At 72.7% G+C, this 54,674-nt stretch carries 59 protein-coding genes and 1 pseudogene (1 of these 60 running past the window's edge); 19 read left to right on the top strand and 41 right to left on the bottom strand.

The window, feature by feature from the left end; all coding sequences use genetic code 11:
• From BSZ36_RS17130 to BSZ36_RS17095, 8 genes are all read left to right on the top strand, one after another.
• Positions 1-14: the 3' portion of a TolC family protein gene (locus tag BSZ36_RS17130; protein WP_094551539.1), read on the top strand. Its footprint begins 1,189 nt before the window's first position; only the last 14 of its 1,203 coding nucleotides appear in the window; its start codon lies beyond the left edge, outside the window; its stop codon occupies positions 12-14.
• Positions 15-25: 11 nt separating this feature from the next.
• Positions 26-520, top strand: a complete 495-nt coding sequence (locus BSZ36_RS17125; protein WP_094551537.1) for a DUF2231 domain-containing protein — start codon at positions 26-28, stop codon at positions 518-520.
• The gene (locus BSZ36_RS17120) at positions 513-1,346 is read left to right on the top strand and encodes an MBL fold metallo-hydrolase (protein ID WP_094551535.1); all 834 of its coding nucleotides are present in this window, start codon (positions 513-515) and stop codon (positions 1,344-1,346) included. Before BSZ36_RS17125 ends, BSZ36_RS17120 begins: the two co-directional genes overlap by 8 nt.
• 74 nt (positions 1,347-1,420) lie before the next feature.
• On the top strand, positions 1,421-1,897 hold the full coding sequence (locus BSZ36_RS19590; protein WP_218827739.1) for a ferritin-like domain-containing protein: 477 nt from the start codon (positions 1,421-1,423) through the stop codon (positions 1,895-1,897).
• Positions 1,885-2,508, top strand: a complete 624-nt coding sequence (locus tag BSZ36_RS17110) for a hypothetical protein (RefSeq protein WP_094551532.1) — start codon at positions 1,885-1,887, stop codon at positions 2,506-2,508. The genes BSZ36_RS19590 and BSZ36_RS17110 overlap by 13 nt, the downstream gene beginning before the upstream one ends.
• Entirely contained in the window at positions 2,508-2,795 is a 288-nt protein-coding gene (locus tag BSZ36_RS17105; RefSeq protein WP_094551530.1) for a cupin domain-containing protein, read from the top strand. Before BSZ36_RS17110 ends, BSZ36_RS17105 begins: the two co-directional genes overlap by 1 nt.
• Positions 2,792-5,065 (top strand): heavy metal translocating P-type ATPase, encoded by a 2,274-nt coding sequence (locus tag BSZ36_RS17100; protein ID WP_218827738.1) that lies wholly within the window; start codon positions 2,792-2,794, stop codon positions 5,063-5,065. Before BSZ36_RS17105 ends, BSZ36_RS17100 begins: the two co-directional genes overlap by 4 nt.
• Positions 5,066-5,093: 28 nt before the next feature.
• Positions 5,094-7,094, top strand: a complete 2,001-nt coding sequence (locus BSZ36_RS17095; RefSeq protein WP_094551528.1) for a M1 family metallopeptidase — start codon at positions 5,094-5,096, stop codon at positions 7,092-7,094.
• Between the two features lie 130 nt (positions 7,095-7,224).
• On the opposite strand, the gene BSZ36_RS17090 is transcribed toward BSZ36_RS17095, so the two are convergent.
• The 23 genes and pseudogenes from BSZ36_RS17090 to BSZ36_RS16985 all read right to left on the bottom strand — a co-directional run bounded on the left by BSZ36_RS17090 (position 7,225) and on the right by BSZ36_RS16985 (position 23,653).
• Entirely contained in the window at positions 7,225-7,782 is a 558-nt protein-coding gene (locus tag BSZ36_RS17090; protein ID WP_094551526.1) for a TlpA family protein disulfide reductase, read from the bottom strand.
• 112 nt (positions 7,783-7,894) lie between these two features.
• Entirely contained in the window at positions 7,895-8,593 is a 699-nt protein-coding gene (locus tag BSZ36_RS17085; RefSeq protein ID WP_094551524.1) for a sulfite exporter TauE/SafE family protein, read from the bottom strand.
• A complete protein-coding gene (locus tag BSZ36_RS17080; protein WP_094551522.1) occupies positions 8,590-10,719 on the bottom strand; it encodes a heavy metal translocating P-type ATPase in 2,130 nt (709 codons plus the stop codon). Before BSZ36_RS17080 ends, BSZ36_RS17085 begins: the two co-directional genes overlap by 4 nt.
• Entirely contained in the window at positions 10,716-11,546 is an 831-nt protein-coding gene (locus BSZ36_RS17075; RefSeq protein ID WP_094551520.1) for a c-type cytochrome, read from the bottom strand. Before BSZ36_RS17075 ends, BSZ36_RS17080 begins: the two co-directional genes overlap by 4 nt.
• 30 nt (positions 11,547-11,576) lie before the next feature.
• Positions 11,577-12,191, bottom strand: a complete 615-nt coding sequence (locus BSZ36_RS17070) for a cbb3-type cytochrome c oxidase subunit II (protein WP_094551518.1) — start codon at positions 12,189-12,191, stop codon at positions 11,577-11,579.
• 4 nt (positions 12,192-12,195) lie between these two features.
• Positions 12,196-13,785, bottom strand: a complete 1,590-nt coding sequence (locus tag BSZ36_RS17065) for a cbb3-type cytochrome c oxidase subunit I (RefSeq protein WP_094551516.1) — start codon at positions 13,783-13,785, stop codon at positions 12,196-12,198.
• Complete coding sequence (locus BSZ36_RS17060) at positions 13,778-13,984, bottom strand: hypothetical protein (RefSeq protein ID WP_094551514.1); 207 nt, start codon at positions 13,982-13,984, stop codon at positions 13,778-13,780. The genes BSZ36_RS17065 and BSZ36_RS17060 overlap by 8 nt, the downstream gene beginning before the upstream one ends.
• Complete coding sequence (locus BSZ36_RS17055) at positions 13,981-14,202, bottom strand: hypothetical protein (RefSeq protein ID WP_094551512.1); 222 nt, start codon at positions 14,200-14,202, stop codon at positions 13,981-13,983. The genes BSZ36_RS17060 and BSZ36_RS17055 overlap by 4 nt, the downstream gene beginning before the upstream one ends.
• Before the next feature lie 102 nt (positions 14,203-14,304).
• Complete coding sequence (locus tag BSZ36_RS17050) at positions 14,305-15,123, bottom strand: sterol desaturase family protein (protein ID WP_094551510.1); 819 nt, start codon at positions 15,121-15,123, stop codon at positions 14,305-14,307.
• 3 nt (positions 15,124-15,126) lie between these two features.
• Positions 15,127-15,471, bottom strand: a complete 345-nt coding sequence (locus tag BSZ36_RS17045) for a rhodanese-like domain-containing protein (protein ID WP_094551508.1) — start codon at positions 15,469-15,471, stop codon at positions 15,127-15,129.
• A 6-nt stretch (positions 15,472-15,477) separates the two neighbouring features.
• A complete protein-coding gene (locus BSZ36_RS17040; RefSeq protein ID WP_094551506.1) occupies positions 15,478-16,533 on the bottom strand; it encodes a porin in 1,056 nt (351 codons plus the stop codon).
• A complete protein-coding gene (locus tag BSZ36_RS17035) occupies positions 16,530-17,093 on the bottom strand; it encodes a Tll0287-like domain-containing protein (RefSeq protein WP_218827737.1) in 564 nt (187 codons plus the stop codon). The genes BSZ36_RS17040 and BSZ36_RS17035 overlap by 4 nt, the downstream gene beginning before the upstream one ends.
• On the bottom strand, positions 17,090-17,410 hold the full coding sequence (trxA, locus tag BSZ36_RS17030; RefSeq protein ID WP_218827735.1) for a thioredoxin: 321 nt from the start codon (positions 17,408-17,410) through the stop codon (positions 17,090-17,092). Before trxA ends, BSZ36_RS17035 begins: the two co-directional genes overlap by 4 nt.
• A gap of 2 nt (positions 17,411-17,412) precedes the next feature.
• Entirely contained in the window at positions 17,413-17,736 is a 324-nt protein-coding gene (locus tag BSZ36_RS17025) for a high-potential iron-sulfur protein (protein WP_094551502.1), read from the bottom strand.
• 29 nt (positions 17,737-17,765) lie between these two features.
• On the bottom strand, positions 17,766-18,296 hold the full coding sequence (locus tag BSZ36_RS17020; RefSeq protein ID WP_094551500.1) for a Spy/CpxP family protein refolding chaperone: 531 nt from the start codon (positions 18,294-18,296) through the stop codon (positions 17,766-17,768).
• A complete protein-coding gene (locus BSZ36_RS17015; RefSeq protein ID WP_094551498.1) occupies positions 18,289-18,483 on the bottom strand; it encodes a hypothetical protein in 195 nt (64 codons plus the stop codon). The genes BSZ36_RS17020 and BSZ36_RS17015 overlap by 8 nt, the downstream gene beginning before the upstream one ends.
• Positions 18,480-19,376 (bottom strand): sulfurtransferase, encoded by an 897-nt coding sequence (locus BSZ36_RS17010; protein WP_094551496.1) that lies wholly within the window; start codon positions 19,374-19,376, stop codon positions 18,480-18,482. The genes BSZ36_RS17015 and BSZ36_RS17010 overlap by 4 nt, the downstream gene beginning before the upstream one ends.
• Positions 19,377-19,379: 3 nt before the next feature.
• Positions 19,380-19,757: a rhodanese-like domain-containing protein gene (locus BSZ36_RS20175; RefSeq protein ID WP_425442709.1), complete on the bottom strand. Its 378-nt coding sequence runs from the start codon at positions 19,755-19,757 to the stop codon at positions 19,380-19,382.
• Positions 19,758-19,760: 3 nt separating this feature from the next.
• Positions 19,761-20,525, bottom strand: a pseudogene (locus tag BSZ36_RS17005) (sulfite exporter TauE/SafE family protein); the annotation flags it as partial.
• Between the two features lie 22 nt (positions 20,526-20,547).
• Positions 20,548-20,790 carry a YgaP family membrane protein gene (locus BSZ36_RS17000; RefSeq protein ID WP_094551492.1) on the bottom strand — a complete coding sequence of 81 codons (243 nt, stop codon included), beginning with the start codon at positions 20,788-20,790 and terminating at the stop codon, positions 20,548-20,550.
• A 57-nt stretch (positions 20,791-20,847) separates the two neighbouring features.
• On the bottom strand, positions 20,848-22,311 hold the full coding sequence (locus BSZ36_RS16995; protein ID WP_094551490.1) for an MBL fold metallo-hydrolase: 1,464 nt from the start codon (positions 22,309-22,311) through the stop codon (positions 20,848-20,850).
• Positions 22,312-22,436: 125 nt separating this feature from the next.
• Complete coding sequence (locus tag BSZ36_RS19755) at positions 22,437-23,069, bottom strand: YeeE/YedE thiosulfate transporter family protein (RefSeq protein WP_218827734.1); 633 nt, start codon at positions 23,067-23,069, stop codon at positions 22,437-22,439.
• Between the two features lie 11 nt (positions 23,070-23,080).
• Positions 23,081-23,653 carry a YeeE/YedE family protein gene (locus BSZ36_RS16985; RefSeq protein ID WP_094551488.1) on the bottom strand — a complete coding sequence of 191 codons (573 nt, stop codon included), beginning with the start codon at positions 23,651-23,653 and terminating at the stop codon, positions 23,081-23,083.
• 164 nt (positions 23,654-23,817) lie between these two features.
• Here BSZ36_RS16985 and BSZ36_RS16980 point away from each other — a divergent pair, with 164 nt between their 5' ends.
• Positions 23,818-24,120, top strand: coding sequence for an ArsR/SmtB family transcription factor (locus tag BSZ36_RS16980; protein ID WP_094551486.1), 303 nt, complete (start codon positions 23,818-23,820; stop codon positions 24,118-24,120).
• A 360-nt stretch (positions 24,121-24,480) separates the two neighbouring features.
• Here the strand turns inward: BSZ36_RS16980 and BSZ36_RS16975 are convergent, their stop codons facing one another.
• The 4 genes from BSZ36_RS16975 to BSZ36_RS16960 form a co-directional block, all read right to left on the bottom strand.
• Positions 24,481-25,467 carry a class I SAM-dependent methyltransferase gene (locus BSZ36_RS16975; RefSeq protein ID WP_094551484.1) on the bottom strand — a complete coding sequence of 329 codons (987 nt, stop codon included), beginning with the start codon at positions 25,465-25,467 and terminating at the stop codon, positions 24,481-24,483.
• Positions 25,468-25,578: 111 nt separating this feature from the next.
• The gene (locus BSZ36_RS16970; protein WP_143536967.1) at positions 25,579-26,115 is read right to left on the bottom strand and encodes a hypothetical protein; all 537 of its coding nucleotides are present in this window, start codon (positions 26,113-26,115) and stop codon (positions 25,579-25,581) included.
• A gap of 642 nt (positions 26,116-26,757) precedes the next feature.
• Positions 26,758-27,315, bottom strand: a complete 558-nt coding sequence (locus tag BSZ36_RS16965; RefSeq protein WP_143536966.1) for a hypothetical protein — start codon at positions 27,313-27,315, stop codon at positions 26,758-26,760.
• 180 nt (positions 27,316-27,495) lie between these two features.
• A complete protein-coding gene (locus BSZ36_RS16960) occupies positions 27,496-27,717 on the bottom strand; it encodes a hypothetical protein (RefSeq protein ID WP_094551478.1) in 222 nt (73 codons plus the stop codon).
• A 486-nt stretch (positions 27,718-28,203) separates the two neighbouring features.
• On the opposite strand from BSZ36_RS16960, the gene BSZ36_RS16955 reads away from it, so the two are divergent.
• Positions 28,204-28,737 carry a LexA family protein gene (locus BSZ36_RS16955; protein WP_094551476.1) on the top strand — a complete coding sequence of 178 codons (534 nt, stop codon included), beginning with the start codon at positions 28,204-28,206 and terminating at the stop codon, positions 28,735-28,737.
• Positions 28,734-30,305 carry a Y-family DNA polymerase gene (locus BSZ36_RS16950; RefSeq protein ID WP_218827733.1) on the top strand — a complete coding sequence of 524 codons (1,572 nt, stop codon included), beginning with the start codon at positions 28,734-28,736 and terminating at the stop codon, positions 30,303-30,305. The genes BSZ36_RS16955 and BSZ36_RS16950 overlap by 4 nt, the downstream gene beginning before the upstream one ends.
• Before the next feature lie 125 nt (positions 30,306-30,430).
• Here the strand turns inward: BSZ36_RS16950 and BSZ36_RS16945 are convergent, their stop codons facing one another.
• Positions 30,431-31,957 (bottom strand): replication initiation protein, encoded by a 1,527-nt coding sequence (locus BSZ36_RS16945; protein WP_218827732.1) that lies wholly within the window; start codon positions 31,955-31,957, stop codon positions 30,431-30,433.
• A 2,118-nt stretch (positions 31,958-34,075) separates the two neighbouring features.
• Here BSZ36_RS16945 and BSZ36_RS16940 point away from each other — a divergent pair.
• Positions 34,076-34,864 carry a ParA family protein gene (locus BSZ36_RS16940; RefSeq protein WP_094551472.1) on the top strand — a complete coding sequence of 263 codons (789 nt, stop codon included), beginning with the start codon at positions 34,076-34,078 and terminating at the stop codon, positions 34,862-34,864.
• Between the two features lie 10 nt (positions 34,865-34,874).
• Complete coding sequence (locus BSZ36_RS19100; RefSeq protein ID WP_143536965.1) at positions 34,875-35,204, top strand: hypothetical protein; 330 nt, start codon at positions 34,875-34,877, stop codon at positions 35,202-35,204.
• 35 nt (positions 35,205-35,239) lie between these two features.
• Here BSZ36_RS19100 and BSZ36_RS16930 read toward each other — a convergent pair whose 3' ends face one another.
• Positions 35,240-36,310, bottom strand: coding sequence for an integron integrase (locus BSZ36_RS16930; protein ID WP_094551468.1), 1,071 nt, complete (start codon positions 36,308-36,310; stop codon positions 35,240-35,242).
• Between the two features lie 826 nt (positions 36,311-37,136).
• Between BSZ36_RS16930 and BSZ36_RS16920 the strand changes: the two genes are divergently transcribed.
• The 6 genes from BSZ36_RS16920 (at position 37,137) to BSZ36_RS16900 (ending at position 40,377) form a co-directional block, all read left to right on the top strand.
• Positions 37,137-37,583, top strand: coding sequence for a DUF1493 family protein (locus BSZ36_RS16920; RefSeq protein WP_094551464.1), 447 nt, complete (start codon positions 37,137-37,139; stop codon positions 37,581-37,583).
• A 138-nt stretch (positions 37,584-37,721) separates the two neighbouring features.
• Entirely contained in the window at positions 37,722-37,961 is a 240-nt protein-coding gene (locus BSZ36_RS19095; RefSeq protein WP_143536964.1) for a hypothetical protein, read from the top strand.
• Between the two features lie 253 nt (positions 37,962-38,214).
• On the top strand, positions 38,215-38,523 hold the full coding sequence (locus BSZ36_RS16915; protein ID WP_143536963.1) for a hypothetical protein: 309 nt from the start codon (positions 38,215-38,217) through the stop codon (positions 38,521-38,523).
• A gap of 134 nt (positions 38,524-38,657) precedes the next feature.
• Positions 38,658-39,254, top strand: a complete 597-nt coding sequence (locus BSZ36_RS16910) for a hypothetical protein (RefSeq protein ID WP_143536962.1) — start codon at positions 38,658-38,660, stop codon at positions 39,252-39,254.
• A 183-nt stretch (positions 39,255-39,437) separates the two neighbouring features.
• Positions 39,438-39,797 carry a DUF6429 family protein gene (locus BSZ36_RS16905; RefSeq protein ID WP_218827731.1) on the top strand — a complete coding sequence of 120 codons (360 nt, stop codon included), beginning with the start codon at positions 39,438-39,440 and terminating at the stop codon, positions 39,795-39,797.
• Between the two features lie 76 nt (positions 39,798-39,873).
• The gene (locus BSZ36_RS16900; RefSeq protein WP_094551458.1) at positions 39,874-40,377 is read left to right on the top strand and encodes a DUF6933 domain-containing protein; all 504 of its coding nucleotides are present in this window, start codon (positions 39,874-39,876) and stop codon (positions 40,375-40,377) included.
• A gap of 126 nt (positions 40,378-40,503) precedes the next feature.
• Here BSZ36_RS16900 and BSZ36_RS16895 read toward each other — a convergent pair whose 3' ends face one another.
• The 12 genes from BSZ36_RS16895 to BSZ36_RS16845 form a co-directional block, all read right to left on the bottom strand.
• A complete protein-coding gene (locus BSZ36_RS16895) occupies positions 40,504-42,051 on the bottom strand; it encodes an endonuclease (protein WP_094551456.1) in 1,548 nt (515 codons plus the stop codon).
• Positions 42,052-42,056: 5 nt separating this feature from the next.
• Positions 42,057-44,594 (bottom strand): endonuclease, encoded by a 2,538-nt coding sequence (locus tag BSZ36_RS16890; protein WP_094551454.1) that lies wholly within the window; start codon positions 44,592-44,594, stop codon positions 42,057-42,059.
• Between the two features lie 12 nt (positions 44,595-44,606).
• Positions 44,607-45,305, bottom strand: coding sequence for a thermonuclease family protein (locus tag BSZ36_RS19585; protein WP_179271262.1), 699 nt, complete (start codon positions 45,303-45,305; stop codon positions 44,607-44,609).
• Positions 45,305-46,468, bottom strand: coding sequence for a hypothetical protein (locus BSZ36_RS19580; RefSeq protein ID WP_179271261.1), 1,164 nt, complete (start codon positions 46,466-46,468; stop codon positions 45,305-45,307). The genes BSZ36_RS19585 and BSZ36_RS19580 overlap by 1 nt, the downstream gene beginning before the upstream one ends.
• The gene (locus BSZ36_RS16880) at positions 46,468-48,102 is read right to left on the bottom strand and encodes a hypothetical protein (RefSeq protein ID WP_094551452.1); all 1,635 of its coding nucleotides are present in this window, start codon (positions 48,100-48,102) and stop codon (positions 46,468-46,470) included. Before BSZ36_RS16880 ends, BSZ36_RS19580 begins: the two co-directional genes overlap by 1 nt.
• A gap of 49 nt (positions 48,103-48,151) precedes the next feature.
• A complete protein-coding gene (locus BSZ36_RS16875; RefSeq protein WP_094551450.1) occupies positions 48,152-49,048 on the bottom strand; it encodes a hypothetical protein in 897 nt (298 codons plus the stop codon).
• 12 nt (positions 49,049-49,060) lie between these two features.
• A complete protein-coding gene (locus BSZ36_RS16870) occupies positions 49,061-49,429 on the bottom strand; it encodes a hypothetical protein (RefSeq protein ID WP_094551448.1) in 369 nt (122 codons plus the stop codon).
• Between the two features lie 235 nt (positions 49,430-49,664).
• A complete protein-coding gene (locus BSZ36_RS16865; protein ID WP_094551446.1) occupies positions 49,665-50,576 on the bottom strand; it encodes a hypothetical protein in 912 nt (303 codons plus the stop codon).
• A gap of 207 nt (positions 50,577-50,783) precedes the next feature.
• Positions 50,784-52,565: a metal-dependent hydrolase gene (locus BSZ36_RS16860; RefSeq protein ID WP_094551444.1), complete on the bottom strand. Its 1,782-nt coding sequence runs from the start codon at positions 52,563-52,565 to the stop codon at positions 50,784-50,786.
• On the bottom strand, positions 52,556-52,834 hold the full coding sequence (locus BSZ36_RS16855; RefSeq protein ID WP_094551442.1) for a hypothetical protein: 279 nt from the start codon (positions 52,832-52,834) through the stop codon (positions 52,556-52,558). Before BSZ36_RS16855 ends, BSZ36_RS16860 begins: the two co-directional genes overlap by 10 nt.
• Before the next feature lie 45 nt (positions 52,835-52,879).
• On the bottom strand, positions 52,880-53,311 hold the full coding sequence (locus BSZ36_RS16850) for a T9SS type B sorting domain-containing protein (RefSeq protein ID WP_094551440.1): 432 nt from the start codon (positions 53,309-53,311) through the stop codon (positions 52,880-52,882).
• A complete protein-coding gene (locus BSZ36_RS16845; protein WP_094551438.1) occupies positions 53,308-54,474 on the bottom strand; it encodes a tyrosine-type recombinase/integrase in 1,167 nt (388 codons plus the stop codon). Before BSZ36_RS16845 ends, BSZ36_RS16850 begins: the two co-directional genes overlap by 4 nt.
• Between the last annotated feature and the right edge of the window lie 200 nt (positions 54,475-54,674).

Raw genomic sequence — 54,674 nt, 5'->3', positions numbered from 1 at the left:
TCTTCACCGACTGACCCCCACGGACATGGACGCCACGCACCTCCACCTCATCGTCAACCACGTCCCGATCCTCGGGACGCTCTTCGCCCTGATTCTCGGGGTCTACGGAGCAGCGCGCCGCCAGCCCGACGTGGTCCGGATGGCGCTGATGGCGCTCGTCGTCGTCGGTGTCGCCTCGGTCGTGGCGACCCGCTCGGGCGAGGGGGCCGAGGAGACCGTGGAGCACCTGCCCGGTGTCTCGGAGCGGATCATCCACGAGCACGAGGAGGCCGCCGAGGTCGCGAACTACGGGGCCATCGCGCTGGCCGTCCTCGCGCTTGGCGTGCTCGTCTGGCGCCGACGCGAGACGGACATCGGTCGTGCGCCCTCGGTGGTAGTGCTCGTCGGCGCGGCGCTCGTGTTCGGGCTGATGGCGCGGGCTGGCAACCTGGGCGGGCAGATCCGGCACACCGAGATCCGAGACGGTACGGCCGAGGTGCGAGGCCCCGCCGTGGACGCCGACGAGGTGGACCATGACTAGCCCGACGGTCCGGTTCTGGGGCGTCCGGGGGTCGATCCCCTCCCCCGGCCCCTCGACGGTGCGCTACGGCGGCCACACGACGTGCGCCTCGGTCGACGTGCCCGGCGGTCCGGTGGTCGTGTTCGACGCCGGGACCGGGATCCGCCCGCTCGGGCAGGCGCTGCGCAGCGACGAGCGCGACGTGCTGCTGTTCGTGACGCACGTCCATTGGGACCACGTGGTGGGGTACCCGTTTTTCGAGCCGCTCTACGAGGCCGGCCGGACGATCCGGCTGTTCCCCATCGGATTGGGCGAGCACCCCCGCCCGCTCGACGACCTCTTCGAGCCGCGCCACTTCCCCGTCGCGAGGGACCGCCTGGCCTCGCCGTGCGACTACGTCACCGACTCCGCGGCCGACGTGTTGGCGGGGTACGGGCTGTCTGTCTCGGCCGTCCGCGTGGCCCACCCCGGCGTGACGGCGGGGTACCGCCTGGAGGTCGGAGGTCGTTCGGTGGTGTTCGTACCCGACAACGAGCTCGGCGCGGAGGCCGCGGCGCGCGAGGCCGTGACCGCGTTCGCCTCCGGCGCCGACCTTCTCATCCACGACGCGCAGTACCTCGACAGCGAGATCGAGGCGCGGCGCGGCTGGGGCCACAGCAGCGTCGGGGAGGCCGTGGCGCTGGCCGCCGCGGCGGGCGTGGGCGAGCTGGTGCTGTTCCACCACGACCCCGACCGGACCGACGACGAACTGGACGCGGTCGGCCACGACGCCGCCGGTCGCATGGCCCACGTGCGTCCCGGAACGCGGGTGCGCGTGGCCCGCGAGGGGCTCGTGATCCGGCCGTGAGGCCGAACTCTCATCGGTCTCTCACAACCGCCGAGGGCGCGAGGTGTAGACTGGACCGAGCTGCCTGTAATGTCATGTCGCGACTACCCCTTTTCGTCCTCGCCCTCCTCGTTCTCAGCGCGTGCGACACGTCGGGGGGCACGGATCCGTCGGCCCTCTCGGCCGAGGTCACGGACGCGCTCGACGCCGTGCTCCTCGACGAGCACCGCGCCGAGGCGATCTACGCCCGCGTGCTGCTCGACTTCGGGGACGTGCGCCCGTTCGCGAACATCATCGGCGCGGAGCAGACCCACGCCCAGGCCCTCGAAGGGCTCTTCGCCCGGTACGGCCTCGACCGCCCCGCCAACCCCTACGCCGCGGCTACGGTCGACGGCTACCCCTCCGTCGGGGCGGCCTGCGCGGCGGGCGTCGAGGCGGAGGTCGACAACGCCGCCCTCTACGACCGCTACCTCGGGCTCGCGATGCCCGACGACGTGCGCCGCGTGCTCACGTCCAACCGCGACGCCTCCCTCGACAACCACCTCCCCGCCTTCCAACGATGCGCCTCCTGATCCTCACGCCCGCCCTCGCGCTGGTGCTCGCCCTCGCGCCCGGCTGCGGCTCCAGCCGCACGGCCGAGCCCTCTTCCAACCCTTCCCCTGAGATCGCCAATGCCACGACAGAGGGGCGTCACGGGCCCGGCATGGGGCGTCATGCCGAGGGCGGAGGGGGGCAACACCAGGGCCGGATGGGCCAGGGGGGCCGCGGGATGCGAGGCGGCATGGGCGAGGACATGGACACGATCCACGCCCTGCTCGCCGACCACCAGGCCATCGAGCGCCGCGTGGTCGACCGCTCGGACGGCGTCGAGACGTGGACCGAGTCCGACGATCCCGAGGTGGCCGCCCGCATCCGCGAGCACGTCCGCCAGATGGACGCGCGGCTGGAGGACGGCCGCCCGATCCGCCGCTGGGACCCGCTCTTCGCCGAGATCTTCGAGCACGCCGACGCGATCACGATGGAGATCGAGGACACCGAGCGGGGGGTCCGCGTGGTGGAGACGTCGAACGACCCGTACGTCGTGCGCCTGATCCAGCAGCACGCCCACCGCGCGGTGAGCGAGTTCGTGGACCGCGGGATGGACCGCGCCCACGAGCCGACCCCGCTCCCCGAGGGCTACTGATGCCGTCCCTCCCCGACTTCGACGACGCCCGGTTCGCCTCGGCGCCGCTCTACGCCGGAGCGGCGCGGGTGACCGGGTTCGCCTTCCGCGCAGGCCAGGGACTCAAAACGCACACGGTCCCGGACGAGGCGTTCCTGCTCGTCACCGAAGGATCGGCCGGGGTGACGGTAGACGGCACTCTGCACACGCTGGGGCCGGGGGACGGGATCGTCCTGCCCGCGGAGGTGCCTCACGCCGTCGACGCGCCGACCGACGCCCGGCTCGTCCTGATCCGATCCCGCGCATGACCCCGAGCGCCCCGAGCCCTCTCCACGCCGACCTCGACCCTCAGACGGGCGAGCTGGCGTTGACCTACGACGAGGCAGGGATGACGGCCCGGGAGGCCGACGCCCGGGCGGCCCGGCTCGCGGGCGCCATCGAGGCCGATGGGACGTGCGCGTGCCTCGTGCGCGTCGAGCGGTCTGGGGGCCGGAGCTGCGGATCGTGCGCCGAGCGCTTCGCCGCTCGGATGCGGGCCGAGCCCGGCGTGACCGATGCCCGCGCCTCGTTCCACAGCGGCGTGCTCCGCGTGGACTACCGCGAGGGCGAGACGAGCCCCGAGCACCTCGCCACGACCGTCCGCCGGCTCGGCGTGCCGACGCGAGACGACGAGCCCGACGCCGCGGCCGACGGCGCGTCGTGGCGCCGGGAGGCCTCCTTCGTGGTCGTGGCGTTCGTCGGGCTCGTCGGCGGCCTCGTGGCCGAGTGGCAGGGCTGGACCGCCGTGAGTTGGGCGCTCTACGCCGTGTCGTACGGGTTCGGCGGGTGGTACGGCGCCCGCGCCGGGCTGGACTCGCTGCGCCACCGGACGGTCGACATCGACCTGCTGATGATCCTGGCCGCGCTCGGCGCGCTCGCCATCGGGGCGCCCTTCGAGGGGGCGATGCTGCTGTTCCTGTTCTCGCTCTCGAACACGTTGCAGCACGTCGCGATCGGGCGGAGCCGCCGCGCCATCGAGGCGCTGATGGAGCTCCGGCCCGACGCGGCCGTGATCGAGCGGAACGGCGCGTGGGTCGAGGTCTCGGTCGGCGAGGTGCGCGTGGGCGACGTGTTCCGCGTGGGGCCGGGCGCCCGGATGCCGCTCGACGGCGTCGTCACGAGCGGCCGGAGCGAGGTCGACCAGGCCTCGATCACGGGCGAGAGCGTGCCGGTCACAAAGAGCGTGGGCGACGAGGTCTTCGGCGGGACGACCGTCGGCGGCGGCGCGCTCGACGTGCGCGTGACGAAGACGGCCGACGAGAGCGCGATCGCGCGGATGATCGCGATGGTGGAGGACGCGCAGAGCCAGAAGGCCGAGACGCAGCGGCTGATCGACCGGTTCGAGCAGCCCTACGCCCTTGGCGTGATCGCGATGACGGCCGTCGCCATCGCCCTGCCCATCCTGGGCTGGGGCGAAGCGTTCGAGCCCGCGTTCTACCGGGCCATGACGCTGATGGTGGCCGCGAGCCCGTGCGCGCTCGTGATCTCGACGCCGGCGGCGGTCCTGAGCGCGATCGCGGCGGCGGCGAAGTCCGGCGTGCTCTTCAAGGGCGGCGTGACGGTCGAGGAGGCCGCGAAGGTTCGCGCGGTCGCCTTCGACAAGACGGGGACGCTGACGGCCGGCGAGACGCGCCTGACCGACGTCGTCGCGCTCGGCACGCTGGGCGAGGACGAGCTCGTCGCGCTCGCGGCGGCCGTCCAGGCGCGGAGCGAGCACCACCTGGCGCGGGCGACGGTCCGCGAGGCCGCCGCGCGCGGCCTGACGGTGGGCGCGGCCGAGGGCTTCGCGGCGGTCGCCGGGCGGGGCGTCGAGGCGGCCGTGGGCGGCGCGCTCGTGCGGATCGGCAACCCGGCGCACTCGGCTGGACGCCGCGTGGAGAACCTGGACGCGGCCCTCGCCGAGGTCGAGCGGCTCCGAGGCCAGGCACGCACGGCCGTCGTGGTGACCGAAACCACCGCCAGCGGCGAGCGGGCCGTCGGCGTGATGGCGTTCGCCGACGTGCTCCGCCCGAGCGCGCGTGAGGTCGTGGCTCAGCTTCATGCCTTGGGCGTCGAGCACGTGGCGATGCTGACCGGCGACACGTCCGCGGTCGGCGAGGCGATGGGCGCCGAGGCGGGCGTGGACGCGGTCTACGCCGACCTGCTGCCCGAGGCCAAGGTGGCGCTCGTCCGCGAGCTCGAAGCGAGGTACGGCGGCGTGGCGATGGTGGGCGACGGCGTCAACGACGCCCCCGCGCTGGCGGCGGCCACGCTCGGCATCGCGATGGGCGGGGCCGGCACCGACGTGGCGCTGGAGACCGCCGACGTGGTCCTGATGGCGGACGACCTGGGCAAGATCCCCTACCTCCTGCGGCTCAGCCGCCGCACGCGCCGGACGCTGGCGGTCAACATCGCGATCTCGCTGGGCGCCATCGTCGTGATGGTCGCCACGATCCTCGGCGCCGGGCTGGCGCTGCCGCTCGCCGTCGTCGGCCACGAGGGGAGCACCGTCCTGGTGAGCCTCAACGGCCTCCGGTTGCTGCGCGCGACGTCCCGGTGACCTCCCTCTTTTCCTCCCCCCTTCCCCCATGACTCGGCCCCTCACCCTCCTCGCGACCACCGCACTGCTGGCCCTCGGGCTGGCCGGTGTCCCCCACGCTCAGCCTGTTGCCGACTCGGTCGGCCACAGCACGAACGCCGTCTTCGAGCCCTACGCCCTCCCCACGCCGAACGAGTACCGCTCGGCGAGCGGGCGGCCCGGCCCGGCGTACTGGCAGAACCGGAACGACTACCGCATCGAGGCCGCGCTCGACACGACGACGCACACGCTCTCCGGGACCGTCCGGCTGACGTACACGAACGAGAGCCCCGAGGCCCTGGACCATCTGTGGTTCCACCTGGAGCAGAACCTGTTCCGCGAGGGCTCGCGCGGGGACCGGGCGCAGCTCGACCGGGGCGTGACGGGCCGCCCCGAGAACGGCTACCGGCTCGGGACGGTCACGGTCGACGGGCAGCCCGTGACGCCCCGCATCACGGACACCCGGATGCGCGTGCCGCTGCCCGAGCCGCTGGCGCCGGGCGGGGGCCGCGTCGAGGTCGTCGTGCCCTACACGTTCGTCGTGCCCGGCCCCGACACGCCCCGGATGGGCCGGATGGAGACCGCGCGCGGGACCGTCTACTCGGTGGCCCAGTGGTTCCCGCGCGTGGCCGTGTTCGACGACGTCAACGGCTGGAACGCGATGCCGTACCTCGGCGCGGGCGAGTTCTACCTCGGCTACGGCGACGTCGAGATGGCGCTGACGGTGCCGAGCACGATGACGGTCGTCGGGACGGGCGAGCTGCTCAACCCGGACGAGGTCTACACCGAGGCCCAGCGCCAGCGGCTGGCCGAGGCGCGCCGGTCGTCGGATCGCGTCTACGTCGTCGGCCCCGATGAGGTGGGGACGGCCGCCGCGACCCCGAGGCGGACCGGCACGACGACGTGGCGCTACCGGGCCGAAACGGTCCGCGACGTGTCCTGGGCGGCCTCGGCCGCGTTCGTGCTCGACGGCGCCGCCGCCCCGGTCCCCCAGGAGGACGGGACCACGAACGACGTGCTCGTGCTGAGCGCCTATCCGCACGAGGGGATCGGCACGCCCGAGGAGCCGGGCTGGGAGGAGGCCACGCGCTACGGCCGCGCCTCGATCCTGAACAACTCGACCTGGCTGCCCTACCCCTATCCGGTCGCGATCTCGGTCGCCAGCCACGTCGGCGGGATGGAGTACCCGATGATCCACTTCTCGTCGGTCGAGAGCCGCCACTTCGCGCTCTTCGGCGTCATCGACCACGAGCTGGCCCACGTCTGGTACCCGATGATCGTGGGCTCCGACGAGCGCCGCCACGCCTGGATGGACGAGGGGTTCAACACGTTCGTCAACGAGCTCTCGGCGCGGCGCTTCTACGACGAGAACGACGACCCGACGATCGCGGGCTACGGCGAGGCCGAGCGGGCGCAGGGCGTGATGCTGCTCGACCCCGACGTCTACGCGCGCCTGAGCGGCCGCTTCGCGTCGGTGGACGACCCCGTCCTGACCTACCCCGACCACCTCTCGGGCGCGGGCGTCGGCTGGAACGCCTACTTCAAGCCGGGGATGGGCCTGCGCCTGCTCCGGACGGTCGTGCTGGACGACGGCGTCTTCGACGAGGCGCTCCGCGAGTACACGCGGCGGTGGGCCTACAAGCACCCCCAGCCCGCCGACTTTTTCCGGACGGTCGAGGACGTCTCCGGCGAGGACCTCGACTGGTTCTGGCGCGGCTGGTTCGACTCGCTGGCGCCCTACGACGCCGCGCTCGTCCGCTTGGGTCTGGGCGACGGCATCGCGGTCGCGACGGTGACGCACGAGACGGACCTGGTGATGCCCGCGACGGTCGAATTCGCGTTCGCCGACGGGACGACGGAGCGCGTGGAGATCCCCGTCGAGGCCTTCTTCAGCGAGGACGAGGCGCGGGCCGTCATCGACCTGGCAGGCCGGACCGTGGTCTCAGCGCGGCTCGACCCCGACGCGCTGGCGCCCGACGTCGACCGGGCGAACGACGCCCGTGACCTCTAGACCTCTCGGGCACCGGAGCGCCGGCCCCCCAAGCGGGGCCGGTCGCTCCCCATGCCTGCACCCCGGACGCCCGTCCGCGCCTTCTACGAGCGTGGCGTAGGCGGCGGCGGGCGACCGTGCAGGGGGGCGTCTACGGCTGCTCGCGGGCGAGCTCCCGGAGGACCGGGCGGAGGGCGGGCTCCAGCAGCAGCCCCTCGTGCCGCATCCGGATGCGGCCGCGCCGGTCGACGACATAGGTCGTCGGGAGGACTGGGGCGGCGAGTGGCGGTCCGGCGAGGTTGGGACCGACGAGGAGCGGGTAGGTCACGCTGTAGCGCTCGCCGAACGGTCGCACGAGGCTTGTGTCCTGGTCGGCGGAGACGCCCAGGAACTGGACGTCGTCCTCGAACTCGGCCGCGAGATCCACGAAGCCCGGCGTCTCGACCACGCACGGCGGGCACCACGTCGCCCAGACGTTGACGACGACGACCCGGCCCGCGAAGGCGTCGAGTCGGACCGTCTCGCCGTCGAGGTCGGCGTACGCCAGAGGCGGCGCCGGGCCGAGGTCGGCGAGGTCGTAGTCCGGGAGGTAGCGGCGGACGACGACGACCGCCAGCGCGGCGAGTACGAGCCAGTACGCGATGCGGCGGGCACGCCGGCCCGCTGGCGACTCCCACTGGCGTCTCCACCCGTCGAGGGGCTCGCCCATCAGTACGAGAACTCGTCCAGCGTCACCTTCCCACGGAAGGTCCAGTACACGACGGCCGTACACACCCGCGCGCCGTTGAGCCGGGGAGCGGAGTCGTGGGGGGTCATCATTCTCAGTGGCCCATCATGGCGTGCATGATCGCGCCCCACAGCGGGGTGGCGCGAAGGATTGTGGGGAGCCCGGCGAGGACGAGGAGCGCGCCCGCGGCCCGCTGCATCCGGGAGCGCCAGGCGGGCCGCGCGGCGTAGCCCAGCGTGCCCACGGCGACGAGCGCGGGCGCGGTGCCGAGCCCGAAGGCGGCCATCGAGAGCGCGCCCCCGAGCGCCGAGCCGGTCGTGGCGGCCACGCCGAGCCCGGCGTAGACGAGCCCGCAGGGCAGGAGCCCATTGAGGAACCCCAGGCCGACGCTGGCGCGCAGCGAGCGCTCGCGGACGAGCGCCCTGAACACGGCGCCGAAGAGGGGCAGGCGGAACGCCCAGGCGCTCCCTTCCGGGAGTCGCTTGCCGAGCAGGAGCGCGACGCCGAGCGCGACGAGTCCCAGCCCCAGCGCGACGCTCAGGACGCGCTGCCCGGACTGGGCGACCGCCGCCAGCCCGTCGCCCGCGAGCCCCGCCAGCACGCCGGCGGCGGCGCCGAGCGCGGCATAGGCGAGCGTCTTGCCGAGGTGGTAGAGCGCCTGGTGGACCTGGAGCTCGGCGGCCGTCCGGTGTCGCTGGGCGGCGGCGAGCACGAGCGGGCCGCACATCCCGGCGCAGTGGCCGCTGCCGAGCAAGCCGAACAGGAACGCGGACGCGAGGGCGGCGGCGGTCACGGCGCGTCGGGCTGGCGGAGGCGGAGCGCGGTCGCGGTCACGAACGCGCTCGAGAGCACCATCACGACGACGGCGACGAGCGGGTGGAGCAGGCCCGCGACGGCGAGCGCGAGCCCGACGGCGTTGTAGCCGAAGGTCCAGACGAGGTTGAGGCGGACCGTGCGCCGCGTGCGGCGCGCGAGGTCGAGCAGCCAGGGAAGCGCCGAGAGGTCACGTCCGTAGAGCGTGACGTCGGCCGCCTCGACGGCGAGTGCCGTCCCGCGCGCGAGCGCAACCCCGACGTCGGCGGCGGCGAGCGCGGCGGCGTCGTTCGTGCCGTCGCCGAGCACGAGCGTGGGGCCGACCGTGGCCTGAAGGTGGCGCACGCGGTCGAGCTTGGCCTCGGGCGTCGCGGCGCCCCGCCCCTCGACGCCGAGCGGGGCGGTAAATGCCTGGACGGCCGCGTCTCGGTCGCCGGAGAGGACCTCGACGTGGAGCCCGGCGGCACGGAGCGCCTCGACGGCCTGGGTCGCGCCCTCGACCGGGGCTTCTTCGACGGAGAGGAGCGCGACGGGCTGGCGGTCGGCGGTGACGACGAGGGCGCGGCCTCCCCCCTGCCCCAGCCGGTCGGCGACGACACGCGCGGGGTGCCCGAGAGCCAGGAGGCTCGGGTGGCCGACGGCCACGCGGGCCGGGCCGCCGGGCAAGGCGACGGTGGCCTCGACGCCCAGGCCGGGGAGCGACCGGGCGTCGGAGACGGCGGGGAGCGCCAGGGCGCGGGCCTGGGCCTCGGCGCGGACGGCGCGCGCGAGCGGGTGGTCGACGCCGCCCTCGACGGCCGCCGCCGCCGCAAGCCAGGTGTCGGCGGGCAGCGGCGGCGATCCGGCGTGGCCGTCGCCCTGGCCAGGCGTGAGCCGGGCGGCGGGAATACCGACCGAGACGACGCGGCCGGGCTGGGCGAGCGTGCCCGTTTTGTCGAGCACGGCGGCACGGACGCCCGCGAGGTCCAGGAGGGACTGGCCGGAGCGGACCAGGACGCCGCGCCGCGTGGCCTCGCCGAGCGCGACGTGGAGCGCGAGCGGGACCGCCAGCCCGAGCGCGCACGGGCACGCGATGAGGACGACCGAGAGCCCGGCGTAGAGGCCGCGCTCGAAGCCCGCCGCCCACGTCCACCCAGCAAACGTCGCGAGCGCGAGGACGACGACCGCTGGGATGAGCCAGCGCAGCGCGCGGTCGGTCGCGTCGGCGACGCGCGTGGGCTGGGCCATCGCCCGGTGCATCAAGCGCTCGACGCGAGCCAGGTGCCGCTCCTCGCCCGTCGCCGTGACGCGAACGACGAGCGGGGCGTCGAGGAGCAGCGTGCCCGCAAGCACCGAGTCGCCGGGCGCCAGAGGCGACGGCCCAGCCTCACCCGTGAGCGCGGCGGTGTCGGCGAGCGCGCGGCCGTCCTCGACCACGCCGTCGACGGGCACCACGTCGCCCGCGCGCAAGCGCACGCGGTCACCGACGGCGAGGGTCTGGGGCGACACGGACTCGGCGCCGCTGTCCGTGAGCCGCTCGACGTCGGCCGTGGGCACGTCGAGCAGGCGGCGGAGCACGCGCGTCGTCTGGCCGCGCGTGCGGGCGTCGAGGTAGCGGCCGAGCGTGTAGAGCGCGAGCAGCATCGCGGCCGTCTCGAGGTAGACCGGGCCGGAGCCGCGGGCGTAGGACACGGCGCTCGCGGCGACGGCGGCGAGCGTGCCGAGCGCGAACAAAACCTCCAGCGACAGGCGACGCGCGCGGAGGCTCTGCCAGGCGGCACCCCAGACGGGCGGGCCCAAGAGCGCCAGCGCCGGGAGCGCGGCGGCCAGGAGCGCCCAGTGGGCCGCGTCCCAGCCCGTGTCGAGCGTGCGGAGCGCGCCGAACCCGTAGCCCGACGCGATGGCGACCGAGACTGTCATCGTGAATCCGGCCGCGAGGACGCCGACAAACAGGCGGTAGAGGAGCGCGCGCTGCTCGGGCGTGCGCTCGTCGGGATCGTCGCCCAGGAGGTCGGCGACCATCAGGCAGCCGGTGCAGCAGTAGACGGCCCCGGCGAGGGGTCCGTCAGAATCGCCCGTGGCGCCAGTCCCCAGCACGGGGAGGTCGCAGTGGGCGCAGCGCGTCATGCGTCCGCGGCGGCGGAGTCCGGGGGCGCGTCGTCGCCCGAGGCCTCTGGCGCGTCCGCCTCGGGGGCGGCCCCGGCCGGGACGCCCTGGTTGGCGGGGTCCTGGAGCTCGGCGGCGGTCCAGGGCTGGGACCGCGAGGCGGTCAGCTCGCGGATGGCCGCGACCTCTGCGGCCGTGATGGGCTCGGCCGCGTTCCCCCAGCTCGTCCGCTCGTGCGTCGTCACGGCGGCGATCTCCTCGTCGGACAGGATGGCCCAGGCGGGCATGTTGCCGTTGTAGGTGGCGCCGAGCACCTCGACCGGCCCGTTCATGCCGTGGAGCAGGATGCGGATGAGCACGCCCTTGTCGCCTGTCACCCAGGACGAGCCCGCCAGCGGCGGGTTGACATTCGCGACGCCGGTGCCGTCGGCCTGGTGGCAGTTGGCGCACCGCGAGGTGTAGAGCTGGGCGCCGTCGACGGCGACGGGCGCCGCGGCGGCGGCGACGCCGGCGGCCTGTGGCTGCTGGAGCCACGGGTAGGTCGAGAAGTCGCCGACGTTGGCGCCGAGGTAGAACACCGAGAACAGCACGACGCCGAAGATGGTGACCCAGAGCGCGAACGGGGGCGCCTCGGCGCCCTCAGCGGCGAGGTTCTGCTCGCGGTAGTACGGGCTCAGCAAGTCGAGCGGCTCGGCCTGCTCGGTCTGCTGCGCGGCGCCCGCAGGCGCGAGCGCGGGCTGGGCGGCTCCGGCCTGGGCCGCGCGGGCCTGGGCCTCGTCCGAGGTAGGCACGGCGGCGTCCTCGGGGCGCGGGGCGTCGGCGTCGCCGGGAAGGGTGGAGTCGGCCATGGGATTACGCGGTCGGATTACTCGGTCGGATTACTCGGTGGCGCCGGCGGCGTCGGACGCGGGCGTGTCGACGGCCTCCAGCTTGAGCGTCATGAGGTAGGCGAAGAGGTCCTCAGCCTCCTCGGTCGGGATCACGGCGAACCCCTCGCCGGGCGCGTACTCGGGCGGCAGCGGGACGGCGTTATCGGGGCCGTCGCCGCGGACCTCGACGACGCGGTAGAGCCACGGGTAGGGCGCCATGACCGATCCGGGGCTGACCGAGCGCGGGTTGTAGAGGTGGGCGTGGTGCCAGTCGGCCGACGGCTGGCGGCTCGCGATGTCGTGGAGGTCGGGGCCGGTCCGCATCGTGCCCATCACGTGCGGGTAGTCGTAGACGTAGTCGCCCGGGAGCGAGCCGCGCTGTCCCCACCCGCGCTCGATGTCGGCGCCGAAGTCTGGCGGGCGGACCTGCTGGCTGTGGCAGTAGACGCAGCCCTCGCGGACGTAGACCTCGCGGCCCCGGCGGGTCGGACCGTAGTACTCCTCCGTGCCCGGCGTGGGCTCGATGGTGGCGAGTTGGGCGGCGGGCAGCACGGCGAGCGCCGTGAAGCTCATCAGGATGGCCGCCAGGGCGCCGAGGAAGATGAGGGAGGCTCGGGTGATCATGGCGCTAGGGGGCGGGGACGGGGTGCGCGGCCGACCCGTCGCCCGTGTCGGGGTCGGCGCCCGTCATCATGCGGTAGACGCCCGCGGGCGGCTGGCGGAAAAAGACCGGGCCTGGGGGGCGCTCGCCCTTTTTGCGGACGATCTCCCAGACGAGGTAGGCGAACGCGAGGTGGCCGACGGTCATGAGCACGCCCGCGATGGAGCGGCTCCACAGGAACGGCTTCATCGTCTCGACGATCTCCATGAACGGCACGTCGGGGTTGTTCATCAGGAAGCCCTGGAGCACGCCACCGGCGGTCAGCCCGACGATGTAGAGCGAGATGCCGACGGCGGTCGTCCAGAAGTGGAGCGAGATGAGCCGCTTGCTCTTCCACTCCCAGCCCGTCACGCGCGGCAGGAGGTAGTAGAGCGCGCCGTAGGCGATCATCGTCACGAAGGCGTAGACGCCGATGTGCGAGTGCGCGATGGTGTAGTGCGTGAAGTGCGTCACCTCCTGCCAGAACCGGAGCGCCTGCATCGCGCCCTGGAGCGAGACCACGGTGTAGCTCACCGCGCCGAAGACCACGAAGCGGAGCGTGGGGCTCCAGATCACGCGCTTGATGCGCGGGAAAGCCGTCATGTGGTGGTTGAGCCCCACGATGATGACCGGGATGATCATCATGACCGAGAACACGATCGACACCGTGACCACCCACTGCGGCGGCGGCCCGCCGACCAAGTGGTGGACGCCCGCCCAGTTGTAGAACAGCGCCAGCGTCCAGAAGCCGAGGTACGAGAGGTGGTACGAGTAGATCGGCCGCCCGACGACCTTGGGGATGAGGTAGTAGGCCGCGCCCAGCCCGATGGGCGTGAGCCACAACCCCAGGATGTTGTGGGCGAACCACCAGTTCGCCGTCGCGTGCGGCACGCCGGAGTAGATCGGCAGGAGGATGGCGACGATCAGGACCGGCGTCCACAAGAGCGACGCGCCGATGTACCAGACCGAGATGTAGAGGTGGGCCACGCGCCGGTGGCGCAGCGTCGAGAGCAGCGAGTAGGCGACGAGCAGGAGCGCCGGGACCAGGAAGACGAAGGCCGCGAGCGGCATCTCGACCCACTCAATGCCCTGCGAGTAGCCCGCCAGGATGCCGACGGTGCCGACGGTGACGCCGATGTTCCACAGGACCCAGCTCACGTTGAGCGCCCAGACGTGGCGGACCTCGGTCTTGAGCAGGCGCCCCCAGAGCCAGACCGCGATGGCGACGCCCGCGGGTGAGATCCAGCCCCAGATCATCGTGTTGAGGTGGGCGGGGCGGACGCGCCCGAACGTCATCGCGGCCGTCTCCCCCATCCAGTCGGGGTACTGAAACTTGAACGAGGCGATAAGCGCGAACGTCGTGCCGACGAGGAGCCAGAAGACGGCCGTGAGCGTGAACGCCACGACGGGCGTGCGGACGTGGCGGTCGACGTCGCGGCGCCAGGTGGCGACGTTGGTCGGTGCGACGCCGTCGCGCCAGACGCCGTGGACGGGGTCGATGCCCGTCGCGTAGGTGTCGCGGCGCTGGTCGAGGCGGGCGGCCTGCTTGCGCGCGCGGCGCTCGGATCGCTTACTCATGGTCGGGAAGTGAGGCGTCGGGCGCGTAGAGTTGGTCCTGGGGGACGCCGAGCGGCTCGTCCTCGTCGAAGAGGACCGTGGCACCGGCCGCGAGGCCACGGAAGTGGCCCGCGCGGTCGGCACGGAACAGGATCAGCAGCGTCGTGGCCCCGCCGACGACGAGGACGAGGAGCAGGGTCAGGAGCGGGAGGTAGCTCACAGCGGGAGGCGGGTGGCGACGAGGGGCGCGGGCGGCGGGGCCGCGAGCGCAGCCGGGTCGGGGTCCGGCGGCGCGAGGCGGTCCCGGCTCTCCATGATGACCCGGTAGGTGATGTAGGCGAGCAAGAGCGTCGCCCCGAGGTAGAGCGCGACGACGAGGCCCGCCGTCGACCGTTCGACGCCGGGTTTGGGGCTTTCGGGAGCAGCGGGTTCAGCCATGACGCCTGTTATGACACGTCGATACAATACGAACAGAGGAGACCCCCGTTGCAGGGCTCCACCGGCTTCTCTCCCCCTTCGCAGGCGAGAACGGGCGGCGGATCACGCGTCGAGTTTCTGGATGGATGCGAGCGGCGTCCGGAGCATCCCGGCGACCGACTGGTGGCGGTCGTCATCGAACTCCGCCAGCCCTAGCTCCACCTCGTGGAGCGCCTCACGGCGGCGGAACGAGCGGAAGAGGCGGTCCCAGACGGAGAGCATCGCCGAGTAGTTGGAGTCCGTCTCGGGCTGCCACCGGCTGTGGTGGACCTTGTGCATCGCCGGCGTCACGATGAGCTTGTTCACGACGGCCTCGACGCGTTCCGGGAGCGCGATGTTGGCGTGGTGGAACTGGACGACGGCGAACATCAGCGTCTCGTAGAGCACGAGCTGCCACGCGGTCACGCCGAGCGCCACGATGAGCGGGACGCGGAGCGCCGACGACAGCACGATCTCGCCCGTGTGGAAGCGGCTCGCCGTCGTCACGTCCATCTGCGCGTCCGAGTGGTGGACGCGGTGGAAGCGCCACAGGAACGGGATCCGGTGGTTCATCCGGTGCCAGGCGTAGGTCCACGCGTCGAGGAGCAGGACCGCCCCCATGGCGTGGAGCCAGCCCGGCAGCGCGACCAGACGCAAGAGGCCCCAGCCGTTCGCCGCCGCCCACGCCGCGGCGGCCACCCAGAGCCCGGCAAAGACGACGGCCACGACGGCGCTGTTCACCGCACCCAGGACGAGGTTGCGCGCGAGGTGGCGGCCCCGCTCCTTCCGCTCGCGGAAGAACTCGAAGAACGGGTGCGCGCCCTCCAAAAGGAGAAGCACGACCAGGCCGGCGAGCGCGGCGCCGACCTGGGTGGTGTGGAGAAGGTCGAGGAGCGTGGCCACGGGCTACGCCGTCTCGGCGCCGGCCTTCGCGAGCGCGTCGAACCCGCCGACGTTGACGGCGCCGGTGTGGCCCATCTGCCGGAGGGCCTTGGTGGCCTGGCCGGACCGGTTGCCGGAGCGGCAGTAGAGGTAGACCGGTGTGTCGGTGGGGAGGTCGAGGGCGGCGACCCGGCTCTGGAAGTCGGGCGCCATCACGTCAACGTTCGTGGCGCCGGCGAGGTGGCCGGAGGCGAACTCGTCGGGCGTGCGGACGTCGAGGACGGGCGCCTCGGGGTCGCGCTGGGCGACGAAGTCGGCGGGGGCGAGGGTGTCGTCGGAGCGGTTCATGAGTCGGGAGAAGAAGGACATGGGGGTTTAGCGGAGCGCGAGCTGGAGGCGGAGGCGGACCTCGCCGTGGGCGGGGTCGTCGGTGGGGAACCCGTAGTCGACGAGGGCGCGGACGTGGGGCTGTGGCTCGAGGTCGAGGCCGAGGGCGACGCGGTTGGGCGCCTCGTGGGGCTCGTCCACGGCCCCGGGCCTCTCGTGGGGGGCCTCGGGCGCGTCGGGGTCGAAGTGGTCGAGCCGCCCGACGAGGCGGACGTGGTGGAAGGCCTCGACCGTCGCGGTGAGGGCGCCGCCCCAGGGGCGGCGGTCGCCCCCAGGGCCGTCCAGGCGGCCGGCGAGGGCCTCGGCGAGGACGTACACGCGGGGCGTGGTCAGGTCGAGGTCGGCGCCGACGACGGTGCGCGTGCCCTCGAAGGCCGGGTCGAGCGTGGGGATCGGCGCGGCGTCGTCGCGCCCGCGGGCCGCGCTCGCACCGAGGCGGAGGGTCCCGACGGGGACGGCGAGCGCGGCCTCGGCGCGCCCGACGGCGAGGAGCCCGTCGCCGTCGTTGGCGAACGTGCGGCCGCCGTTGCCGTTGAAGAGACCGGCCTCGGCGCGGAACGTGTCCCCTCCCCTCTCGCCTGTGACCCGCAGGTTCGCCCCGACCTGGCGGCCGGGCGCGAGGGCGCGGACGGCGCGGGCGCGCTCGGCGGCGGGCAGGGCGCCGCGGAACGTGAGGAGCTCGCGGCTGAAGGGCGTCTTGTAGAGCCCCGCGACGAGCTCGACCGGGCCGCCGAGGCGGACGGCGAGGCGGGCGTCGAGAACGGCGGGGCCGCGGGCGAGCTCGGCCTGGACGAAGTAGCGGGCCGTCGCGCTGGCCTCGCCCGCGAAGCGGAGGCGGGCGGTGCGGAGGAGGAACCCGTCGGGGTCCACCTCGGGGCCGGAGAGGGCGTCGGCCTGGAGGAGGTAGCCGACGTGGGGCGGGACGTCGTAGGGGTCGGCCGCGCGGGCGGCCTCGACGGGGGAGGGCTGGGGACGATCCTGGGCCTGGGCGGGAGTCAGGGCAGCGGCCGCGAGTGCGGCGAGCAGGACGAGGCGGCGCGTCACGGCTGGGCGGGGACGAAGACGGCGTAGACGCCGCGCAGGTCGCCGGGCTGGAAGCCGTAGGCGCGGTCGTCGGGGTAGCGCTCGGCAACGAAGGCGGGGCGGTCGTCGCGGGGCCCATGGCAGGCGGCGCACCCGGCCGTGACGGTGATCCGGCGGGCGTAGAGGCGCCCGCCGGGGGCGTCGGCCCAGACGTGCGCGAGCGCGGGGTCGGCCTCGAACCGCTCGTGGAGCGCGGCCTCGGCGGGCGTGGCGGCGTTGGCGGGGTTGCGGAAACGAATCGCGGCCTGGCGGACGGTCCAGCCGGTGGAGTCGGCGAGGGCGCGCGCGCGCATGCCGACAGGCTTGCACACGCGAGCGAACGTCTCGGCGTCGACGGTCTCGTCCGGCGAGATGGACGCCGCGCGCGCCGCGCGCATCGAGTCGATGGCGGCGACGGCCGCCTCGACGCGGGCCTCTTCGGGCGTCTGGGCCTCCGTCGGAGGCGGCCCGTCCGCGGGCGACGAGGGCTCGGAGGCGCAGCCCGCGAGGACGAGGAGGACGAGGGCAGCGCGGGCGGTCACGACGGAGTGGGGACGTGCTCGTCGAGCCATCTGCGGAGGGCGGGCTCGGGGATCGCGCCGGTGAACTCGGCCTCGACGGTCCCGTCGACGAACAGCTTGACGGCGGGGATGCCGCGGACGCCGTAGCGGCGCGCGAGGTCGGGGTGATGGTCGGAGTTGACCTTCACGAGCCGCCAGCGGCCCTGGCTCTCCTTCGCCAGGCGCTCGAGGGTGGGACCGAGCACGCGGCAGGGGCCGCACCACGGCGCCCAGAAGTCGACGAGGACGGGCTTCTCGTGGCTTTTGTCGAGCACGTCGGTTTGGAAGCGGTCGCTCACGTCTAGCTGGCCTGGGCGGCCCAGGCGGTGCAGTAGCCGCCCGCGAGGACGGGCCCGGCGAAGAGCTTGCACCCGCCGCAGGCGCCCTCGGCGGGAGCGGTGTAGTGCATGCAGTTGGAGCAGAGCTGGGCGGGCTTGGGCGAGGCGTCGACGTAGTTCAGCCCCTGGCGGGCCTGGAGCTCCTGGGGCGTGAGCGCGCTGTAGCCGTCGCAGCCCGAGGCCGAGCGAGGGTCGCCGCTGCCGCAGGCAGCGAGGAGCGAGGGGGCGCCGAGGGCGACGCCTGCGACGGCGGCACGAGAGAGGAACTGGCGGCGGGTGGTGGACATGGAGGCAGGGGGATGGAGGAGAGGATGACTCAGTGACCGTCGCCGTGGCGACCACCAGGCCCGCCGCCCGACGACGCGTCGGGGCCGTGGCGGAGCGCGTGGTAGCGGGCGGCCTGCTCAGCCGTCAGCGCCTGGCGCATGTCGAGATGGGCCGCGAGGTGGACGAGCCGGAGCCGGGCGTGGAGCCGGGCGGATTCGTGGGCGGCGCCCTCGACGTGGTGGCGGTCGACCTCGTCGGCCTCGAACATCTCCGAGAGGTGGGCCTCGACGCCGACGATGCGGGCGCCGAGGGCGCGGGCCTCGGCCTGGACCCGGGCCATGAGGGCCTCGGCCGTTCGCCGCTGGTCGTCCGAGAGGGCGAGGGAGTCGGCGAGTTCGAGGACGTGCTTGGGGCCGGGGAAGCCCTGCATCTCGGCGGCGCGGGCGAGGCCCATCCCCTGCCCCATCATGAGCCCGTGCATCTCGTCCTGCGAGAGCGAGGCCGGGGGCGTGTGGGGCTGGGCGGCCGCGGGGAGCGCCACGAGCGTGGCGAGAGCGAGGACGGCGAGGCGGCTAGTCATGGGCGTCGAGGCGGGCCTCCAGCCGCGCGAGGCGGTCCTGGAGGTCGAGCAAGAGGTGGAGGATGACGACGTGGGTTTTCTTGGCGTCGATGCCGACGGGGCTCTGATCGCTCGCGATAGCGAGGGCGAGCGCGTCGTAGTCCTCGGTCGGCAGGTCGAGACGCTCGGAGGCGGGGCGGTCGGTCACGGCTGGGGTCCGGGCTGGACGGGGTAGTCGGTCTGCGTGCTCCACTCGAAGAACGAGCCGTCGTAGAGCCGGGGCTGGAGGCCGAGGAGCCGGGCGACGAGGTAGGCGTGCGACGCCTGGACCCCGGTCCGGCAGTAGGTCACGACGGGCTCGCCGGGGACGGCGCCCGCCTCGGCGTAGCGCGCCCGGAGCTCGTCGAGGGAGCGGAGCGTGCCGTCGGGCCGGAGGTCCTCTTCCCAGAAGAGCGAGGCCGCGCCGGGGACGTGGCCGGGGCGGGTGACGCCGCCGCCCGGCGTGGCGCCCGTGTACTGCTCGAACGGTCGGGCGTCCACGAGCGCGGCGCGACCGGCAGCGGCGTCGTCCAGGAGCGCGCGGACGTCGGACGCGGTCGCGGTCACGCGCGGGTCCGGTGCCGTCGTGATGGAGCCCGCGCGCGCGGGCGGGGCGGCGTCCGTAGAGACCGGCTGTCCGGCGCGCTGCCACGCCGCGAGTCCGCCGTCGAGGACGGCCCCGCCGGGGTGGCCGATGGCGTCGAGCGCGTAGAGCGCGCGCGCGGCCGAGAGCCCGCCGAGGTCGCCGTAGAGGACGACGCGGGAGCCGTCGGAGACGCCGACGGCTTGGAAGGCGGCGCGCACCTCCGCCAGCGGTGGGAGCATGTTGGGCACGCCGCCCCGCTCGGCGGCGACGGCCGAGAGCGGGAGGAAGCGGGCGCCGGGGACGTGGCCCGCGTCGTAGTCGGCCCGCTCGCGGGCGACGTGGACGACGACGGCCCCCTCGATCCCGTCCGCCAGTTCGGCAGCGGAGACGACGAGGTCGGGCGAGGCGGCCGGGCGGGGCGCGGTGGCGGCGCAGCCGCCGAGGGCGACGAGAGCGAGGGCGAGGAGAACGCGCATGGGTCAGTCGGTGGGGAGGCCTGCGGCGGCGAGGGTGCGGAAGGCCCCGGCGTTGGCGACCTCGGCGAAGCCCGCCCCGGCGAGGTCGCTCGCGGCGCGGGCCGAGCGGGCGCCCGAGCCGCAGAAGAGGACGACGGGCCGGGCCGGATCGAGCGCGTCGGCGGCTCGGCCGGTGAAGCCGGGCGCGTAGGCGAGGGCGAGAGCGCCCTCGAGCGTGCCCGTCGCGGCGATCTCCGGGGCCGTGCGGACGTCGACGAGCTGGGCGTCGGGCGTAGCGGCGAGGTAGGCGACGGCCTCGTCGGCCGAGAGCGTGGCGGGTACGGCCGTGGCAGGCGCGGCCGTCTCGACCGCCGTCGCCGGGGTGGCCGCCTGGGCGTCCATGCCGAGCGCCGCCGGACCCTCCTTGCCGAGGATGAAGACGCCCATGACGACCAGGAAGACGGCGAAGCCCTTTTTGAGCTGGGCCTGCGGCACGCGCTGGCTGAGCGCGTTGCCCACGAACGACCCGGCGATGCCGATCACGGCGAAGATGCCGATGAGCTGCCAGTCGACCTGCTGGCCCGTCTCGGCGAGCACGTCGACGTACTTGAAGAACCCGGCCGCGCTCTTGGCCGCGATGATGAGCAGGCTCGTCCCGACGGCGAGCCGCATCGACAAGCCCCCCAGGAGGACGAGGGCTGGGACGATCAGGAACCCGCCGCCGACGCCCACGAGCCCCGTCAGCACGCCGACGAGCAAGCCCTCGATGCCGATCAGCCACAGCGGCTGGCGCTCGCGCACCTCGCCCTCCGGCACCTCCTTCCGGCCGCGGAACATGAGCCCGGCGGCCAGGATCATCACGACGGCGAACAGCGCCAGTTGGACGGCGCCAGGGATCCACTTGGCGAGCGCTGCACCGCCGTAGGTCCCGACGATGCCGGGCACGCCGAAGTAGAGGACGGAGTGCCAATCGACGAGCTTCTGGCGGGCGTAGGGGAACGCGCCGACGGCGGCGATGGCGCCGACGATCGCGAGGCTCTCGGCGATGGCGACCTTCTCGCCGTGGCCGGCGAGGTAGACCAGGACGGGGACCGTCAGGATGGAGCCGCCGGAGCCGAGGAGGCCGAGGACGAGGCCGATGGCGACGGCGCCGAGGAGGGCGTAGATCATGGGGTGCGGGCGGAGCCCGGGGCTAGGCGGTGCCGACGGCGGCGCGGGCGGCGTCCCCGTCGAGGGGGGCGCCCAGGAGGGGGCCGAGCACGCACACGTCGAACGAGCCCGCGGCGAGGGGGACGAGCGAGAGCGCGGCTGTGGCCTTGCCGCCGGGCGTCTCGCGGCGGGAGAGGCCCCACGTGAAGAGGCCGAGCCCGGCGACCACGCGGAGCGCGCGGCCCGAGGGCGAGACCATGAAGCGGACGAAGGAGGGGGCGGTCATAGAGATGGAGAACGGGCGCCCGCCAGCGGCGCGCGGTGGCCGCTGGCGGGCGGGATGTCAGGCCTCGACCGTCTCGCGCGAGCCGGTCGCGACCTCGTGGTCCTCGGCATAGTCGCCGAAGGCGCCGTTGACGTAGGCCACGTCGTAGCCCTCGCGGGCGAGGAAGGCGCTCGCGGCGGCCGAGCGGGCGCCCGAGGCGCAGTGGACAAGCAGCGTCTTGCCGCTGGGGATCCGGTCGGTCTCGTAGTCCGGCAGGCGCGTGTACGAGGCGTTGACCGCGCCCGGGACGTGGCCCCCGGCGTACTCGCTCGCGAACCGGACGTCCACGACCGCCGTGCCGTCCTCGTCCTTCCGCCGCGCCAGGTCCTCGAACGTGATCTCGGGGATGGACGCCGTCTCGCCGCCGTCCTCGACGTAGCGCTCGAGCGTGTCGGGCGTCGCGTAGCCGACCACGTTGTCGTAGCCGATGCGGACCAGGTCGCGGACGGCCTCCTCGACGTGGCCCGCCTCGATCACGAGCACGATCGGCGTCGTCTCGTCGACCACGAGCGAGCCCACGACCGTGTTGAAGCTCTTATTCATCGGCGCGTAGAGCGCGCCGGGGATGTGCTTGGCCATGAAGCCCGAGCGGTCGAGCCGGGTATCGACGACCAGCGTCTCGCCGGCGTCGGCCTTCGCGGCCAGCTCCTTCGCGGTGAGCGCGGGCGGCGTGGGGAGCGTGCCCAGGAGCGGGACGCCGTCGCGGTTGTCGCGCTTCATCCGCGCGAAATACATCTGCGGCTCCGGCTGCCCGTCCAGGATGGCGTCCACGAACGTCTCCTCTCCCCCGTCGGCGGCGGCGAGAGACGCGTTGTAGAGCTTCTCGTAGCCGACGGTCGTGGTGGGGACGGCGCCGAGCGCCTTGCCGCACGTGGAGCCCGCGCCGTGGGCGGGCCACACCTGGAGGTAGTCCTGGAGCTCGCGGAACTTGGGCAGCGACTGGAAGAGCGTGCGCGCCGAGTCCTCCTGGACGCCGTGCATCCCGGCCGCCTGCTCCAGCAGGTCCGGCCGGCCGAGGTCGCCCACGAACACGAAGTCGCCCGTCGCGATGCCGATGGGCGTCGTGGCGCCCGAGCCGCGGTCGACGACGACATAGCTGAGGTGCTCGGGCGTGTGGCCCGGCGTATGGACGGCCGTGATGTCGATGTTGCCGATGGCGAACGTGTCGCCGTCGCGGAGGAAGGTCACGTCGTAGTCCGAGCCCTTGGCCCAGGCCGACGGCCAGCCCTCGTCCTCGCCTTCGGCGGAGAGGTAGAGCTTGGCGCCGTGGCGGTCGGCGAACTCGCGCGCGCCCGAGAGGAAGTCGGCGTGGATGTGGGTCTCGGCGACCGCCGTGATGGTCAGCCCCTCGCGCTCGGCGGCGGCGACGTACTGGTCGATGTCGCGGAGCGGGTCGATGAGGAGCGCTTCGCCGGTCTTCTGGCAGCCCACGAGGTAGGCGTACTGGGCGAGCTTGGGGTCGTTGTACTGGCGGAACAGCATGGCGAAAGGGGGCTAGAGGGCGTCGCTGGAAGCGACTGAGTATACGATGTTATGACAAGTTGATTCCGGCCCGGCCCGCAGCGTGCAGGGCATTCTCTACCCGTCGTGCGGGGGCGCGAAGGGGGCTAGTGCGGGAGTCGGTCGCGGAGGAGCGCGTAGGTCCACGTCCCGCCGAGCGCGGCGACGAGAGCCGCGGCCATGACGGAGACGCCGCCGCCGAGGAGCGCGACGAGCGGACCGGGGCAGGCGCCGAGCAGCGCCCAGCCGAGGCCGAACGTGATCCCGCCCATCCAGTAGCGGGCGCCGGGCACGCGGGAGTCGCCCCACGCCTTCGGCGCGAGCTCGATGGGCTCGCCGTGGACGGTCGTGAGCTTCAGCTTCTGGATCACCCAGACCGAGAGGGCCGCCGTGGCGACGGCCGAGCCGATGATGCCGTACATGTGGAAGCTCTCGAACCGGAACATCTCGTAGATCCGGAACCACGAGATCACCTGGCTCTTGGTGAACACCAGGCCGAGGCCGGCGCCGAGGAGCCCGTAGACGGCGAGCGCGAGCGGCGCGTTGCCCTCGGCGAGGGCGCGGTCGCGGAGGTCCTCGGGGACCTGCTCGACGTCGGCGCACTCTGGGGGGAGGTCGACGTGGGGCGCGGACGGGGCCAGAGGCTCCGCAACGGCCACCTGAGGCGTGTCGACGCAGTCGGCGGGCGGGGCGGCGCCGTCGGCGTCGGCCTGGCGATAGAGGGGGGTCGGGGTCTGCATGGCGGCGGGGGCTATCCGAGCAGGAGCGGGAGGACGAGGTGGGTCACGGCGAGGCCGCCCACGAAGAAGCCGACGACGGCGACGAGCGACGGGATCTGGAGGGCGGCCAGGCCGGAGATGGCGTGGCCCGACGTGCAGCCGCCGGCCCAGCGGGCGCCAAAGCCGACGAGGAAGCCGCCGCCGAGCACCATGAGCGCGCCGACGGGCGTGGCGAGCGCGGCCCACGAGACGAGCTGCGCGGGGACGAACCCGGCGAGGTCGGTCACGCCGAGGTCGGCGAGCGCCGCGACGGTCGAGGCCGAGATCGCGAGCGGGGCCGTCGGGTCGGAGAGGAGGCGGATGCCGACGAAGCCGCCGACGGCGATCCCGAGGGCGAAGACGAGGTTCCACGTACCGGCCGAGCGCCAGTCGTAGCGGAGGAAGCCGGGCTTGGACCGCTCGGGGACCGGGAGCGCGGCGCAGGCGTGGCGGAGGTTGGCCGAGAGGCCGAACGCCTTGCCGCCGAAGACGAGGAGGGCGGGGACGAGGAGCCCGATGAGGGGGCCGGCGACGTACCAGGGCCAGGGGTCTTGAACTACAGGCATGGTTGTTATGACGTGTTGCGACGATCACAATACAACTCTTCGGTTGTCGGGTTCCACCCCTACATGACAAAGGAACGGTGAACACGCCCGCGCTCGCTCTCCAGACTCCCTTCAGGGCGCCTTCGACACGACGGCCCGCACCTTTCCAGTTGTATACTCCTCGCATGGACGCGCCCGTCCCCCCTACCCTCCTCGCCGCCGCCGCCGGGCGCTTTCGCCTGCTCGGGGACCCCGTGCGGTTGCACCTGCTCAACGTGCTCATGGAGCGCGGCGAGATGGCGGTGCAGGACCTCGCCGCGGCGACGGGCCAGAGCCACCAGAACACGTCGAAGCACCTCCGCAAGCTGGCCGACGGCGGGCTGGTGGGGAGCCGCCGCGAGGGGGTTCTCTCGCTCTACCGCGTCACGGACGCGAGCGTACCGGGGCTGTGCCTGCTCGTGTGCGGGGCGCTGCGCGAGCGAGCCTAGGCGAGCCCCAACGGTTGCGCGGGCGGCACGACGTAGATCCTGGACCGGCCACGCCCCTCCCGGCGGCCTTCAGATAGCGGCGTCAGATCTTTCAATCTGCGGGGGCTGCTCTTTCGACGAGCCGAAGCGAGATGTAGCCTCTGGCTTTGCCCCCACCACCTCCGCCTGGTTCGGTCGCGCCTGGGGGAGCCCCTCGCCGACACGCCGGTCGTGCTCGTCCACGGGCCGCGCCAGTGCGGCAAGACCATGCTCGCTCACGGAGTCGGTGACGCCGCCGTCGGCGCCTCCCGCACGTTCGACGGCCGGCTCTGGACAGTCCTGATCCGCCGTCTCTGGGAAGCCTCGTAGTCAGCCCCGTCGCTAGCGGAGGGGCGCGAGCACGTCGAGGGCTTGGCTCACCGTCTCGACGACGGCCTCCACGTGCCTCGCGTCGTGCGCCGACGAGGTTTCCAACGCCCGGTCCACGACGAGGAGCCGCGTGCGCACCGAGGTCCCGTAGGGGCAGTAGACGGCCCCGGCGACCTCGACGTCGGCGCAGAGCCGAAACGGGTCGGCGTCGATGGCCTCGAAGAACGCCTGGTGAGTCGGCTTCCCGCGCCGGACGGCGGCGCTGAGGACGGCGACGAGCCGTCCGCCCGCGTCGAGGCGGCGGAGCGCCTGGAGCACGTGGTCGGTGCCGACCGTCGGGACGCGGCGGGTCCCGAGCCGTCCTGCGGTCATCGAGAACGGGGGGTTCATCACGACCACGTCGGCCCGGACGGACGCCGGAAGGATGGCGTCGAGGTGGTCGGCGTTCTCGCGCGTGAGAGTCTGGGACGGGTCCTGGCCCGACTCGTCGAGCAGCACCGCCAGCAGGTCGGCCCGGCGGCCGGAGAGCTCGTTGGCGTGGACCGTGGCGCCAGCGGCGAGCGCGAACGCGCAGAGTGCGCCGGTGCCCGCGGAGGGTTCGAGGACGCGGCTCCCCTTCCCAACCCCGCTGATCCAGGCGCAGAGGCCCGCGTAGGCGGCCGGCGTCGAGAACTGCTGGTAGTCGTTCTGCTCCGCCGTCCGGCGCGTCTGGCTGGACAAGAGCGCCGAGAGGCGCTCGACCTCGGCGAGGGCGTCGCGAGCGCCAGAGGCCTCTGGCGGAAGGTGTCCAACGGTGCGGAGCAGGTGGAGGTGGAGGCCGAGTTCGGCGGCGTCGTAGGCGTCGCGGGGCGTGAACGCGCCCTGGGCGAGCGTGCCGCCGTAGGCCTCGGCCGCGACGGCGAACAGGTCCGTCGCTGTGAGGCGCCGGGATGCTGCGATGGCGTGCTCGACCACGCGTGCGAGAGCCTGGCTAGCGTCGGCGTTCAGAATCGGTGTCATGGTCGCGGGGGTGTGTGAACGGGGCGTCGCCAGAGGCCGCCCCGGTCACACAGCGTCCGCGGTCCTGCGCAGCGCGGTCCTGCGCAGCGCGGTGTCACTCCCCAGGGGTCCTCACGCCAGATCTGGCGTGCCCCACCAGGCGCCCGCCTGCCCGGCACACACGAGCCCTAACCCCCAGGATGGGGGCGGCGTGACGCCGACCGGGAGCCACACCAGGGCGCGCATGCCCAGGCCGAGCGCCAGCGCCAGCGAGGCCCACGACCCGGAGCCGAAGCCGGCGAAGCAGGCCGACGAGGACGCAGACGGCACCAAGCCCCGCGGGCACGCACGGCCCGGAGCGGACACCCAGAGCGCCAGAGGCCCTGCTGCAGCGACGCGCCGGACAACAGCGGTAGAGCGCCGCGCGAAGCGGCCCCGCCCCCGCCCGAAGCGGGACGCCTGGAACACGAGCGCCGACGGCGCGAGCCCACGAGCCACCTGATCAATGCCGGACATGCAGCCGGTAACGACGGAGGCACCCGGGGCTAGCTGGCGGAGCGCCCACGCGACGGCCCGGGCGCAGCCCGGAGAGGCCGAGCGGCTGCCGGAGACGCCGACGGCAGAGGCGGAACGGAGACGACGTGCGAGAGCGGAGACGGAGGCGGGCATGGCGAGGGGGAGCGGGAGGAGCGCCCCGTGCTGGGGGCGTCACCACTCACCGAGGCGCGCCAGAGGGGATGGCAAAGCGGATCCCAGGCGACGGCACGTCGCCTATCCGCGGGGCCGCCCGGAGCCACGCGCAGCCGGGCCGTCGGCGGCCCGAGTGAGCATGGCGAGGACGGAGCCGGAGCCCGCGCCTCCCCTCCCGAGGGAGGGGAGCGGGCGAAGCGTCCCTTGCCAGGCCTGAGGCGTGCCCGAGCGTGTACAGCCCCCACTCGGGTGCTCCCTTCGCCCCTTCGCCCGTGCAGGCGACCGCCCGTGCCTGTGTTTCGCGGCCCTATCGCCCCGTCAGTGTCTCGTTCGCTCCGCTCGTTTCTGCTCGTCCCGACGAGGCCTACGCGCACACGCTCCGCTCGCCTCGGGCGAGGAGGCCGGGGACGGTCTCGCCGTAGAGAACGCGGAGCGACGCCTCGCGGACGTGGCGGCGGGCTGGCCGACCTGGAGGGCGTAGCTCATGGCGATCTCCGGCGACGTGATGTCGGCGCTGGGCGCAGCGAGGTGCGCGACTACGACTGCGTCGAGCGCCTTGCGGCGGCGCCAGCCGCTCGCGCTCGGCTTCGTTCCGACTCACCAAGCAAAGCCTGGCAGCCGCTAGCCATTCGCCAACGCCGTGCGGGGTCCGCGGAGGTGGGCACGTGCGACGGCGCAGCGGAGCGCGTCCGGAACGGTGAGCGCGCGCAGAGCCGCTTCGTGCGCGCGGACGGCTGCGGCGGCGCTCGCGAACCGGGCCGTTTGCACCCTGGACGCGCACCGCGCCGCGTGGAGGAACGCGGCCGGGAGGGAGACGGACCGGAGGGAGCGGACGAGCAGGCGCGCGGCGTCGCACAGCGCGACCTGCGCCGTACGGAGCGCCGGGGGGCCGGGGTCGACGGAGCGGCCGAAGAGCACGAGCGGGGCCAGGACCTCGACGCGGGCGGGATCGGTGGGCTCGCCGAAGCGGGCGGCGAGGGCCGCGACGCCGTCGCGGTGGTAGAGGCCGAGGTCGGCGCGGCCGAGCTGGACGGCGGCGATCTCCTCGGGCGTGGGCTCGTGGTAGACGACGAGGAGCCGGGGGACGGGCCCGTCGAGGAGAAGGCGCGCGCCTTCCAGGGGCGGAGGCGGGCCGTCGAGGAGGACGGGCCTGCCCACGGTGAACGGGGGGGTGCTCATGAGCATGCGGGTGTACCGAATGCTCCGCGTGGGCGCGCTCGGAGGCGTGTCATGGCCCGTGGTGGGGGCGGGCAAAACGTAACGGCGCTTGAGCTTGCTGTCAACTTTTTGCCTCGCTGCCACCCGGTCGCCTCCGCGAAGCCCCCCTGGAGTCTCCAAGGGGGACGCGGGGGAGTGGCGCTAGTAGCGGTGACGCGCGGTGCGGAAGTAGCGGAGTTCACCGGCCACGACGCCGATGAAGAACAGCGAGACGAAGCCGCACACGGCGCAGCCCGCGGACTGCCAGCCGACGTGGACCGCGCCCCAGGCGAAGAGCAGCGCCAGGACGCCGTAGATGAGGACCGGAGCCGGAGCCCCGAGGAAGCGCCGGAACGCAGGAGAGGAGAGGAACGAGCGGAACATGGTGAGACACGGGACGGGACACGAGCGACCCAGAGTGCGCGCGAACACGCGCGCAGGGTTTGGACCGGAGCGCCGACGGCGCACGCCCCCGCGCCCGCGCCGCGCGCAGGACGGTCAAGGCCGCCTGGCGCGCGTGCAACGCGCGGTGGGCGCGTGCGAGGGCGGCCTGCCGCCCGACGGCCTTGACGGGCCGAGCACGGTGCGTTGCTTGCCACGAGCGCCGCCGCCCCCTCCCCTTCCCTACGACCTCCGCGGCGCAGGTGCCGGGTGTGGAGACCCGCGCGCCGTGGCTCATGTCTGTCATATGTGCAGCGACCTCTCGCGCCCTGGGAGGCCCTCAGAGGGTCCGGGACTCGGGGTCAGGCATGGGCATCGCGCCGAGCGGCGGCGCGCGACAGAGGCGGCCGTGGGCGCGCCAGAGGGGCCGTGACACGTGATGTGGCACGGGGGACGCGCGAGCGTTGGGTGCCTCTCCCCTCTCGCCTCATGCCCTTCCACTTCGACACATCCTCGGGCGACGGCGCCGCTTCCGGCATCTCTGGCGACGGCGCGTCGGCGCCGATCGCGACGCCCGGCGAGCTGGTGATCACGGCCTACGTCCCGGCGAGCGAGGTCGGGCCGGGACCGCCGTTGCCGCTCGTGCTCTCGCGCGTCTCGGCGGGCTTCCCCTCCCCTGCCGACGACTACGTGGAGGGGCACTTGGACCTCCACGAACTGACCGGCGCGCTCTCGCCGTCGTGCTACTGGATGCGGGCCGATGGGGAGTCGATGACGGGCGCGGGGATCCTCTCGGGCGACCTGCTGCTGGTGGACCGGGCGGTCGAGCCGGCCTCTGGCGATGTCGTCGTGGCGGCCGTCGACGGGGAGCTGACCGTCAAGCGGTTCCTGCGGCAGGGGAAGCGGACGGCGCTGCTCGCGGCGAACCCGGCGTACCCGTCGATCGAGCTGCGCGAGGGGCAGGACCTGGTGGTGTGGGGCGTGGTGACGTACGTGCTGCACGACGCGCGGCGGGGCCGGTGAGCGGGCCAGTGGGGAGTGGGGAGTGGCCAGTAGCAGAAGGGGCGCCCCTCCCCTGCCCTCTGGGCTCGGACGAGGCTGCGCGAGCGCCAGGGGCCTCTGGCGTCCGGGCCTCTGGCGTCCGGGCCTCTGGCGAGGGGCGGCCGCGGCGGCTGTTCGCGCTCGTGGACTGCTCGGCGTTCTACTGCTCGTGCGAGCGGGTCTTCGACCCGTCGCTGGAGGGCGTGCCCGTGGCCGTGCTCTCCAACAACGACGGCTGCATCATCGCACGCTCGCAGGAGGTGAAGGACCTCGGCATCCCGATGGGCGCGCCGTTTTTCAAGCACAGGCGCGAGCTGGCGACGCAGGGCGTGCGGGTGTTCTCGTCCAACTACACCTTGTACGGCGACATGAGCCGCCGGGTGATGGCGTGCCTGGAGACGTTCACGCCGGACGTGGAGGTGTACAGCGTGGACGAGGCATTTCTGAGCGTGCCGATCCCGGGTCGGGGTCCGGGACAGGCTCTCGACGGGACGCCAGAGGCGGTCTGCGCGGAGATGGAGCGGCGGGCGCGCGAGATCCGGGCGCGGGTGCTGCGGTGGACGGGGATCCCGGTGCGGGTCTCGTGGGCGGAGACGAAGACGCTCGCCAAGGCGGCGAGCGAGTGGGCGAAGGTGCGGCTCGCCAGAGGCGAGGAGCCGTGCGTGTGCCTGTGGGGGCACCCGGAGCGCGAGCGCTGGTTGCGGTCGATGCCGGTCGGCGACGTGTGGGGCGTGGGGCGCCGGTGGGCTTTGAGCCTGGAGGCGCTGGGCGCGACGACAGCGCTGGGGCTCGCGGCGCTGCCCGACGGCCTCTTGCGGAGCCGGTTCAACGTGGTGCTACTCCGGACAGCGATGGAGCTCAGGGGCGTGTCGTGTCTGCCCTTGGAGGACGCGCCGGTGGCGCGGCAGACGCTTGTCAAATCGCGCAGCTTTGGCGAGCCGACGGGCGACTTGGCGGCGATCTCCCAGGCCGTGGCGACGCACGCGGCGCGGGCGGCGGAGAAGCTGCGGGCGGAGGGGCTCGTCGCGGGTCGGATCTCGGCGTTCGTGACGACGAAGCGGTTCGGGGCGGGGCCGCATCGGTCGGGCAGCGGGGACGAGGTGCTGGCCGAGGCGACGGCGGACTCGGCGGCGCTGGTCGGGGCGGCAAGGCGGTGTCTGGAGCGGGCGCATGCCGGGTGCGACGCCAGAGGCGTGCCCTACCGCTACCGGAAAGCGGGCGTGATGCTGGCGGAGATCCGGCCGGTGGGGACGGAGCAGCGGGGGCTGTTCCCGGCCCCTGGCGGCCGGCCGGCCTCTGGCGGCCGGCGCGCGATCACGGACGGCGACACGGCGGCGGGCCGCCAGAGGCGTCAGGCGCTGATGGAGGCGCTGGACGCGGCGAACCGGAAGTACGGGAAGCGGGCGGTCGTGGTGGCGAGCCAGGGGGCGCCAGAGGCGCTCCGGCGGGCGCGGGAGGCCTCTGGCGCGCCGGCGTGGGAGATGCGTCGGGAGCGGATGAGCCCGCGGTACACGACGCGGTGGGAGGAGGTGGCGGTTGTCCGAGCGTAGCCTGTCACTCAAGCCGAGGAGACGACGGCTACGGGCTGGCGCTGGGGTCTAAGCGGAACGCTCGGGATACCAAGCGCGCTGGCGACGCTATCCAGCGCACGGGCCGGACCTCCTCCGCCAGCGGCCTAGCTGCTCGGCGACGAGATCGCGGCGACGAGGTCCCGCCGGAAGGCGCGGAGGGTGGACAGCACGGCGGGGCGCATGTCGGCCTCTGGCGTGCCCGCCTCGGCGGCCTCGCGGTACCAGGCGTGGATGGGGGGCGCATCCGCTCTCATGCGGGCGACGGCCTCGTCGGTGAGGGCGTCCTGTTCGGCCTGAGGGAGGGCGGCGAACGCTTCGTCGAGCGCGCGGTCGCGGGCCTCTCCCCTCTCGCGCTCGGACTGCGCCGCTTGCGCCTTGCGCTCCTCGCGCTGACGCTGTTGGGCATCGCGGGCGCGCTTGGCGTCGGCTTTTTTCTCCTCGGCCTGGCGGACGACCGCGGGCGGCCCGGCGCTCGCGGCGTAGTCGCCCCGGACGGCCGCGACGGTGAAGGCGGCGACGTTCTTGACCTCGCCCTTGTCGATCTCGGCTTCGACGTGGTCGAGGTTGGTGGCGACGCGCGCGGGGTCGAACTCGGTGGAGAGGTCGAGGGCCTGCGCCTCGGAGAGGCCGAAGGTGAGCAGGCGGCGCTGGAGGTCGGCGAGGGGGTGGTCGGCGATGACCTCGGCGGGCTCGGGGGCGAGCGAGCGGGGGTCGGGGACGGCGCCGAGGGCTTGGCGGATGGCGGGGCCGACGGCGCCAGAGGCCTGGACCGCTTCGTCGCCCGCCTCGGCGACGGTGAAGCGGAGGGCGGCGACGGAGCGGCCCTCCTTCTTGGTCTCCATCTCGACGCGGATGTCCGAGTAGCGGTTGACCTCGTCGGCGGCGCGCTTGAGGACCTGCTTGTTGAGGTACTTGTACTCGGGGTACTGCCCCTCCTCGACGCCGAGGAGGCCGCGCCAGGTGTCGAGCGGGAGGAAGCCGGTGGTGCCGACCTTGCGGAAGCGGACGCAGTTCTCGTAGAGCGCGAGGGCGTAGCCGGAGCCGAAGCGGGCCTGGATGGCGAGGTTGATCCGGGCGTAGACGGCGGGGTTGGCGAGCTGGCGGCGGAGCGTGGGCGGGTAGACGTAGGAGGCCGTGCCGGAGCGCTCGACCATCTCGACCTCGGCGAGGTAGGCGCTTCTCCCCCACCGCTTCTTGCCGTCCTTGTCCAGGACGTTCCACTCGATGCGGACGTCGGTGAGGGCGCGGAGGGCGTCCTGGAGGTACTCCCAGTTGTTGGAGTCGAAGCCGCAGATGCGGGCGAGGTCGCGGAGGGCGATCTCGTGGCGCTCGACGCGGTCGTCGGCCAGCTCCTCGAAGGCGTTGAGGAGGAGCACGTTGGCGACCTTGCGCTGGAGGAGCGAGAGGGGCGCCTTGGAGTGGACCGCGCCGACGTGCTTCTTGACCTCCACGGCGCCGGGCCGGGCGGGGTCGTCGAGGCCGAGGAGGAGCGAGGTCTGGATGGGTCGAGGGGGAGCGCGCGGAGGGGAGACGGGCCGCGGATCCGCCCGCCCGACCTTTAGGTGGTCGTTTGTGGGAGCGGCGGGGGCGAGCCGCCCGGTCAGGGTACGGCTGCTCAGAACGGCCCGCAAGGAACGGGGCGGCCTATCCCATAGGTGACCACCTTTGGACGGGGAGACGCCCGCCGGGCCCTCTCTGGGCCTCCCTGAAGGCCGGTCGCGCGCCGCCTCTGGCGCTATGCGTCCCATAGACGACCACCTGAAGCGAGCGCGATCCCACAAACGACCACCTGTCATCCCATAGGCGACCACCTCCGTGCAATTGCGTCCCTGACAGCGTGGGTAACGCGTTGGAGGACAAGACTTTCGGGAGCCGTCCCATAAACGACCACCTGTCGAGGTCGCGATCCCACAAACGACCACCTTTCGTCCCATAGACGACCACCTCACGTCCCATAGGTGACCACCTGTCATCCCATAGGCGACCACCTTTGCGACTGCATCTCTTTGGGGCGCAACGAGATCGCCCCCCCTAAACGGTATTAAACGTTCTTAAACCTTATTAAACGCGTACGGGGCGCGTCGCGTTGAAAAAGGGTGGGATGGAAGAGAGCGCTGTCAGCGCGCACGGGGCTGGGGTACACGAATGGACCCTCACGGCCTGAGCCCTTTTCGGTTGGAGGTAGGACGGGGGTGGCCTTGCCAGAGAGGGAATCGGGACGGGCGGGCGCGGTGAGCAGGAGCACACCGCTCGGGCCGGTGCAGAGAGCCAGCCTATCCGCGAGAGCGGGGGTCGCCGTTCCCCTGTCGGGGTGGCTCGGATGGATCAAGGGGTACCATTGCTAGCAATGTCAGAAATGTCGACCATTCGCGACCGAGTCTCTGGCGACGATAAACGCGCCCGCTGGCTGAGCCCCGCTGGCTGAGTCCCCAGGGGCCGTCAGAGGCCACGGCGCGGACGACGGCGGCGGACCGGGCCGCGCGCACCGTGCCCAGAGCCGGACGCGGGGGCGTGGACGACGCGCGCAGTGTTTACAGCATTGCTTGCAATGCTGCACATGCCGGATGCGTAGCCGGTGACAACGGACGCCGACGGCGCCCCCGGCTCGCGCGCGCCGAAGGCGAGGAGGGAGGGGAGGGTGGCACCAGACGTGACGGACGGGGGCCCAAACGGCAGGCCCTGGGGGCGTACCCCCCGTATTGGGGAGGACGGAGCCGCGCGCAAGGGGTAGCGGGACCGATCCCTCATGGTGTGGAGCGGGGCCTGTGGGCTCCTCGCGCGGGGTGGAGGCCGACCCGTCTCGCGGTCGCCCCTGGGCCGAGGGCCGACACGACTGAGCCCGCCCGCGTTGGTGGGGCGGTAGCGAGGACCGCTCCAGGTTTGCGCTGGGTGGCGGCGTGTCCGGCGCCGGGCGCGGCGGTGTGTCGGTCGAGTGGGAGTTCTACCGAGCGGACGCGGGGCCGCCGTCAGGCGGGCCGGTGGCGCGAGTTGGGGTAGCTCGCGTCGGTCGGTGTGACCTCCCGCTAGCGCTGGGTGCGTTCGGCCGGGTAGGAGTCCAGGGCGGCGGATCTTGGATCGCGGAGGGTGATGCCGGTGAGGCGCTCGGACTGGGCGGCGAGGGATCGCCGGTGTGGACGAGGTGTGCGGCCTTGGGGACGGTGGCGAGGACGGCGCGCTCCCGCAGGAGCGTCTCGGGAGAGGCGTGGCCGAGGGGGCGGCCTGCGACGGCCTGTATGGTCCGCTCGGTGAGCGGGTGCGAGTCGGGAGAGAGGGGAGGGGGGACGGTCACGGGGTCGGTGCCGGATGGGTGGACTCTAGCGGGTCACAACTGAGGACTATCAATGCCAGCATTGCTGGTCATTTCTACATTGCTGGTCATGCCTGCATGACTGGAGGAGGCCTCGCGCCGGAGGCGAGATGGGTGTGCCCTCTCGTGGTGTGATGGAGGCTCCAAGAGGCATCGCGCTCAGAGGCGCTCTCTGCTCGCGGGGGCTGCCGGCGGGCTGGGCGCCGGGCGAGACGCCCGGGCGCGTTAGGGCGGGCTCCAGGCGGGTCAGGCGGGACGCGCAGCGTCCGGGTGCAGGCGGCGGCTTCGGAAACGGGCGTAACCGGAGAGCGGTGGTGCCGGACGGCCTCGGCGCGACATCCGAAGGGGATCATAGCTGTTCCATTGCTAGCAATGCTGGCAATTTGGGTGTTGCTGCCCTTGCCGGCAATGGCGAGATTGGGGACTCACCACTACAGACCTCGTGCTCGCGCTCTGCGTCTTGAATCAGAAAGGGGGGACGGCCAAAACGACGACGGCCGTCCACCTCGCCGCCCGCTACGCCGCCGACGGCGTGCGGACGGTGCTCCTCGACCTCGACCCGCAGGGGCACACGGCTCGGTGCCTGGGCATCGCGCCCGAGGTGCCGTCGGCGACGGCTCGGCTGCTGCGTGACGAGGCGGCGTTGGGCGACGTGACCGTGGAGGCGCGGCCCCACCTCGACCTGGTGGCGTCATCGGGTGACGTGGCGCAGGTGGCGGCGGCGTTGCCCCCGGCGGACGGGGTGTACCGTCTGGCCGACAAGGCGGAGGCGTTTCGGGCGTACGGGGCGCTGGTGATCGACTGCCCGCCGGAGCTGGGCGTGCTGACGCTGGCGGCCTCGGCGCTGGTGGCGGACCTGATCTCGGGTGGCGCCAGAGGCGGGCTGGTGGTGCCGGTGACGCCGGAGCCCCTGGCGGTGGTGGGGCTCTCGGACCTGCTCAAGACGCAGCGGCGGCTGGAGCCCCGGGGGGTAATGCCGCCCGTCTTCGCGGTGGTGCCGACGCGGGTGGACAGCCGGAACCGCGTGACGCGCGAGGTGGCGGAGGCGCTGGAGGCGACGTTTCCGGGGCGGGTCTCGCCCGGCGTGCGGACGACGGTGCGGCTGGCGGAGGCGCCGAGCGCGGGGCAGACGATCTACGAGTACGACCCCGGGGGGCGCGGCGCGGAGGACTACACGGCCGTCGCCCATTTTCTGAACGAGTTGCCCCAGCGGGACCATGTCGAAGCGTAACCGGAGTTCGTTGACCGATCTGCTGGCGGAGGCCTCTGGAGGGGCGGCGACAGGAGCACCATCGCCAGAAGAACCATCGCCAGAGGCTGCTAGGCCAGAGGCCGCGCCGCCTCGCGCGCCAGAGGCTCCGTCCGTGAAGCGGGGTAGGGGAGAGGCCGAGCCGGGCGGGCACGTCCGGCAGAGCGACGGGTCGTACGTGCGTGCGGACGGGGCGCGGCGGGTGTCGCTGCAGCTGAAGATGGACCCGGAGGACAAGCGGGCACTAAAGGTGCAGGCGGCGGCGGCGGGGCTGAGCCCGGCGGAGTACGTGGCGCGGTTGGTGCGACAGAGCGCCCGGTAAGCCTGTGTGCCGTGCCGGCGGCCCCGGCGGTGTGCTCAGGCGGTAAGCCCATCGAGCGGGCTGGTGACGCCGCGCACGCCGCGGTTGAGCACGTGGGTGTAGACCTCGGTCGTGCGCACGTCCTTGTGCCCGAGCAGCTCCTGCACGGTCCGGATGTCGGCCCCGCGCTCGAGCATGTGCGTGGCGAAGCTGTGCCGGAAGGCGTGGGGGCTGACGGGCTTCTCGACGCCTGCGGCCTTCGCGGCTGTGCGGACGGCCTTCTGGACCGCGCTCTCGCCGAGGTGGTGCCGCCGCACGGCGCCCGCCTCAGGACTGCGCGGGTCGACCGAACGGCGCGCGGCGGGGAAGACGTACTGCCAGCCGGTCTCGTAGGCGGCGTTCGGGTACTTGTGCGCGAGCGCGCTCGGGAGGTAGACCGCGCCGTAGCCCCCGGCGCGGTCGCGGGCGTGCAGCGCGCGGACGACTTCCAACTGGAGGCGGAGCGGCTCCTCGAGCGCCACCGGGAGCATGGTCACGCGGTCGCGGTCGCCCTTGCCCTCGCGGACGGTGACCTGCCCCTCGGCGAGGCCGACGTCCTTGACGCGGAGGCGGAGGGCTTCGAGGAGGCGGAGCCCGGAGCCGTAGAGCAGGCTGGCGACGAGGCGGGGCGTGCCGTCGAGGCGGGAGAGCACGGCCTCGGTCTCGGCGCGGGTGAGCACGACGGGGAGCCGCTTGGGCCGCTTGGCGCGGGGGAAGGCGCCGAGGTCCGCCAGAGGCGCGCCGAGCACGGCGTCGTAGAGGAAGAGGATCGCGGCGAGGGCCTGGTTCTGCGTGCTGGAGGCGACGTCCCGCTCCTCGGCGAGGTGGGCGAGGAAGGCGACGACCTCGGCCTCGCCCATCGTCTCGGGGTGGCGGGGGCGGCCGTCCGTGTCGCGGTGGAAGAGGCAGAAGCGCTTGGCCCAAGAGGCGTAGGCGGCCTCGGTGCGGATGGAGTAGTGGCGGAGGCGGCAGGCGGTGCGGACGGCGTCGAGCAGCACCGGGCCGCCAGAGGCGGAGGCGCCAGAGGCCGGGGTGTCGGAAGCCGAGTCGCCAGAGGCCTCTGGCGGGGTAGGGGAGGGGAGGGGCATGTCGATACCGGGCGGGGGGCCGGATAAAAACGAGGCGATGTAGGCTAAGCTATTGACGGGCAAGGGCGCGCGCGGTACACTCCGCATGTTATCCCGCGCGGCGCCTCCGTTTTTATCACGCCTGGCGCGGCCCAATACTTGTTCTACCGCCTGAGAACCCATGGGAATGGACATTTGCTTGTGCGTGGAGAGGCGGGGCGCGAATGGACTCTGGGAGCGGGCTGAGCCCCTTGTCCCAATCCAGTATCCCTACGACGACTTTCCCTACCCCGTGCCAGGCTTGGAGCGTGAGGCCCTATACGAGGGCCGCAACCGCACCCTTTTCAGGTTGCTCCAAGGGCCTATCTGGCAACTCAGTCCGGGGGGCAGGTCACTCCCCTACAGCCGGGGGCTCCCAGACGACGTCAGCGCGGAGACGCGGGCGGCATTCGATTGCGACAACGACCCGCCGGACCTCTTCGGGATGTCGTGGCTTCTACTGGCAGAGTTAGAGGCCTTCGACTGGTCGCAACCACTCACTGGGAGCTACCACCGCCCTTCGGGAGAGTCTGTCACCGAGGAGCGCCCTCTCTCGCATTGGTGTAAGCACTTCCTAGGTACGACCGTCTCCGCTATGCGCGAGTTAGGTCCTCCCGAGGGTGTCCGGGCTGTGTTCTGGTTCGGCAACTGAGCCCGGGCGGGCTAACCCACGGCTGCACTCCGACGAAGGGCTCTGGCGTTTTCACTTCGTGCGGCCTCTGGCGCCAGAGGCGTATCCTCCGCTCTGACTCACCTCTGGCGGTCGGTGCCCTTCGCGGGTGAGCCGCATTCTGTTAGCGCGCCTCCAATGGACTCCGCTCGACTGGAACGGTTGAAGGCCCTGATTTCGGAGCGCCAAGGCGTGCCCGAGCACGAGATCTGGCCGTCGTCCCGACTGACGGAGGACCTTGGCATGGCCGGGGCCGACGGGTGGGAGTTCGTCGAGTCGTTCGCAGATGCCTTCGAGGTAGACATCACCCGGTTCCAGTCCGATCCGCACTTCGGTCCAGAAGCGGGTTCGCCGCTCGTCGGCATCATCCTTGGCGCTGTGGTCGTCGCGGGCTCTATCTCGCTGTGGACCGTGCCCGTTTCTGCTATCGGTCTCGTCGCAGGCTACCGCTGGTTATCTCGTCGTAGCGCGAGGAGTGGGCCGTACACGGTCACTGTTGACGACCTCATGCGGTACGCGGAGGCGGGCGAGTGGACGTTCGATTATGAGCAGGCCAAACTCAACCACAATGCCCGGGCGCGCTAACCCGCGCTTGCAGGCCGACCGAGAGGGTCAGCGTCTCGGCGCGTCCAAGCACACCGTCAGTCATAGCTTCTTCCCACCGCCGCGCCGTCACCTCTCGGCGGCTGAATCGCAAACTGTTCTACGGCCCCATCCACACTCATGGCTCGTCCCAAAGGCAAGAGGGGCTTTCGGCCTATCACGGTGGACGGCAACGAGTACCGATGGAGGCTGAACACGTCCTCGGGACTGGTAGAGATCAACCTCGCCGATACCCAGAACCAGCGGCTGGCGGTAGATGTCGGTTGGCGGGACCCGTGGCTAGACATGCCGAGGCGGGCTGCCTCGGTGCCCCTGACGGTGACTCCTCGGGTCGTCGAGTCCGCTATCCGTCTCGGTTGAGCACAGGGTGGAATCCAGAATCCAAAGGGGAGCCGCTCAAGGTCTCCCTGCTGCCGGGGCCGTAGAACCCGCCACTGCAGGCCGACACATCGCTTCAGCGCTCTTGCCTCGTTCCACTACCAACGTCTACGTTGCCTCGTCCAACCGCTCTGCCGCGTTGTGCGGCTGAGTGGCAAACTGTTAGCTGGCCTCCGTGCACCGAATGTCTCAGAAGGACCCGCTAGCGGACGTACAGCGACGGATCGAGGATGACTTGAGACTCATCGTTGCGGGCGAGGTGGACCCCTACGACGCCGGGTGGCGGATCTGGGGCCAGGCGTTCGGACACGCCGCAGAGTACCCGGACATCATGTGGCCGACGTGGCTCATCTGGGGAGCGCTCACGGACCGAGTGGAAGTGAGGCCGGAGGAGACCGAGCAGGCTTATGAAGCCATCCGCCGCGCCGCTCGGGAGTGGTTGCTCCTGCCCGACGATCCGAGCGCGCAGGAGGCTTACTTCCAGCGGTGGGTGTACGAGGAGCTGGGCTACGAGCGTCCAGAGGATGCGAGCCCGGCCAGCTAACCCGCCGCTCCAGCGGACACAGGGCTCGGCCGCTTTGCCCCGTCCGCCCGCTGGCGTCTACATTGCCTCGCCCCGCCGTAAGTCTGCCCTGTGCCGCTGGGCGACCCCTCGTTACACGGCTACTCCGCCTCGCCTTGTCTAAGAGCTTCCATACCGACCCTCCCGAGATAATAGCTGGTCGGAGGCACGCCCGCGACGCCGCAGGACTCGCCGCTCTGCCGCGACTTATCGAGCGGAAGCCGTATCCCGGTGACGTTCACCCCCTCGACAAGGGGATTCTCCGTGGCGTGCTTCGCCGCGTCCCGGATAAGTACCTCTATGGCCTCAGCCGGATCGAGTTACGGGCACGCGGGGGCGACATCGGTCGTCCGTTCGGAGTCTATCTGCCCGACGAGAAAGCGATTCTCCTCTACTCCGTGCCGGAGGTCTGGCACTTGCCCCGTACAGGCTCATGGCTCCTCAACAGCCTCCACCGCTTTTATGCCGATGTACGAGAGGTGGAAGGCGGCTTGGAGGTTCGGTGGCCGGAAGACGGGTTCATGACGGTCTGGTTCTTCTACGCCGTGCTCGCCCATGAGCTCGGCCGCCACTACGCAGAGCAGTACCGCCGGAAGAACCGCCAGCCAGTCGGGGTGGTCCATGAAGAGATCGTAGCTGACCTGCACGCCCGGCGCATCTTTTCAGAGCGGCTAGAAGCGCCGCAATGCGCCCAACTCCACGTAGCCGTATAGGCCGCGGCTGTTGTTGGGCTGAAGTCAAGGGGCGACGGCGATTCCGGTCGATAGAGCGTGGAGAGGTGCGGGCGGTGAGCGAGTGCAGACCGCTACCCCGGTGGACCGCTTGGGGCCGAGCCCACGTATCCTGATCGTGTACCTCTCTGGCTGCACCCACACCTGGTTGCCCCCCTGACTGCGATGGACTACGACGAGAACAAAGTGGACGAGGCCGCGCTCGCGCTTCTCTGGCTGACCGCGTGGCGCGAGGCGTCCTATCCCGAGGGTGCGTTGGGGCCGGGGGAGCCGGCCGTGGAGGTGTGGCGCGCGTGGAGGGGGATCGACTGGGCTGTGCTCGACCGCCTGCATGCGGGGGGCCTGATCGGGGACCCGAAGACGAAGGCGAAATCGGTATGGCTGACCACGACGGGGCGCGCCCAGGCCGAGGCGGCCTTTGGCAGGCTGTTCGCGAGAGGGGAGGGCGGGGCGCCTGCTGGCGCTGCTCCTGACGACGCTGTCGGGGACGACGCCTCGCCGGACGCCCCTCGCAGCACGCGGTGACGCTATGGTGGTGCGTGCGACCCGTCGGCTGCTCTCGACTCGCTCCGCCCGCGCGCGGGGCGGTGGAAGCTCCAGCGTGCGTGGCCGCCTCGCACCCGGTCCTCCGCCGGAGGTCGGGTCCCTCGGGACGTGGTACGCGAACGTCGTCCCGCTGCCCTACCCAGGCCGTTCGGTCGTGCTGTTCATGGCCGCCGACGCCATGCTGAGCGTCGTCGCTCCAGGTCGGTCGCTTGGGACGACGCTGCCCGTTTTTCAGCACCGCGTGCCCCGCCTCTTGCACCGACTCGGGCTCCCGGAGGCGTGGGCCGAAGCGAAAGCGAGGGACCTGGCAGACATCCACATCGCGCGTGCGGGCGCCGAGACCCTAGACCGCCGGGTGCTCGGAACCATGAACGACGCGGCCGTCCAGATTCGCTACGATGCCGAGGCCGCTGGGGCGTTCGAGCGGCTCGACCTGGACGCTGTGGAGGATGGACTGGCGGACGTGCCGCTCGGTGCGCTCGGCTACAGCAGCCCGGCGGAGACCGTGGTGAGGGTTGCGAGGGGGGAGCGCTCTGGCGAGGAGCGCTCCGGCGGGTAGTGCCGGAGCGGCGCCGGCCGCTCGCGTGGGCGACCGTTGAGATGGATCCGCCGCGTCGTCCCGGCCGGGCTGAAACCGTTTACGGCGGGCGGGTGTGCGCCGAGAGTGACCGCGGAGGTCGCCGTTTCAACGGGAGACGGTGAACAGCCGCGCCTGGGCAGCGGAGCTGTCCACGGCGGAGCCGTCTACGGCGGCACCGTGGCCGCTCACGGTCACCCGAAGGGCGTAGACGCCCGCCGCCAGGCCGCTCGTGTCGACCTGGAGGTCCACGCGGCCACCGGGGTCTGTCCCCGGCCCAGCGAGCCGGTCGTAGACGACGGACACCTCGCGCCCGAGCGCGTCGTAGACCGCGGCACGCACGTGGGCAGGGCGGGCGAGCGTGAGCGTGGCCGTGGTGCGACTGCCCGCCGGGTTCGGGGTGGGCGCCGCGAGGGTGAACGGTTGGGCGTCGGGACCGTTTTCGCTGTCGGTCGAGGCGTCGATGGAGAGGCCGACGTCGCCCAGCGGCGTTTCGTCGCCGGTGGTATCGATGGCGGTCAGGCCAACCCGGTACGCGCCGACGGCGAGGGGGCCGCCAGAGGCCGCACGAGCGACGTCCAGGCCGTATGCCGACGGCTGGCCTCTGGCGTCGACCGCGCCCCACGTCGTCCAGGGCGACCCGAACACGTCGGCGCGGCCGTCGATGCGGAACGAGGCGACGCCCGCCTCGGCCGACTTGCTCCACGCGATGCGGGCGCCAGAGGTGGTATGCTCGGCAGTGAAGGAGGCGAGTGTGACGAGGACAGGCGGCGGGCCGAAGGCTCGCGAGGCGAGCGTGGCGTCGAGCACGAAGGGGTTGGCCGTGCCCTGGTGGGCCTCGATCGTCAGCGTCCGCTCGATCTCCGTTTGGCCTGGCGGGTCCTGCTCGTGCCAGTCGAGGAGCACGTCTCGCTGCGCGGTCCAGAACGCGGCGTCGAGGTGGTCCGCGCCCGAGGGGCCGTAGACGGTCCAGACGTAGAACATGGCGCGGGCGGCGTCGCCCGCTCGGTCCTCGCGCGGTTCGAGGACGGGGCTCGGCCCGTTGCGCTTCTCGGTGTAGAGGTCGCGGACTCGAAGTGGCGGCGGAGCGGTCCGCGTGGTGCCGTCGGGACCCCACCAGCGGTCGGCGTCTGTGTCAACGATCTCGCCGAACGGGTGATCGCTGCGGGACGAGTTGACCGACTGCATGACCGGCGCGAGGTGGTGCATGTCGCGGTGCGCGTCGGTGCCCTCGCTCGCGCCCCGGTTCTCGGGCCAGAGGTGCTCGGTGGAGAAGCGAGGGGAGGAGGCCCAGGCCGCTGCCGTCGGGTCGAGCGCCGGGTCGATCCAGACGGCGTGCCCGCTGTAGAAGCCGCGGAGCGAGTCGGTCGAGGTGCCACCCGCATCGCGCTCCATGTGGACGGCGGCGAAGAGGGTGTCGCGGGCGCGGTCGTAGGGGTAGGTGGAGACGGGCGCGTAGGTCGCGGCCAGCGCGGCCGTCAGCTCGTCTCCGGTGAGGCCGGGGTAGATCAGGCTCGCTGAGTTCGCGGGGGATGGGGGATCCGCTCGCCGGCGCTCGCTGGGGATCTCGCGCGCGACGGCGCGCGGGGGTGAGGGCTGTGAGGCCGCGTGCGGGACCCACGTGAGGACGGCGGCTGCGATCAGGGGGAGGCGCATCGGGGTCAGCGGGCGACGGTGAGCAGGCGGGTGACGGCCTGCGTGGCGCCCTCCGCTGTGACGCGGACGGTGTAGACGCCAGGGGCGAGGCGCGACACGTCGAGGCCGAGCACGGCCCCCACGGGCCTCTGGCGCAGGACGGTGCGGCCGAGGGCGTCGTAGACCGCCGCCACGACGCGGGTGCCGGGCGGTGCGGAGACGGTCAGGCGGGCCGCGCTGCGCGCCGGGTTGGGTGCGGGGCGAGAGACCGTCAACTCCCCGGCCTCTGGCGCCAGAGGCGCCGCGAGCGGTGTGTGGGGCGCGTCTTCGTCGTGGCCGGTGTCGACGGCGGGTGCGAGGAGGCCGAGGGGGACGGCGTCGCCAGAGGCCCACCCGCTCGCGGGATTGGCGGCGGATGCGGGCGCCTGCCAGCTGTTGAGGCGGCCGCGCGAGTGCGGGAGCGGCCCGGTCCAGGCGAAGTCGGCGTAGGCGGAGCCCGCGCCGGTGAGCTGGAGGGTGTGGCCGGGTGGGAGTTCGCTCCACTGCTGGACGCGGCGGTGGGTGCCGCCGGCCTGGCGCGGGCCGCGGATGGCGGTGCTCCACGCGAGCGAGTCGGGGTGCGCGGGCGACCCCGCGCCAGAGGCGTGGCGTTCGGCGGCCTCGTGGACGGGGCCGCTCGTGGCGTTGAACCGGCAGCCGCCGTAGGAGAGGAACTGCAGGAGGGCGCCGTCGGGGTCGGTGAGCGCGAGTCCCTGGCAGCCGCCCCGGAGCCCTTCGGCGCCTTGCCAGACGGCGCCGAGCCCGCCGCCTTCGTCGTCGATCGTGCCCCGGAAGGCGATGGCAGGGGAGTTGTCGGTGCCGTCGCCGTCAACCTGGTAGACGTACCCGTAGCCGGAGTAGACCCAGACGCGGTAGCCATAGAGGTCCGTCCCTGCGCGGCCTGCGATTTCTACGCCCTCGTTCTGGTCGGCGCCGCTGTTGGAGTGGTGGACCTCGTTGATCCACAGGTCGCGTGGGCGCGGCTGGTTGGCCCCCTGGTAGAACGTGCGGCGCATGAGCGTCGGGTCGAGCACGAAGGGGTTGCGGTTGCCCTGGATGCGGTACACGCGCTCGTTCCGCTCGCGCTCGGCGTCGTCGACGGGGTCGGCCTCGTGCCAGTCGAGAAGCACATCGAGTGTGGCGTCGATGAAGGCACGGCCTTCGTCGCCCATCTCGGCCTCGATGCGGTAGGTGGTGAGGAAGTAGGCGGCCATGCGCGCGACGTCGCCGCGCAGGGCGTGGCGCACGTCGAAGCGGCCGAGCTCGTCCAGCTCCTTCCAGCCGTCGCCGTTGTCCGACTGGCGGAGGAAATCGTACTCGACACGGCTCCAGGTCTCCGGGTCGGACGGCGGCCCCGACGAGTTGTAGCGGCTGGTGGCGTTTCGGAGCCACTTTTGGGTGTCGGACGCGGGGAAGTCGTCGCCAAAGGCGCGGTTCGAGCGGGCGGAGTTGAAGGGGCCGTAGGCCGGGGCGAGGTGGTGGAGGTCGTTGTGCGCGGCGCCGTCGGTGGAGGGGTGGGTCTGGGCGCCACGCGACCGGGGCCAGACGTGCTCGGTGTTGAAGTCCTGGGCCTGCATCTGCTCGCGCGGCGAGAGCGGCGAGCGCGGGGTCCAGGTGCGGACGAGGCCGCCGTAGAGGCCGCCCACGTCGCGTTCGTCGCCGCCCGCGCCAGAGGCCCAGACGGTCTCGAAGAGGTGGTCGCGGGCCTCGTCGTAGTTGTAGGTCCGGAGGGGGGTGAAGGCGCCTCGGATGCAGCTCTCGGCGGTCCAGCCTCGGAGCCCGTCGCAGACGACGGTGGCGGGGGCGCTCGGTACGAGGACCATCACGTCTTCGACCGCGGCGTGGTGACCGTCGGGGTGGGGGTGCGCGGGCGCGTCGGCGGCGAGGCCGAAGGCGGGCGCGCCCACGAGTCCGGGGACGGAGGCGGTCGGCAGGGCCGCGCCGTCTACGTGGACGGTCCAGGTGTGACCGGTGGAAGACGGGGCGCTCGTGATCACGACCGGGACGCGCCGGGCGTAGCCGCTGGCGGGGAGCGTGCCGAGGGCGACCGGTGCCGCCGCGGCGCCAGAGGCGACGGCGACGGCATCGACGGCGACCGTTCTGCCCGTCGCCGTCCAGCGGAGCCGGAGCGCGGCGTAGTTGTGGGGGTCCCGGTAGCGCTCCATGAGGTAGAGCGTGACGTCGGCGGTGTGGCCCTGGGGCTCCCACACGACGGCGCGGAGGGTGCGCTCGCCGGTCGGCCCCCGGCCCACGGCGATGGCGGGAGAGCCGGGCTGAAAGGCGAGTCGGCTGGACGTGACGGTGGGCTTGAGCGCGTCGTCCGCTGTGCCCTCGACCGTCCAGGCCTCGCCGATCTCCGGCGCGTGCTGGTCGATGGGCGTGTCGCCTGCCTGGCAGCACATCGCGTCGAAGAGCACGAGGGTCTGGTCGTCGTCGGTGTAGGTCTGCGCGGTGACGGGGACCGCGAGCAGGGCGAACGCCAGAGGCACGAGCCGGGAGCAGAGCGAGAGGGGAGAGGCGGCCATGGGCGGCGAGGGTTAGGGATCGAGCGCGTCCAGGCCGTCGGCCCAGAGACCGGCGCCAGAGGCGCGGGCCTCGCGTTGGAGGGCGCGGTAGTAGCCCATCCGCTCGTGCGGATAGCGTCCGCCGCCGTCATAGGCGTGGGCGTAGCCGTCGGCGATCATGCGGGCGCCGAAATCGAAGGGCTGGCCGAAGTCGTCGGTGGCGTGGATGGTGCCGACGAGACGGCCGTAGCGGTCGCGTTGGGCGGGTGCCCGCCCATCATCCGTCACCACGCGGACGGCCGCGCCGGGCGGTAGGAGGCGGGCGGCATGACTGGAGGCACCAGCCCCTAGCGCACGGATGGCTTCGCGGTCGAGCGCGCTGCGTTGGCCCTGGGCTCGGGCCACGTCGCGGTCGAGCTTCGAGGAGGCGTGTGTCTCGGGCGTGTCGATGCCCTGGACGCGGACCTTTTCCTCGCGGCCTCTGGCGTCGGTGAGCACGACCGTGTCGCCGTCGACGATGCGCTCGACGGTGTAGGCCTCGCCGGGGGCTCTGTCCGTCGTCGCGGCCCGGCCGTCGCCCGGCGCGCATCCGGCCAGGAGAACGGTGAGGAGCGCGACGACGCGCGCCACGCCAGAGGCGGACTGGAGGGAGAGCCCCGGCGGTGGCGCCGCCGCAAGGGTGGCGCTTGAGGGCCTTCCGGCCAGGTGCGGGGTGGCTTCGAGGCGCGGCACTACTTCGCCTCGGGCTTGGGCTGGAACATGAAGAACACCCGGTAGACGCGGAAAATCAGGTAGCCCAGGACGGTGAGCAGCGTGAGGATGATGTAGAGGTCGGTGTTGCGGACGCCGATCATGAGCACCCGGAGCGCGCCGAGGCCGATGAGGAAGAAGACGTAGATGAGGCCGAGGTTGAAGAAGGGCGCGTCGTCCCGGGCTTGGAGGTCGCGCACGTCCTGGCTCGTCACGAGCTTGGACTGCGCGCCGTCGTGCATCATCGCGCGCATGGCGGCCGGGTTGCCCTCGGCGCGTCGGATGACCTCGCGGCGGTAGTGGTGCACGTCGGCGCACGTGATGCCGTAGCGCTGGAGGAAGTACTCGAAGAGCGCCGCGATGTGGCGGGGGTCCAGCGGGCGCACCCGGATCTGGCCGAAGGTGGCGAAGAACATCCGCATCGAGCGCGACGGCGGGATGCTCCGGATGGCGCCGACGATGGTGGCGCGTTGCTGGATCTCGCGGAGGAAGAGGCCCTGGCTGGGGGTCGCGCGGTCGAGCGCGTCGATGACGACGACGAGGCGCGGCGCGCGGCCCCCACCGGCGAGGTCGTGGAGGGACGCCACGACGGCTTCCTGCCGGTCGGCGACGGTCCGGAGGAGCTTTTTGACCTCGGCCCAGGCGTACTCGGCGCAGGCGGCGGCGCGCATGGGGAGCGGGATGCCGGGCAGCGCGAGGATGCCGAGCTCGTGGAAGGCCTCGGCGAGGGAGTCGACGAGCCGCCCGTGCGGCCCGGCCTCGGCGACGTAGACGAGGGTGTAAGCCTCGCCTCGCTTCTGGGGCATCGTGACGTATCTGCGGCGGACGGTCTTTTGCTCGGCCGGGTCGAGGAGGACCTTGTGCCCTGCGACGACGGCCGCGAGGTCTTCGAGGATGCGCGTTTTGCCGATGCCCTCGGCGCCGATCAGCAGCGTGTGGCGGCCGACCTTGGTGCGCTCGGCGAGTTCGGCCAGGAGTTCGCCGTGACCGAATCGGATCGGGTCGGTGAGGACGGTGCAGTCGGGCGCGCCGGGCACGCCCTGCGGGCGGAGCCGGGCCGCTCCCGGCCCGAAGCCGACGGCGGCGCCCTCCGCCAGAGGCGAGCGCGCGATGGAGCGGGTGCGTGGGGCGGTGGTGGCCGGCATCACTGGCAGAGCCTCGCCCAGAGCTGTCCGACCTCGTGGATCACGACGTCGTCCACGTGGGCGTTGGCGGAGTGGAACGTGAGGAGCTGGGTGCAGACGTCGCCGTAGATCTTGCCCCGGGCGCGCTTGTAGCCGTGCCAGCGCTTGGGCGGGTCGTCGCACAGGAGCGCCCGGAGGTAGGCGACGGTGTCGACGGCCGAGACGGGCGAGGCGATGCCGGTCTCGGTCAGGACGTGCTGCTCGTGGGCGACGGCTTTGTCGCGGCCGATGGCGTCCTCGAAGAGCGCGTAGACGCTGGCCCGGAGCACGTCGAGCTCGGTGGCGAGGACGTGGCGGGCGCCGCCAGAGGCCGGGAGGGAGGGCGCCGAGGCGGGCGTCCGGATCTCGGGCGCTGCGGCGCTCGGCGTTTCCTCGGGCGTGCCGCCGGGGAGGGCGTCCGGCGTGCTCGGCTCCGGGGGTGTGTGCGCCACGAGTGGCACGTCGGCGGGTAGGAGCGGAGGGCCTGCCACGTCCTGGTCAGGAGAGACGGGCTCCAGCCCGCTCTGCCCGTCTCCGGATGGGCTGCAGGGGAGAGGCAGCCCGACCGGCTCGGTGCTGATCGGACTGGCGGTGACGCCCAGCCCCGCGAAGGGCTGGACGCCGCCGCCGCCTTGCATCTCGCGCACCATGGCCGCCAGGCCGACGTGGTGGGGATGCGTGGGCGCGACGGCGCCCGGGTTCTGGGCCGCGTCGCGGAGGTAGTGCTCGACGGCCTCCACCTGGTCCGGTGGGGCCTCGGCGCGAAGCTGGGACGCCATGACGGTCGCCTGCTGCGCGGCCTGGGTCGGGTCCACCGCTCGCCGGGCTTCGGCGAGGCGGTTGGCCTGCTCGATGGCGGCGTCGAGGTCGAACGGCTTGCCCGCCCGGTGGGGGAGGGCCGCGCGGTTTTTGGCCCGGTCGTAGAGGAGCACGCGTCCGCGCACGCCGTCGAGGGGGCCCGCCAGAATGGACGCGAGCCCGACCGGATCGATCGCGCTGGGCGCGATGGCAGGCGCGACGCGGGGTCGGGCGCCTCCGTCCGCCAGAGGCGGCAGTGGGACGGTGGCGACAGATCCCGCCAGAGGCGGGTCGGTGCCGATGGACCCGGCCAGCACGTCGAGGTCGAGCAGGCGGATGCGTGGCTCTCCGGGCTGGGAGAAATCGTTGACCTCCAGGATGCCGCCTCCGCATCCGCAGCAGACGATCTGCTGGGCGACGAGCGGCGCCGAGTCGGCGCCGTCGACGTGGAGCTTGAGGCACTCGCTGAAAAAGACGGTCTCCACGAACCGGGCGCAGTCCTCTTCGCTGAGTTCGTAGACCGACACGAAGGCGGGGCGCCCGGCGTCGCGGTGCTCGATAAAGCGGGCCAGCGCGACGGCGGGCGTGACGGGGTAGCGGTAGTCCGCGGTGGTGCGGGCGACGGCGAGGAGTTGTCCCGAGACGGCGACGTAGCTGTCGTAGAACGGTCCGAGCGCGTCGTGCTGCTGTCCGTCGCCGGGCTCGTAGCGGACGACGACGAGGGAGACGACGCCCTGGGCCTGCTGGTCCGCGAGGCCCACCGGGTCGGCATAGGCGACAGGGACGTGTTGGAAGATGGGCGTCGCTGTGGTCAGCATGGGGTGCGCCTTCGGCGCGGGGATGGGGGATGCCGCGCGCCGGCGCGCGCTAGGGATGAGGGATGGGGGGGATGCCGCTGTCGGGTGCGTGGTGCTCGGGCGGTGCGCCGGCTTGGAGGGCGAGGGCGGGGTCGCCAGAGGCCGAGAGGGTGGCGAGGCGGGCGGCGACCGTGGCGCAGGCGTGCTCGGCCGAGAGCACGGCGAGGCGGGAGCGGGCGAGGGCCTCGTAGTCGATTTCGGACTGCTCGTACTTCATCTCGGCCAGGCGGAGGAGTTCGCGCTGGGCGCTGAGGTGGCGGGCGAGGAAGCCGGCTTCGATGCGGAGCTGGGCGGCCACCAAGTCGGCGCGGCGCTGGGCCTGGGCTTGGCGCTCCTGGCGGTCGGCCTCGCGCTGGGCGCGTGCGAGGACACGCTCGCGGTCTCGCGCCTGCTGCTGCTCGCGGCGGGCCTGGTACGCGTCGATGCGGGCCTCGGCGACGGCGACGGCGTTGCGGGCGCGGTCGACGGGGCGGCGGTCGAGGACCTGGTCGATGGACCATGAGAGCGTGACGCCCCAGGTGTCGCCGGGCCATCGGGCGATGGCGGCGTAGGCGGGGTCGTACCCCTGGGAGGAGATCGACGGGAAGGCCAGTCCACGGGTGGACATGCTCACGAAGAAGTCGGCGGCGGGGCGCCAGCGGCGCCATCCTGTGACGGCGCGCAGCTCCGACTGGGCGAGGTCGAGACGGGCGCGCTCGACGCGGAGCCCGGCGTCGGACGTGTCGGCGAGGAGGGAAAGGGCCGTGATCGGGTCGTCCTGCGTCAGGCCGGTGCCGGGGAAGTCCTGGGCGAGTGCCGCGCGCGAGGGGAGGATGAGGAGCGCTGCGAATGCGAAGAGCGCCGCGGCGGACCGGAGCAAGCCTCTGGCGTTCGGTTCGTCGCCGGGCGGGTCGGTGAGTCGGCGCATAGGAGGTGGGGTCTAGGCCTCGGCCGTGGCCTCCCCCTCCAAGGAGGGGAGGGGCACGAGAAGCCCGATGGCGGGCGCGTCCTCGGGACGGAGTCCGGCTGTGGTGGCCAGGTCTTTGAGGAAGCCGTCGCCTAGCACGGGGCGGCCAGCGAAGAGGCTGAGCGTCTGGCTGGCGAGCTGGGCATGGAAGCCCTCGGGCATGGCGGAGTAGCGCTGGCAGTGGTGAAGCCGGAGCGCTGCGACGGCGCCCCGGTCTACGTCGAGCCCGGCCGCGCGGACGGCCTCGTTGACGACGCAGAGGTCGTACTGGTGGCCGGTCAGCATCCGGTAGAGCGCGAGCGCGACCGAGCGGCGGCGGAAGGGGTCGAGGGCGTCGAGCATGGATCAGCAGGGGTTGCCGGAGCACTCGATGCAGCGGCAGCGGTCGAGGCCGAGTCCGCAGTCGGTGCAGATGTCCAGGGGGCGGGGGAAGAGCCAGTCGAGAAGCCAGTCGAGCATGGGCGGGGGCGCCTGCGGCGCGGGAGTGGGGAGGGGCCAGTCGCCAGTGGCGGGTCCGGCCGGAGGGTTCCCTACGGGCCCATCCCGACTGGCCACTGGCCCGCACGCGACGCGAGCGCTATCCCTCGGTGTTCTCGCGGATCACCACGCCGTCGCCGCCCCGCTGTTTGGTTTGGCGGAAGCTGGTGTCGGGGTAGTCGTTGCGGGAGACGAGCGAGCCGTCGGCGAGGTCGCCCGACGAGCTGAGGGTGCGGAGCAGCGTGCCGGTGAAGGACCCGTCGGCTGAGATGGCGAAGTCCGCGCCGAAGTACCGCGTCCGCACCGCGCCGTCAGCGCCACCGTCCCGGACCGTGCCGGTGCCGTTGGTGTTGAGCGTGACGACGGGCTCGCGGACGGTGACCGCCTCGCGCAGCTCGGCGTTGGCGTAGCCGACGACGGCCAGGCCCACGCCCGGCGAGTAGACCTGGGCGACGCGCCACGTGTCGTAGGCGGCGAAGCTGGCCTCGGCGTCGTCGCTCGCGCCGGTGAGGTAGGCGTTGGTGCCGGCCCCGAGGGCGGTCACGAAGGCGTCGAGGTCCGCGTAGGTGAGGAAGGTGAGCGTGACCGACTCGACGGCGTCGAGGTCCGCCGTGGCGGCGTCGGCGTCGTGGTCCACGCCGCGCGCGTGCTGGACGCGGGCGGTCCAGACGCCGACGCCCTGGGGCTGGCGGTACTGCAGGGTGAGCAGGTAGCCCTTGGCGTTGCCGGTGTCGTAGATGCCGGTGTACGTGGTGGTGTCGACCCGAGCGCTCATGGAGGCCATCGCCAGAGGGAGGGAGGCGTCCTTGGCGGCAGACGACGCGTTGAAGCCGAGGTCGAACAGGTCTTCGACCTCCTGGAAGGCGGCCGTGACGAGCGCCTGCTGGTTGGCGGAGATCGGTTCGAGCGGGTCCGGTCCGACGGGGCTGGGGGTCTCGATGACCGTGTCACAGGCGGCGAGCGTGAGGGCCAGCGTAAGGGCGGCGGCGAGAAAGCGAGAGAGTCGCATCATGACGGGGAGGGTTGAGGGTGCGTCCCGGCGGGGAGTGGCGATGGGGATCGCCGGTGCGCCGGTGGGCGGAGTGAGGCCGTCCAGGGGGTGGATCAGCCGAGGATGCGGGGCGGCTCGCCTGGCAGAGCCGGGCGGCACGTCTCCGCGTGAGGTGTGTCGGGCTGGGTCTGGTCGCCAGAGGCCCGGCGACTGCGGGACCCGGTCCCTCTAGGGCGTTCGTGCCGCCGGTCGGCGGGCGTGGGTGGCGTCCCTCTCGCCGGCAGGAGCGCGAGACGAAGTAGGGGCAGGGAGGCGGTCGGGCGCAGTTGTGCGCGGCGCGACGAGCACGACACGCACCTCGGTCCGGTCGGGGCCGACCTCGCGGCGTTCGATCTGGCGCACGGTGCCTGCGCCGGTGGAGAGCACGTAGCCGTCGCGGACGGCGGCCTGCTGCCGGATGCGTGCGCGGCGGAGGCGGGCGCTGGCGGTGCGGATGCGCTCGGCTCGGCCACGCTGCCACTCCGCCCGACGTGCGGAGGCCGCGGCTTCGGCGGCGGAGAGCTGGGCGCGGAGGTCGGCGGCCTCGGCGCGGGCGGCCTCCACGGCCGACGGCGGCTCGAAGCCCTCGGCGGCGCGGTCTTGGACGCGGGCCTCGGCAGCCTCGGCAGCGGCGAGCCTCTGGCGGAGCGCGACGTTGTTGGACGCCAGAGGCGGGAGGTCGCCCTGGGCCGCGGCGAGGTTGGCTGCAGCCTCGGCCACGTCGAGCTGCGCGGTGAGCAGCGACGCGGACGTGAGAGCGGCGAGGGTGTCGCCGAGCGCCACGGTGTCGCCTTCGTCGATGAGAAGCCGGGGCGGCTCGGACGGCTTGTGCGCGAAAGACACGCGGCGGACCTCGGACGAGCCCATGCCCTCCGGGTCGTAGGATTCGGCCAGGCCGGTGGGGAGGTAGACGCGGACGTTGACGACGCCCGCCTCGACGATGGAGCCGAGAAGCTGCAGCCGCTCCAGGTCGCGGAGCGTGGCGAAGCGGAAGGCGATCCTCTTCTCCGCGCCGGTGACGGTGTTGAAGTGGAACTCGTCGGGCGTGACGCCCGCGGCCTCGGTGAGGGTGACCTGGCCGTCGAGGAGGTGGCGGACGCGCGTTCCGTCGGCGGTGCGCGGGACGAGGTTCTCGAGGTCGGCCAGCACGCGGCCCTCCATGTTGATCTGCCGCCGCGAGATGGTGACGTGCTCGCCCTGGTGCGCCACGACGCGGTCGGGCTGGAAGTTGGCGGTGTAGGCCGGCCCGAGGGAGAACACGAGCCCGTCGGTGCTGTCGCGCACGAGGAGCGTGTTGGCGCCCGTCGTGCCGATGGCCTCGAAGCGGCCCGAGAGGCGGCGCATCTGCTGGGGGTCCGACGCCTCGACGTCCACGTGGACGATGTAGCCCTCGGCGCTCCAATCGAGGAAGTCGCGGACGGCGGCGGAGGCGTCGGCCTGGACGCGGCGGACGAGGCGCTGGTAGCCGTCGGCCTGGACGAACCCGAAGGGGATGGTCACGATCAGGAAGCCGACGCCGAAAAAGGTGTCGGCGCGGCTCCCCGTCGTGGTGCGGTAGGCGGTCTCCTGCCGGTTATAGAACGGGAAAACCCCGCGCACGTCGCTCCACGGCCAGAAGATGCGGACGCCCTGGACGGTGAGGGTGTCGAGAAAGCAGTGCGAGGTGTAGCCCGCCAGGACGGCCGCGTAGAGGTGGGGCAGGTCGGCCCAGACGAACGGGAGCGCCAGCACGCCCACGGCGACCTGCGCCGCGTAGCAGTGGGTGATGGTGCGGTGGCCGAAGCGTCGCTCGATGCGCCGGGCGACGGGCGCGCACATCCGGCCGACGGTGCTGCCCAACGTGTCGACGTCGGGCGCCGCGGACGCGGCTGCGGCGACGACGATGCCCGTGGGCGTCCACGGCACCTGGAAAAAGGTGGCGCTCACGGTGTAGGCGAGCACGCCGCCGGTGATGTGGGTGCCTAGGCGCAAGGGGGATGGGGGATGTCGCTGGCTTCGCCGACCTGCCGGTTCGCTCCGCTCGCTGGGGATGAGGGATGAGGAGCGTCGTGCTCGAATCGGACGTCTCGGTGGGGGTTGAGGCGGCGGAGGTGGGCGAGGACCTCGGCGCCAGAGGCCTCTGGCGTGAAGGGGAGAGGCACGGCCTCGATGCCTGCCAGCCGGACGAGGGCGGGGTCGTGGAGCACGTAGCCGGTGGCGGACCTGCGGACGGTGAGGGGGGAGCGGGCCTTGCGGGTCACTCCGGTGTCTCGCGCTCGGCTACGTGTCGGATCCTCAGGCATGGCTCACGAGCGGAACATGATGGTGGTGAGCGTCCACGCCTCGGTGCGGTCGGAGCCGTCGAGGCGGGCGTAGAGCTCGATCTGGTATTCGCCCTGGGGGGCGAAAAGGCCGCTCGGTCCGACGCCGCGCCAAGCGGCCGTGCGTGGCCCGGCGGTCTCGCGGCGCTCCTGGGTGATCTGGCGCACCAGCTCCTTGTTGCCGTCGGGGTCGACCCGCACGACGCGGATCTGCACCAGGGCGGGCTCGTCCAGGCTGTACTGGATGGTGCAGGGCTGGGTAAAGGCGTTGAACGTGGGGCTGACGCGGTAGCCCTGGACGATGACGAAGTCGGTGACGCCGACGGGCGGCGTGCAGGCGCCGAGCGCGGCCGTGGCCAGCGCGAGGAGGAGCGTCGCCGCGCCAGAGGCCCGGTGGGGTGGGAGGGGCCGGATCACTGTCTCAGGGCCGAACGGCCGGTAGAGCGCGCAGACGCGCGCGGGGTGGGGCGGCCGGTGCCGAAGCCTGCGCCCTCCACGATGGCACGCAGGCCTTCCTCCTCGACGTAGGTGTAGATCTCCGTGGTCGAGATCGTCGCGTGCCCGAGGAGGTCCTGGACGCCGCGGAGGTCGCCCGAGGTGGCGAGGGCGCGCGTGGCGAAGGTGCGGCGGAGCACGTGGGGCGTGAGCCGGTGGCGGGTGCCGACGCGTCGCCCGAGGGCGAGGCAGTCCAGGCGGATCTGTTTGGGCCCGACGGGCTGGCCGGAGAGGGTCAGCAGGACGCGGTCGGTGGCGCGGGGGACGGCCCGGCGGACGGCGAGCCAGTCGGAGAGCGCGGGGTAGGCGGCGCCGACGAGGGGGACGGTCCGGATCTTGGACCCCTTGCCCGAGAAGGTGAGCGCGAAGCCGGTGGGCTTGGCGACGATGGACTCGGCGGCGAGGGCGCGGACCTCGCCGGTCCGGAGGCCGCCCATGCCCATGAGGGTCAGTGCGGCGCGACGGCGGGCGGCGTGGAAAAGGGCGGCAAAGGCCCTCTGCCTGGGCTGGCCGCGCTCCGCTTCGACGAAGGCCCCGTTGGCCTCGGTGGTGTCGGCGGTGAGGAGGTGCAGGACACGCTCGAACTCGTCGTCCGAGAGGACCTTGTGGGTCTCACTCTTGCGGTCGAAGCCGGGGAGGTCGAGGGCGTCGAAGGGGTTGGCCGCGACGAGCTCGATGGCGCGGAGGTGGCGGTAGAACGACCGGACGCACGAGATCCGGCGTCGGACGGTGCGGGGCGCCAGCTCGCCCGCGAGCCGCGACAGAAACAGTTCGGCGTCCCGTCGCGCGACATCGGTGTAGCGAACGCGGCGGCTGTTCAGGAAGGCCTCGAAGGCGCGGAGGTCGGTCCGGTAGGCGCTCTCCGTGTGCGCGCTGCCGGTCCGGGTGTGGCGGGTCCGGGCGATGAACAGCTCGACGGCGTCGGCCAGGGAGGTCGGCCTGGCATCCGCCCGGGCCTGGGTGCGCGCCGTCGTCTCGGCGTGCCCGGGAGCGGGCAGGAGGAGGCCAGGTCGAGGTCCTGAGTCGGTGGAGCGGGCGGATGAGGCCACGAGCGTGGACGCTGGAGAACGGGGAGTGTTCGTCATGCCAGCCTCTGGCGTGACGATGCCGGAAGAACCCGGACAGGCGGCTCCGTGTCAAGCGCACCACGGGACCTCCCCTATGTGCGAGGGGTGTCGGGCTGCGAGGTCGACGCCCTCGAACCGGCCAAGACAGGCCCTTTGGGCCGAAACGCGCGCCACACCTATCAGGCGACACATCGCCCCGGTCTGCGCATCTTTTTTTT

Source organism: Rubricoccus marinus, assembly GCF_002257665.1.
In the GTDB taxonomy this organism is placed as follows: Bacteria; Bacteroidota; Rhodothermia; order Rhodothermales; family Rubricoccaceae; genus Rubricoccus; species Rubricoccus marinus.
The sequence above is the reverse complement of the archived record's forward strand: the minus strand, read 5'-3'. Positions and strand labels throughout refer to the sequence as shown.

Excerpts from the sequence above, each read along its gene's own strand:
- BSZ36_RS17125 (WP_094551537.1), top strand. The coding sequence starts at position 26 with ATGGACGCCACGCACCTCCACCTCATCGTCAACCACGTCCCGATCCTC.
- BSZ36_RS17120 (WP_094551535.1), top strand. The coding sequence starts at position 513 with ATGACTAGCCCGACGGTCCGGTTCTGGGGCGTCCGGGGGTCGATCCCC.
- BSZ36_RS19590 (WP_218827739.1), top strand. The coding sequence starts at position 1,421 with ATGTCGCGACTACCCCTTTTCGTCCTCGCCCTCCTCGTTCTCAGCGCG.
- BSZ36_RS17110 (WP_094551532.1), top strand. The coding sequence starts at position 1,885 with ATGCGCCTCCTGATCCTCACGCCCGCCCTCGCGCTGGTGCTCGCCCTC.
- BSZ36_RS17105 (WP_094551530.1), top strand. The coding sequence starts at position 2,508 with ATGCCGTCCCTCCCCGACTTCGACGACGCCCGGTTCGCCTCGGCGCCG.
- BSZ36_RS17100 (WP_218827738.1), top strand. The coding sequence starts at position 2,792 with ATGACCCCGAGCGCCCCGAGCCCTCTCCACGCCGACCTCGACCCTCAG.
- BSZ36_RS17095 (WP_094551528.1), top strand. The coding sequence starts at position 5,094 with ATGACTCGGCCCCTCACCCTCCTCGCGACCACCGCACTGCTGGCCCTC.
- BSZ36_RS17090 (WP_094551526.1), bottom strand. The coding sequence starts at position 7,782 with ATGGGCGAGCCCCTCGACGGGTGGAGACGCCAGTGGGAGTCGCCAGCG.
- BSZ36_RS17080 (WP_094551522.1), bottom strand. The coding sequence starts at position 10,719 with ATGACGCGCTGCGCCCACTGCGACCTCCCCGTGCTGGGGACTGGCGCC.
- BSZ36_RS17075 (WP_094551520.1), bottom strand. The coding sequence starts at position 11,546 with ATGGCCGACTCCACCCTTCCCGGCGACGCCGACGCCCCGCGCCCCGAG.
- BSZ36_RS17070 (WP_094551518.1), bottom strand. The coding sequence starts at position 12,191 with ATGATCACCCGAGCCTCCCTCATCTTCCTCGGCGCCCTGGCGGCCATC.
- BSZ36_RS17065 (WP_094551516.1), bottom strand. The coding sequence starts at position 13,785 with ATGAGTAAGCGATCCGAGCGCCGCGCGCGCAAGCAGGCCGCCCGCCTC.
- BSZ36_RS17055 (WP_094551512.1), bottom strand. The coding sequence starts at position 14,202 with ATGGCTGAACCCGCTGCTCCCGAAAGCCCCAAACCCGGCGTCGAACGG.
- BSZ36_RS17045 (WP_094551508.1), bottom strand. The coding sequence starts at position 15,471 with ATGTCCTTCTTCTCCCGACTCATGAACCGCTCCGACGACACCCTCGCC.
- BSZ36_RS17025 (WP_094551502.1), bottom strand. The coding sequence starts at position 17,736 with ATGTCCACCACCCGCCGCCAGTTCCTCTCTCGTGCCGCCGTCGCAGGC.
- BSZ36_RS17020 (WP_094551500.1), bottom strand. The coding sequence starts at position 18,296 with ATGACTAGCCGCCTCGCCGTCCTCGCTCTCGCCACGCTCGTGGCGCTC.
- BSZ36_RS17010 (WP_094551496.1), bottom strand. The coding sequence starts at position 19,376 with ATGCGCGTTCTCCTCGCCCTCGCTCTCGTCGCCCTCGGCGGCTGCGCC.
- BSZ36_RS20175 (WP_425442709.1), bottom strand. The coding sequence starts at position 19,757 with ATGGACGCCCAGGCGGCCACCCCGGCGACGGCGGTCGAGACGGCCGCG.
- BSZ36_RS17000 (WP_094551492.1), bottom strand. The coding sequence starts at position 20,790 with ATGACCGCCCCCTCCTTCGTCCGCTTCATGGTCTCGCCCTCGGGCCGC.
- BSZ36_RS16995 (WP_094551490.1), bottom strand. The coding sequence starts at position 22,311 with ATGCTGTTCCGCCAGTACAACGACCCCAAGCTCGCCCAGTACGCCTAC.
- BSZ36_RS19755 (WP_218827734.1), bottom strand. The coding sequence starts at position 23,069 with ATGCAGACCCCGACCCCCCTCTATCGCCAGGCCGACGCCGACGGCGCC.
- BSZ36_RS16985 (WP_094551488.1), bottom strand. The coding sequence starts at position 23,653 with ATGCCTGTAGTTCAAGACCCCTGGCCCTGGTACGTCGCCGGCCCCCTC.
- BSZ36_RS16980 (WP_094551486.1), top strand. The coding sequence starts at position 23,818 with ATGGACGCGCCCGTCCCCCCTACCCTCCTCGCCGCCGCCGCCGGGCGC.
- BSZ36_RS16975 (WP_094551484.1), bottom strand. The coding sequence starts at position 25,467 with ATGACACCGATTCTGAACGCCGACGCTAGCCAGGCTCTCGCACGCGTG.
- BSZ36_RS16970 (WP_143536967.1), bottom strand. The coding sequence starts at position 26,115 with ATGCCCGCCTCCGTCTCCGCTCTCGCACGTCGTCTCCGTTCCGCCTCT.
- BSZ36_RS16965 (WP_143536966.1), bottom strand. The coding sequence starts at position 27,315 with ATGAGCACCCCCCCGTTCACCGTGGGCAGGCCCGTCCTCCTCGACGGC.
- BSZ36_RS16960 (WP_094551478.1), bottom strand. The coding sequence starts at position 27,717 with ATGTTCCGCTCGTTCCTCTCCTCTCCTGCGTTCCGGCGCTTCCTCGGG.
- BSZ36_RS16955 (WP_094551476.1), top strand. The coding sequence starts at position 28,204 with ATGCCCTTCCACTTCGACACATCCTCGGGCGACGGCGCCGCTTCCGGC.
- BSZ36_RS16930 (WP_094551468.1), bottom strand. The coding sequence starts at position 36,310 with ATGCCCCTCCCCTCCCCTACCCCGCCAGAGGCCTCTGGCGACTCGGCT.
- BSZ36_RS16920 (WP_094551464.1), top strand. The coding sequence starts at position 37,137 with ATGGACTCCGCTCGACTGGAACGGTTGAAGGCCCTGATTTCGGAGCGC.
- BSZ36_RS19095 (WP_143536964.1), top strand. The coding sequence starts at position 37,722 with ATGGCTCGTCCCAAAGGCAAGAGGGGCTTTCGGCCTATCACGGTGGAC.
- BSZ36_RS16905 (WP_218827731.1), top strand. The coding sequence starts at position 39,438 with ATGGACTACGACGAGAACAAAGTGGACGAGGCCGCGCTCGCGCTTCTC.
- BSZ36_RS16895 (WP_094551456.1), bottom strand. The coding sequence starts at position 42,051 with ATGCGCCTCCCCCTGATCGCAGCCGCCGTCCTCACGTGGGTCCCGCAC.
- BSZ36_RS16890 (WP_094551454.1), bottom strand. The coding sequence starts at position 44,594 with ATGGCCGCCTCTCCCCTCTCGCTCTGCTCCCGGCTCGTGCCTCTGGCG.
- BSZ36_RS19580 (WP_179271261.1), bottom strand. The coding sequence starts at position 46,468 with ATGCCGGCCACCACCGCCCCACGCACCCGCTCCATCGCGCGCTCGCCT.
- BSZ36_RS16880 (WP_094551452.1), bottom strand. The coding sequence starts at position 48,102 with ATGCTGACCACAGCGACGCCCATCTTCCAACACGTCCCTGTCGCCTAT.
- BSZ36_RS16875 (WP_094551450.1), bottom strand. The coding sequence starts at position 49,048 with ATGCGCCGACTCACCGACCCGCCCGGCGACGAACCGAACGCCAGAGGC.
- BSZ36_RS16870 (WP_094551448.1), bottom strand. The coding sequence starts at position 49,429 with ATGCTCGACGCCCTCGACCCCTTCCGCCGCCGCTCGGTCGCGCTCGCG.
- BSZ36_RS16865 (WP_094551446.1), bottom strand. The coding sequence starts at position 50,576 with ATGATGCGACTCTCTCGCTTTCTCGCCGCCGCCCTTACGCTGGCCCTC.
- BSZ36_RS16845 (WP_094551438.1), bottom strand. The coding sequence starts at position 54,474 with ATGACGAACACTCCCCGTTCTCCAGCGTCCACGCTCGTGGCCTCATCC.